The following is a 55,821-nucleotide window of genomic DNA, read 5'->3' on the forward strand; positions in this document are numbered from 1 at the left end:
GGCCCGCCATTGGCTGGCGACTACATCAAGGCCGTGCGCGAACGCCTCGACGGTCGTGACCTGGCGCTGGTGTTCGAACCGGGCCGCTTCATCGTGGCCAACGCCGGTGTATTGCTGACCCAGGTCGAATACCTCAAGCACACCGAGCACAAAGACTTCGCCATCGTCGACGCCGCCATGAACGACCTGATCCGCCCGGCGCTGTACCAGGCCTGGATGGACGTCACTGCCGTGCGTCCGCGTCAAACCGCGGCCCGCGCCTACGACATCGTCGGCCCAATCTGCGAGACCGGCGACTTCCTGGCCAAGGATCGTCAGCTGGCCCTGGAGGAAGGCGACCTGCTGGCCGTGCATTCGGCCGGCGCCTATGGGTTTGTCATGAGTTCCAACTACAACACCCGCGGCCGTACCGCTGAAGTGTTGGTGGATGGTGATCAGGCATTTGAAGTGCGTCGCCGTGAGACGGTAGCCGAGTTGTTTGCTGGCGAAAGCCTGCTGCCGGAGTAAAACCATGCTGCTGCGTTTTACCAAAATGCACGGCCTGGGTAATGACTTCATGGTCCTCGACCTGGTCAGCCAGCACGCGCACATTCTGCCCAAGCACGCCAAACAATGGGGCGACCGGCACACCGGCGTCGGTTTCGACCAGTTACTGATCGTCGAGGCACCGAGCAATCCGGACGTGGACTTCCGCTACCGGATCTTCAACGCTGACGGCTCCGAAGTGGAACAGTGCGGCAACGGTGCGCGCTGCTTCGCCCGCTTCGTGCTCGACAAGCGCTTGACCGCCAAGCGGCAGATTCGCGTCGAGACCAAAAGCGGCATCATCGAACTGGACATCCGCAACGACGGCCAGATCAGCGTCAACATGGGCGCCCCGCGCCTGGTGCCGGCGGATATTCCGTTCCAGGCAACGGAGCAGGCCAAGAGTTATCAGGTCGACGTCGACGGCACCCCGGTCGAACTGGCTGCGGTATCCATGGGCAACCCCCATGCCGTGGTGCGGGTCAGCGATATCAACAATGCGCCGGTGCATGAACTGGGGCCGAAAATCGAACATCACCCGCGCTTCCCGGCACGGGTCAATGTCGGTTTTCTCCAGGTCATCGACCGGAGCCGCGCACAGTTGCGCGTCTGGGAACGCGGAACCGGGGAAACCCAGGCTTGCGGAACCGGCGCCTGTGCCGCCGCAGTGGCCGCGATCAGCCAGGGGTGGATGGATTCGCCGCTATTGATCGACCTGCCAGGCGGGCGCTTGTCCATCGAATGGGCAGGCCCTGGCCAACCGGTGATGATGACCGGCCCGGCAGTACGCGTATACGAAGGACAAGTGCGTCTTTGAGTGAGCGAAATCCATGACCGACAAGCCTCAAGTACCCGCACGACAAGCTGACGAATCACCGTCCGAAAGCCTGGAGGCGTCGGCTGTAGCCGCGTACCTGGAGGCTCATCCGGACTTCTTCGTCGAGCACGAAGAGCTGCTTGCGTCCCTGCGCATTCCCCATCGACGCGGTGATACCGTGTCGCTGGTGGAGCGTCAGATGACCATTCTGCGCGACCGCAACATTGAACTGCGTCATCGCCTGTCGCACTTGATGGATGTGGCCCGGGACAACGACCGGCTGTTCGACAAGACCCGTCGCCTGGTCCTGGCGCTGATGGACGCCAACAGCCTGGAAGACGTGGTGATGTGCGTCGAAGACAGCCTGCGCCAGGAATTCCAGGTGCCTTTCGTCAGCCTCATCCTGCTTGGCGACAACGCCATGCCGGTCGGCCGCTGGGCCACTCACGCCGAAGCACAAGTGGCCATTGGCGGCTTGCTCTCGGAAGACAAAAGCGTCAGTGGCAGCCTGCGCGAGCATGAACTGGACTTCCTGTTCGGCGAAGAACAGCGCAAGCAGATCGGTTCCACCGCGGTGGTTGCCATCAGCCACCAGGGCATCCACGGCATCCTGGCCATCGCCAGCCGCGATCCGCAGCACTACAAAAGCTCGGTGGGCACCTTGTTCCTGAACTACATCGCTGAAGTCATGGGTCGCGTGCTGCCACGGGTCAACAACTCCCTGCGCTCGGTACGCTGAACATGGAACGACAACTGGACGCTTACTGCGAACACCTGCGCAGTGAGCGGCAGGTGTCGCCGCACACGCTGTCGGCCTACCGCCGCGACCTCGATAAAGTGCTGGGCTGGTGCGTCAAACAGAATATCGGCAGCTGGGCGGCGCTGGACATCCAGCGCCTGCGCAGCCTGATTGCCCGCCTGCACGCCCAGGGCCAATCATCTCGCAGCCTGGCGCGATTGCTGTCGGCCGTTCGCGGGCTCTATCACTACCTGAACCGCGAAGGCCTGTGCGACCACGATCCGGCCAATGGCCTGGCGCCGCCCAAAGGCGAACGCCGCCTGCCGAAAACCCTCGACACCGACCGCGCCCTGCAACTGCTTGAAGGCGGGGTTGAAGATGACTTTCTGGCGCGTCGGGACCAGGCGATTCTCGAGCTGTTCTATTCCTCCGGCCTGCGGCTGTCGGAGTTGACGGGGCTCAATCTCGATCAGCTCGACCTGGCCGACGGTATGGTCCAGGTGCTTGGTAAAGGCAGCAAGACTCGCCTGCTGCCGGTAGGCAAAAAGGCCCGCGAGGCGCTGGAACAGTGGTTGCCACTGCGGGCCATGGCCAACCCGGCGGACGATGCGGTGTTTATCAGCCAGCAAGGCCGGCGTCTTGGCCCGCGGGCGATCCAGGTGCGGGTCAAGGCTGCCGGCGAGCGCGAACTGGGGCAGAACCTGCACCCGCACATGCTGCGGCACTCTTTCGCCAGCCATTTGCTGGAGTCCTCCCAGGACCTGCGGGCAGTGCAGGAGCTGCTCGGACACTCGGACATCAAGACCACGCAGATCTACACCCACCTGGACTTCCAGCATCTGGCAGCGGTCTACGACAGCGCCCACCCACGGGCCAAACGCATGAAAGGCGACGATTCATGAGTATTCAATTGATCACCTTCGACCTCGACGACACCCTGTGGGACACCGCCCCGGTGATCGTCAGCGCCGAAGCCGTATTGCGTGCATGGCTGACCGAACATGCGCCCAACCTGGGTGCAGTGCCGGTGGAACATTTGTGGGCCATACGCGAACGCATCCTGAGCATCGAGCCGAACCTCAAGCACCGCATCAGCGCCTTGCGCCGGCGCGTGTTGTTCCAGGCCCTGGAAGAGGCCGGATATCCCCATGCCGAAGCGTCAGACCTGGCCGACCAGAGTTTCGAAGTGTTCCTGCATGCCCGGCATCAGCTGGAAATATTCCCGGAGGTGCAACCGACCCTGGAGTTGCTGGCCAACCATTACGCCCTCGGCGTCGTCACCAATGGCAACGCCGATGTACGGCGACTGGGGCTGGCGGACTACTTCAAGTTTGCGTTGTGCGCCGAAGACATTGGCATCGCCAAACCCGACGCACGATTGTTCCGGGAGGCTTTGCAGCGCGGTGGCGCGACCGCTGAAACGGCGGTGCATATTGGCGATCATCCGGGTGATGACATTGCCGGTGCGCAGCAGGCGGGGATGCGGGCGATCTGGTTCAATCCGGCGGGCAAGGCCTGGGAAACGGACCGGCTGCCGGATGCGCAGATTGGCAGCCTGACCGAGTTACCGGCGTTGCTGGCGCGGTGGAACAAAGCTTCGGCCTGACACAAAACCTGTGGGAGCGGGCTTGCTCGCGAATGCGGTGTACCCGTCGACATTGATGTTGGCTGACACGACGCCTTCGCGAGCAAGCCCGCTCCCACAGTAGATTGTGTTCAACCCGAAAATTTTGTTCCGGGCATTAAAAAGCCCGCGGCGACGGCGGGCTTTTTTATTTCTGAAGCATTCCGATAAATTTCTAGACCCCCAGTGAATACTGGGCCTACAGGCTATTATGCGTCCTTAGCGTTCTGACCTATTCCAGTAAAAGCTCAGAAAAAATGTGGGGCTATGGGCCTGCTGCGGCAGATCCAAAGCGGCCTAGCGACGCCTATAGGCCTCAATCAACGCTTTGTAATCCATACGGGTGAGAGCTGACATGAACCTCATTGAAATTTTGGTCATCGCCAAAACAATGTGAAACTATGGCGGAACCGATGAGTTCTGGAAGGCAGTGGAGCAAGGCATTCTGCTTACCCGCTGATTTATGCACGGACATGAGTAACCAGGGGCTTCCTAGTTTGTAATCGAGCCTGAGGGCGTAGTAGCAGTCAATGAAAAAGAAAATTCTGATTTATGGGTCGACGGAGTTTGGGGCGGTTGTGCGTGAGTTGGTACGGCACAGCGGTGCGGACTTCGGTGGGTTCGTTGATGACTGGCACACCGGAGTGGATATTATCGGAACGCTGGCAGACGTTATCCAAAAATGCCGACCCGAAGAGTATGACTTTGCCCTTGCCATCGGTTACAAGCACCTTGAAGCGAGACAGCGCAAATACCATGAGTTGTTGGCTCACGGCTACAGCCTGCCGCCTCTCATTCACCCTCAAGCTTATGTGAGCGATAGTACAACGATTGGCGGCGGCGCAATGATCATGGCACGCGCTGTTCTCGACATCAGGGCGCATGTAGGGGACCTGGCTGTCGTATGGCCTGGGGCTGTGATCAATCATGACTCCGTTGTAGACGGAAACACATTTATTTCTCCGAACGCCACCCTCTGCGGGCATTCCCGTATCGGAGTAGATACCTTCATCGGAGCTGGTGCCGTGGTGGTCGACCATACAACTGTGCCGAGTGGTTCTTTCATCAAGGCGGGATCGGTATTCGTCCGGAAGACGACGAGTAGCTAAATGTCTGGCGCACCAAATTAAATACAAAAAGCAGCTCCGGACAGCTTTACCCTCCAGTACCAAGCTTAATGGAGGCCAAAAGGGCGACCGCGTTGGGAATGCAGCCAGGAACGCGGCCAATGCAGCAGGGGCAGGCAGCAGGATAGCAATTAGAACTGAAGGATATCCGTTGCAACGCGCGTCACCCTCCTCTCAGCAAATGATAGCGTGCACTCCATCTTTTCCGGTCAACTTGGCGATTATCCATGAGTGACGTTGTAAGTAAAAAAATTCTACTACTGATGCCCATGGCACTGGTCTGTGCACTGCTTAGCGGAGTGTTTCTTCCGATTTACTCTGATGAGATCATGAACAAGTTCAACACAGCCCGCTTTTTCTTGGAAAGTGGGCAGATGCTCTCGTTTTTCCCGCAATGCACCACAACTGTCGGCCACGACGTAGCTTGGGTCTTTTATCCGGCAGCGATACTGATTTCTTCCGTTTATGCCTACTTGGAGCCATTGGGCATACGAGTGAGCGGTGTTGTGCTTGCACTGACTTGGTTTGCACTTTTGGCTTACTGGTGTCATCGGCAGTCAGTAGAGGGATGGGTTGGGCGCTTCACCTTACTGACTGCCTTCGCAGCCCTTGGAGTCATGCCGTATCTCTGGGTGTTATCTCGCCCCGAGCAGTTTATGTTATTGCCGATTTTACTTTTTTGCATGTCGGCGCTGTATGCCCCTACGCAGAGAAGCAAAGGTCAACAATTGATCATCATGGGCGTGCTGGGCCTATTGCTGTCGATATTTTTCTATGCGCATCCCAAGAGCCTATTTTTCACCCCATTCTTTCTTGCTGCCACGTGGATAGCCACTCGCGACTTCAAGCTGATGATTCGCGCCGGCCTACTTCTCTATGTACTTGTGTTGAGTGCGCGAGTGTTGCTTGATGCCAGTCTTCTGGCAGGGTGCCAGGATGCACCAGCCGTTCAGTCGATGCTTGCTGCCAACAGCCTGATGCCCGGAGCGTTGTTGAGCGATCCTCTTGCGTTCTTTGGAACTGCTTGGCAAAACATAAGTCAGTTTCCCCAACGGATGCTCCTTCACTTGACCTTCAGCCCGACATTTCAATCGGGTTGGCTACCACCCTTGACAGAAAGTTCGGGGCTGTTGCTCTGGTTGAACCCGCTCATTCACTACACACTGCTGAGTCTAGTGGTGTGCAGCCACCTACTGGCGATAGGGCTGGCGGTGATATTCCTGGTACTTCGGCGGATATCGGTGGCACTTTTTCTGGCTGCGCTGCTGGCTGCGGGCGATCTAATCAATATCGCGCTGTATAACCTCCAGAACTTCTATTCCGGCATCCAATACATTCCACTATCTATTGTTATTGCCGCCTTGCTCTTCCAGTGCCTTCCTGCTGTCAGGCTATGGTTTCCAGCCAGAGTAGCGGGGCGCCTGATTCTGTCGTCTGTGGCTGGTCTGTCGATGGTGTCATTGTTCACACTGTTCTATCTGATAACACCGAATCTTCTGCGCAATGCCGACTATGCAACCGCCAGTATTCCTGGTCAGCCGCTGTCCATACCGGTACTTGGGGTGCAGGCACACCTGGACTCGATTCGGGAGCTGGGTCAGTCTTGTCATATTCCGGTGGATCTCGCTGAGCATGTGGTGGTGGATCACATGACTTACTTTGCCTACCTGAAAGATCGCAGCCCTATGCACGTTTTGTACATTTCGGAGTTCGGCTACGGCAGGGACCTGCTCAACGGCAAATTGCTGCCGTTTCTCAAAGAAAGAAACAGTCCAGGTCTGATCACCCGCTGTGAATGGGTGCCTAGTGAGTTTCGAGATGCCCAGCGGCAGAATGACCGTGGTTACTGCTGCGTTGATTTTGGTACCAGGTAGGCCCCCCGCCCCTACAGCGCAGGTGCGCGTAGTGAGCGGGTAACTTTAGGGGGTCAGCCAAGTGCTGCGACTAGCACAGCGATAACGCGATCTTGCTGTTCGGGCGTCAACCCGATCCACAGTGGCAATCGGATAAGCCGTTCCGATTGCCGATCGGTCACGGCCATTGAGCCATGAACCCTGCCATAGCGTTGGCCGGCTGGCGACGAATGCAGTGGTACGTAGTGAAATACGGAGTGAACGCCCGCTTTTTTCAGTGCGTCGAGTACCGTCTGGCGATCAATCTGCGAGTCCAGCAGCACATAGTACATGTGGGCATTGTGGGTGCAATCAGCAGGTATGATCGGGCGCCTGAGCGAACCCTTCTGCTCTAGGGGAGCCAGGGCATCATGGTAATGCTGCCAACAGGCCAGCCGCTGCTCCGTTATATCTGTGGCTTCCTCCAGTTGCGCCCAGAGAAATGCCGCGATCAATTCGCCAGGCAGGAATGACGAGCCGACCTCTTGCCAAGTGTACTTGTCCACTTCGCCTCGGAAAAAGCTGCTGCGATCCGTGCCTTTTTCGCGAATGATCTCAGCACGTCGAACCAAGGCCGGATCATTGACCAGCAGCGCGCCGCCTTCGCCCGATATGACGTTTTTGGTTTCATGGAAACTTAATGCACCAAGGCTGCCAAGGCTGCCCAATGGTCGGCCTTTGTAGCAGGCCATGATGCCTTGTGCGGCATCTTCGACAACGTGCAAGTCATATCGTTGAGCAATCGCCAAAATGCTGTCCATCTCGCAGGCCACGCCCGCGTAGTGCACCGGAACAATAGCCCTAGTGCGTGAAGTGATGGCTGCCTCGATCAAGCGCTCGTCGAGGTTAAGCGTGTCTTCGCGAATATCCACAAACACCGGCACGCCGCCACGCAGCACGAAAGCGTTGGCGGTGGAGACAAAGGTATAGGAAGGCATGATGATTTCATCGCCGGGCTGAATATCCAACAGCAATGCAGCCATTTCCAGCGCTGCGGTGCAAGAGTGAGTCAGCAAGGCTTTGTTGCAACCAATGGTGTTTTCCAGCCACTGGTGGCAGCGCTTGGTGTATGGCCCGTCGCCCGCCAGCATGTTGCCAAACTTGGCTTCGGCAATGTAATACAGTTCCTTGCCGGTCATGTGAGGACGGTTAAACTGAATTTTTTCGCTAGTCAATGCAGTACTCCGTCGGGCAATTAGGGTTTAGTGGCGATCAGCAATAGGGAGCCACCAACGGGGAAGCGTACGCCCGTTTTCAGCAGCAGGAGTTCGAATTGCATCACCGCTTCAAGGGAGCTGTTGAGCCAGCGCGGTATATTGAACTCGCTCATAGGGTCATGCTGCTTGCCCGTACGTTTTCGTGACAGCCACATCAAGGGTACCAGCAGGCTGACAAACGAGCTGGTATAGCTCACTTGCAGACCGGCTTGCTGAACTTTGGCTACCAGTTCGGCTCGGCTATAACGACGTACATGGCAGGCATACTCGTCGACTTGCGACCAAAGCCAGCGATGTTGTGGAACTGTCAGCACCAGCGATCCGCCAGGGCGGATGGCTCTGGCTAGATTGCGTAGTACCGTCTCGTCCTGCTCTATATGTTCAATGACGTCAAATGCGCCGACCACATCATATCGATCGATTTCATCCAGTAAGGTCGCGTCGAGCTGTCTGAATTGCGCAGCGGGAACCCGTTTACGGGCGTGCTCGAGTCCTTCTTCAAAGTATTCCGAGCCGTACAACTCAATCTTCGGCCAGGCTCGGCTGATACCTTCGAGCACATATCCAGTGCCACAGCCGATCTCTAGCAGGCTGTTGAAGGGCTTTACCTTCTTGGTCAAAGCCCAGAGAACTACCATGTTGCGCACTCTGAACCACCAGTGACCAGATTCCGCCTGCGCAAGTTGACCATAGGACGATGACGGAAATGGCGAACGGCTGGGGGAGGTCATTGGGTTGCCTTGAATACGAAGAATTTGAGGGCTAGGAACAGATAGCTAGCAACTACAAAGATGGCCAGCGCCTGAATCCACTGGTGTGCATAACCGAAGTGATCCACGAACACGGCGAGCAGACAGAAGTTGATGGCATATCCAACCGCATGAGCCAAGACGAATCGTATACCTGAGCCCAGGGTCCCTCCCTGATAGGAAAAGGTCAAACGGTGGTTGCCGACGAAACTGATGAACGCGCCAGCCATATAGAGTGCGGTCATGGTCAGCTTCGGCGTGCTTCCCAGTTTTGTCAGGAACAGATAAAGAGCATAGCCGCAGCCATTGCTGAGTAGACCTACCAAGGCATATTTGAGCAGTTGTACTGCAGGTATCCGTTTTTTCAGTCGAGCTGCCAGGCCGTTCATTTAGTTGCTAGATCCAGTGTCGGCCGCAACGTTTGCCAAAAGCATTTGCCTTCATGAGCGGCCATAGATGTTCCTGACAATGGTGTACGGGCGGCGTTTACTTTCGGAGAATACCTTGGAAAGGTAAATGCCAATGATGCCCATGCAGGAAAGAACCAAACCGCCAAGCAACCAGATCGAGACCATCACCGAAGTCCAGCCCGCCATGGTATATGAGAAGAACAGCCAATTGATCAGCAGGTAGGCGGAATAGCAGCAGGCAAACGAGAAGATGATCAGACCGATGTAGAAAATGGCGACCAGCGGGAGGACGCTGAACGACGTGACGGAGTTCACCACCAGCGACAACTTGCGCCTGAAGGTGTAGGTCGATTGGCTGGTGCTGAGCTTTTGAATGGTGACGGCCATTTGTGCGAAGCCGGTGATATGAAATAACCCAGCCATGAACACCTCTCGTTCTTCATGGCACAGCAGTGCAGCGACGTAACGCCGACTCATCAAGCGAGCAGTGACAACGTTGGCAGGGAGCGACAAACCGGATAATCGGTTGATCAACGTCCAGAAGAGCCCGCCACTCAAGCGTTCGAACCAACTGCCCTTGCGTTGCTCCTGAACCCCGTAGACCACGTCACAGTCTACGCTGCGCATTTGCTCGGAAAATGTCAGCAGGCACTCCGGAGGTTCCTCCAGGTCGCTGTCGATCAAGAACACCTCGTTGCCTTGTGCATGGGCGAGCCCGGTCATCATCGCTTTGTGATGGCCGAAGTTCCTTGACAGGTCGACCAGCACTACATGCGGGTCTATTTCCGTCAGTCGAATGGCCAGCCCCAGGCTGTCATCAGGTGATCCATCATTGACCAGGACGATTTCATAGTCATCGCCTGCAAGTGTTTGTGCGGCGCTAGTGCAGCGGGCATGAAACTCCTGGAGGTGCTCGGCGGATTGATACAGGGTGGCGACGATGGACAGTCTCATAAGGTGACATGCTTCATGTAAGTTTGAGATTCGGTGCCGCAATTGAAGAGCAGATCAAGAATGCTGACTCCGTGGACGAACGAGCCCCACAGCTGTGGGTATTCGCGGTAGTCACTGTAGTCGAACCAGTGCAGATCGATGCCTTGCGCCTGGAACTGTTCGGGCTGCAAGTAATCTTTGGCTGACGGCCCGGACATATATTCGTTGGCGCCCGCCTGACGACACAAGTCCACAAGACGCTCAGTCTTACCTTCTCCCAGTTCGTAATCCCAGGAGCAAGATATTCGTGTATGGATACCCAAATAGTCGCAGATAGCTTTGATAAGGTTGCTGTTCAACTGGGTTAGATGACTGTAAGACGCTTCTAAGTACAGAGGGCGCAGCCAGCTAGCGATAGCATCAAAATGAGCTGCCCGCCTGTAGTTGCTTTCCAGCGTTTTCCAGTGCTTGATTTGCCAGCCGTCGACCAGCGGCACATCGCGGATACGGCGATGAATATCCTTGCCTACCGGCACGGTTAGCCACTGCACTCCTTGTGGCGTCTTGATTTGGTTACGGTTGCGCCAGTCATTTTTTGTGAACTGCATATCATCGTAAAGGACGAATTCATCCACTGCCGCGATGAGGTCGAAGTAGCCCTTCCAAGGGATATAGTTGGACTGCAGAATGGCAATTCTCTTCACTTCGAAATCCATACGTGAGTAAGCCGATTTTTGGAATCAGTGCCGTTGCCTGTCATATTCTGAGGCTTTCCACATGCTAACAGTATTAAGTACGGCGAGTCGTTGCTGCTGACTGAAAACGGCTAGTCACGTGGGGTGTGGATACGCACAATTTCGCTTCAAATACATCGGATGCATCGGGCACTTGAAAGCCTTGCGGTTTACTGCATCTTGATTTCTTCCAGGTACAGAGCAATGCCCTACTCCTCCCCTCACCACTTTCGTCGACGCTGACCGTAGCTACTCTCCATTGTGGTGAGAAAAACAATGGCGCCGACGAGGTGTCAGGAGGTGCAAATGCCAGCCCGTAAACACCGCAACGCCAATGGGAAAAAGACAAGCGCACGGCCACCTTGTTGATGAAGAAGCTGGAGGCATGCATCGACGGGAAAATCGTGCTGACCACCTCACAGGTGACGGCAATCAAGATCATATTGAACAAACTGCTTCGAGCAAAGCGGCAACCCTGACGCGCCCGTTATCACTCAAATAGTGCGGACAATCATTGAAAAAAGACGTACCGAATTGGCCGCTGTTGTAGCCGGTGGGAAACTCACGCTGTAGGAGAAAGTAGCTTCACGCGGGCAATAGGTGTGGGGTTGCGCGTGGGGTTGGATGCCTGAATTATTTTAGATCAACGTATTTAGCGACCTGTAGAACGAAAAAGCCCGCAGCGACGGCGGGCTTTTTCAGCAAGCGCGAAGCAGGCTCAGATAGGCCGGCTGCCGTACTTGTTGTCAGGCTTCTTGGGCGGATCGGCGACCACATTGGCCTCCACTTCCTGCACCTTGCCGCCACGCGCCAGGAACTCTTCCATGGCCTTGGCCAAGGCATCGCGTTCCTTGTTCTTGGCTTCGACACTCGGCAGCTCATCGACCGATACCGCTGCCTTGGCCTTGCCTTTGGCGGCCGGAACCGGCGCATCACCGCCGTCGTCTTCAGCGACGTCTTCCGCCGCTGCTTCCAGACCTTCTTCGGTTTCGTCGTCGTCGCCTACTTCGAGGTCGTCGTTTTCCAGATCATCGTCGCTCATGTTCTACCTCATGACTTGCGAAAAGCAGATTAGTTATAGCCCAGCTTTGCCCTCTGTCGAAGGCTGCCGGAAAAAAATCAACAGCCGCTGCTGACCAGCGGTTATGCCCCTTCACCGTGCACGGTGGCGAGGACTTTACGGGCACCGCCGTGATCACGGTGCTCGCCCAGGTAAACGCCTTGCCAGGTCCCCAACGCCAACCGGCCTGCCGAAATCGGCAAACTGAGCTGACAGCCAAGCACGCTGGCCTTGAAGTGCGCCGGGAGGTCGTCCAGGCCTTCGTCGTTATGCTCATAGCCGTCTGTTCCTTGTGGGATCAGACGATTGAAAAATCGTTCGAAGTCGCGACGTACCGCCGGATCGGCGTTCTCGTTGATGGTCAACGACGCCGAGGTATGCTGCAGCCACAAATGCAACAGACCGACCCGACATGCCTTGAGTTCAGGCAGGCCGGCGAGTAACTCGTCCGTTACCAGATGAAAGCCCCGGGGCCTCGCCCGCAAGGTAATCAGAGTCTGTTGCCACATACAGTTCTCCGCACGTCCGGGGCGCATTCTAGCGCGCTCTGGGAAAAAACAAAGGCCCTAATATTCCTTCAATCCTGTAAGCCTTCGACCGCACAAAATCCCCCGAAGCAAACATCGCAAAACCTGTAGGAAAAAACCTTTCAGCGCTCCCTTCAATGACAAATTCCAGACAAAAAAATGCCCGGCAAGCCGGGCAAGTTTTGTTATGCGCGTGCTTACAAGTTGTAGCCGCGTTCGTTGTGAAGCGCCAGATCGATGCCGACCGCTTCTTCTTCTTCGTTGATCCGCAGCCCCATGACCGCATCCAGCACCTTGAGGATGATGAACGTGGCGATTGCGGTGTAGATCACCGTGAAACCCACGCCCTTGCACTGAATCCACACTTGCGCGGCGATGTCGGTCACAGTGCCGAAGCCACCCAGGGACGGTGCTGCGAACACACCGGTCAGGATTGCGCCGAGGATACCGCCGATACCGTGTACGCCGAAGGCGTCCAGGGAGTCGTCATAGCCGAGCTTGCGTTTCAGGGTGGTCGCGCAGAAGAAGCACACCACGCCAGCCGCCAGGCCGATTACCAGTGCGCCCATCGGGCCGACGGTGCCGGCAGCCGGGGTGATTGCCACCAGGCCGGCAACCACGCCCGAAGCGATACCCAGTGCGCTAGGTTTGCCGTGGGTGACCCACTCGGCAAACATCCAGCCCAGCGCAGCAGCGGCGGTAGCGATTTGCGTCACCAGCATCGCCATACCGGCGGTGCCGTTGGCCGCAGCGGCGGAACCGGCGTTGAAACCGAACCAGCCGACCCACAGCATCGCCGCGCCCATCAGGGTGTAACCGAGATTGTGCGGCGCCATTGGCGTGGTCGGGAAGCCTTTGCGCTTGCCCAACACCAGGCATGCAACCAGGCCGGCCACACCGGCGTTGATGTGCACCACGGTGCCGCCGGCGAAGTCCAGCACGCCCCAGTCCCACAGCAGGCCGCCATTACCGGACCAGACCATGTGCGCAATCGGCGCGTAAACCAAGGTGAACCAGATGCCCATGAAGACCAGCATCGCAGAGAACTTCATCCGCTCGGCGAAGGCGCCGACGATCAACGCCGGGGTGATGATCGCGAAGGTCATCTGGAAGGTGACGAACACTGCCTCAGGGAACAGTGCCGCAGGGCCGGTCAGGCTGGCTGGCGTGATGCCGGCGAGGAATGCCTTGCCCATGCCGCCGATGAACGAATTGAAGTTGACGACGCCCTGCTCCATGCCAGTGGTGTCGAACGCGATGCTGTAGCCATAAATGACCCACAGGACGCTGATCAGACCGGTAATGGCGAAGCACTGCATCATCACGGAAAGAATGTTTTTCGACCGAACCATGCCGCCGTAGAACAGCGCGAGTCCGGGAATGGTCATGAACAGCACCAAGGCTGTCGAGGTCATCATCCAGGCGGTATCGCCGGAATTGAGGACTGGGGCCGCCACTTCGTCTGCCGCCATGGCCAGGCCGGGCATTACGAGGGACAAAAGGGCTCCTAGCCCTGCGAATTTACGCAGAGTCATATTGTTTTCTCCTGGGGCGTTGGGTTTGTGGCGGCTTAGATAGCGTCGGTATCGGTTTCGCCGGTACGGATGCGAATCGCCTGTTCCAGATTGACCACGAAGATCTTGCCGTCACCGATCTTGCCGGTGTTGGCAGCCTTGGTGATGGCCTCGATTACCCGGTCCAGATCCTTGTCGTCGATAGCGACGTCGATCTTCACCTTGGGCAGGAAATCGACCACGTATTCCGCGCCGCGATACAGCTCGGTGTGACCCTTCTGCCGACCAAAGCCTTTGACTTCAGTGACGGTAATGCCCTGCACGCCGATCTCGGACAGCGACTCGCGTACGTCGTCCAGCTTGAACGGCTTGATGATGGCAGTGACTAGCTTCATGAAAACTCTCTCCCGAATTGGTGGACTTGCCCCAGGAAAACAAACCCGTCTCAAGTCTAAGCGCAGTGCCTGGCTTTGTAACGCATCGTCGGCCTTACCTGCCCGTCCGACGCCAGCTAACCGCTCCTTGCGAAGCACTCCCCGTGTTTCGCTTGGCGCACTGCATTCGTCACAGCGACTGCATCAGTGCATGGGTCACAAGGGACTAAGCAGAAAGCTTGCCATCTCCACAAAACTGACTGTTTTCAAGTCTTTACCGGCGGATGGTGGATACTTCGCGACAACACCTGGCACGTTACGCACAACAACGGTGCGACGCCGTCCGTCCCGATGCGCGAAAACCGTGCATCCCTTGCCCGCGGAAATGACTATAGACACTGCGTGATACACTGCCCGTCATTGTTTCCAGGACATTGCCCATGCTCGCGCCAAAAGACTTCCTCGACGCCCTGACCAGCACCGCCTCCCGCCTCTTCAGCGGCGACACGCCGCTGCCGAAAGCCGAAATCGAAAGCCAGTTCAAAATGTTGCTGCAGAGCGGCTTCAGCAAACTGGATCTGGTGAGTCGGGAAGAGTTCGATAGCCAGATGGTTGTATTGGCACGCACTCGGGCGCGGCTGGAGGCTCTTGAAACGAAGGTTGCGGAGATGGAAGCGAAGCTAACCCCGCCGACCGAATAAATTCTGATGTGAAATGCAGTCCCCTTGTGGGAGCGAGCTTGCTCGCGATTGAAGGTCGGAACGACCTTCCGCTTCACCTGTAGGAGCTGCCGAAGGCTGCGATCTTTTGATCTTCAGCCCCGCAACAATCCCGGCAACGTCCTACAAACATCACACCGCCGTCCGATTGCGTCGCGAAGTATCCGATCTCTATGCTCATCCCCAGCTGAATATTCAGCACCGGGTTTGGCGACCTGGATAGCATCCGACGCACCGCGACCACATTCGATTCAGGGAATTATCCCATCTCGAATTATGGCGGCTGTGCGTGGGAGACCTTCAGGTCTGCCGGTTTGTCCGGATGCACCGGTTCGCCAACCCGCGCGCAGCTGCCACCCTTTCGTTTGGCGACGAACAGAGGCAGCTTCCTTCATACGCATCCGGAGTTGCAAAATGGAAGAAAGCTATCTAATCCCTCACGTCTTCACCCGCCACAAACTCCACCTCCACGCCCTCCTAATACAAAACCAACCCTGGTTCAGCGCCCGCGACCTAGGGCGACTTCTACGCATCTACCTCAACGACCGCCAACTCCGAAAACTCGATACCGACCAATACCAAACCACCAGAACCCTCATCTACGGCCGCACCGAGAACACCCTGCTGATCAGCGAATCCGGTGTCTACGCCATGCTCGTCTACCACTACTGCCCCGAATACCGAGCATTACGTGAATGGCTCACCCACGAAGTCGTCCCCGCCCTGCGGGACGCCCAACACCCCACCACAACCGAACGCCCACAACTGAGCCTGCTCAATTGGCCGGAAATGTCATTGAGCCTGCTGCACTGGAACAACCAGCCGTGGATTCGATTGCAGGATGTTCCGCAGATGATGACAGAGCGGGAGCAGGCAAGACGCCCGGTAAAACCGTGGTGGAAGCGGGCTTCACGTGTCCTGCAGTCGCTTTGAACATTTAACGTTCAACCACGCTCGATCCGGGCTGAGCGCAACTCATAGGTCGATTGCAGATTCATCCAGAAATCGGGTGTCGTGTTCAGGTGGACGGATAGCTTTTGCGCCAGACCAACACTGACACCGCTCCGCTGATTCACAACATCGCTTATTTCCGCCTCTGGCTCGTTCAGCGAGCGAGCCAGAGCATCGGTTGTAACGCCCAGCGGCTTCAAAAACTCCTCGCTGAGAATTTCGCCAGGATGAATCGGGCGCATCCCATTCCTGTTCATTCACGCCTCCTACGTCTGCATTCAGCGAGATCATAAGCAGCAACCTTCATCCGGCAAGACCATCCACGCTCTTTCACCGATGTCCTTCATCTATCTCGGCAGGGTCCTACAAAAAGCAGCTCTCCGGCCTGATTTATTCCCCGGACCCGTTCCCCCTACGCTTTCCGCCTTGATATTCCATAGACGTTAGCAATGAGAAGAAAAGGGAAAGGCACGGACCTTCGTAACCAGACTTTTAAATCGAACGCACGGAAGCTTACCTACCAAGCATTTATTAAAAACATCGCGCCTCGTGCATTAAAAATGGACGTAGCAGCTGTCAGGTTTGAGCCGATTACCGCAGCAGCGTTAGAGAAATGTCATTTATGGGAAGGAGCAACAATCTACCCATGGGATCACATCCCCGACTGGAAGCGCAAAGATGCCAAAGGTTTGGATTTGGCAATTTGGTATGGGCAGAATCTGTGTGGCTTGTGCTATGCAACACCGCGAAGGAGCGCTCTCTGTCTGAAGGTAGTTCTTCTGCAGAGCGATCCAGACAGATCCCATCCGCTTCGTGGCTTGATCGCTCCGATCGCGATACTGGCCGCTGATTTCTATGCGCGTATGCTTGGGTGCAGAGAGATCGAAATCCAGGACCCTGATCCGAACGTTGTTTTTTATTATCGAGATCTCGGGTTCGACTTTGACCATAACAACCGCCTTGTCATCTACTTGAGCGACCAATAACATCCAATCGCAGGAGGTGCGTATGAGCCCAAAAAAGCGAAAGGCGAAGCTCTTACAAATTGTTGAGTTTCACACCGAAGCACGTCGTTTGGCTGGAACTTTATCGGCCAATCAACGACGCTTTATTGAAGTCGCCATCGCGCGCGGTAAAGAACTTGAACCAGGTGGTTGGTTGGCCGGTGGACGACGCTGAATTTTTATCGTGAAAGAAACCGTCTAAATGGCGGTTTTTTTGTACCTCGCCAATGCCCTGGTTCGTAACCGCAATATCCCGTGAAATTTTGCCCACGTAACCACCCCCACCAATTCCCTCTCCCCCGTCTACCCTTCACAAACCCGCAGGAAGCGGTGCTCTTCAACTCAAGGAACGCCCATGTCCCTCTCCATCGTCCACAGTCGCGCCCAGGTCGGCGTCGAGGCACCCGCCGTCACCGTAGAAGTTCATCTGGCCAACGGCCTGCCATCCCTGACCATAGTCGGCCTGCCCGAGGCGGCAGTGAAGGAAAGCAAGGATCGGGTGCGCAGTGCGATCATCAATTCGGGGCTGCAATTTCCGGCGCGACGGATCACGCTGAATCTGGCGCCGGCGGACTTGCCGAAGGATGGCGGGCGGTTCGATCTGGCGATTGCCCTGGGGATTCTCTCGGCCAGCGTGCAGGTGCCGACGCTGACACTGGATGACGTGGAGTGTTTGGGGGAGTTGGCCCTGTCAGGTGCGGTACGGGCAGTTCGAGGGGTGTTGCCGGCGGCGTTGGCGGCACGCAAGGCCGGGCGCTGGCTGATGGTGCCACGGGCGAACGCTGAGGAAGCGTGCCTGGCGTCGGGACTGAAAGTGATTGCTGTTGACCATTTGCTGGAGGCCGTCGCGCACTTCAACGGGCATACACCGATCGAGCCTTATGCTTCCGATGGACTGCTCTGCGCCAGCAAACCATATCCCGACCTGAATGAAGTGCAAGGGCAACTGGCGGCCAAGCGTGCGCTGCTGATTGCGGCTGCAGGCGCTCACAACCTGCTACTCAGTGGTCCCCCGGGGACCGGAAAAACGTTGTTGGCGAGTCGCTTGCCAGGGCTGCTGCCGCCGCTGACCGAAAGCGAAGCGCTGGAAGTGGCGGCGATTCAATCGGTCACCAGTTGTGTGCCCTTGCGTCACTGGCCACAGCGCCCCTTTCGCCAGCCCCATCACTCCGCCTCTGGCCCCGCTTTAGTGGGTGGCGGCTCGAAACCGCAACCGGGTGAAATTACCCTCGCCCACCACGGCGTCTTGTTTCTTGATGAGCTTCCCGAGTTTGAACGCAGAGTATTGGAAGTCCTGAGGGAACCGATGGAATCCGGGCATATCGTAATCTCGCGGGCGAAAGATCGCGTGCGCTTTCCGGCGCGCTTCCAGTTGGTGGCGGCGATGAATCCATGTCCCTGTGGATATCTTGGCGAACCGAGCGGGCGCTGCTCCTGCACGCCGGACATGGTGCAGCGTTATCGCAACAAACTGTCGGGGCCATTGCTCGATCGCATCGACCTGCATCTGACCGTCGCCCGGGAAACTACGACGTTGAACCCCACGGTGAAACCGGGAGAGGACAGCGCCCGTGCTGCGGCGCTTGTCGCCGAGGCGCGTGAGCGTCAGCAGAAGCGTCAGGGTTGTGCCAATGCCTTTCTGGATTTGCCGGGGCTGCGTCGGCACTGCAAGTTATCCACAGCCGATGAACACTGGCTGGAGTCGGCTTGCGAACGGCTGACCTTGTCGCTGCGTTCGGCGCATCGGTTGCTCAAGGTTGCGCGGACGCTGGCGGATCTGCAGCAGGTTGACGGGATCAGCCGTGAGCATCTGGCGGAAGCGTTGCAATATCGGCCGGCCACGCAGTAAGTGTCGAAACCGAGTCGCTCCATTCGCGAGCAAGCCCGCTCCCACAGGTTTGGCGTCGTTTATCCTGTGGGAGCGGGCTTGCTCGCGAAGACTAATTCAGCCGCACCTCAACGAAAGCGGTCAACCCCGGAACGCAAAACCGACGCCAGCCTCTCCTGCGGCTTCACCGTTTCAGCTCAAGTGCACGACATCCGGCAACTTCATGGAACGGACTTCGTTTTGCAGGAAGTCGCTGAGCCGGCGCATGCGCTCACCGCCGGGCCGGGTTTTCGGCCAGACCAGGTAATAACACTCACCGCTGGCGACGGCGGTCGGCCACGGCAAACTCAGGCGTCCCTGCGCGACATCCTCCGCGACCATCAGCAGATCGCCCATGGACACGCCATAGCCTCGCGCGGCGGCGATCATGCCCAGTTCCAGGGTATCGAACACCTGCCCGCCCTTGAGCGACACCTGATCGGCCAGGCCCATGCGTTCGAGCCAGTTGCGCCAGTCGCGGCGGTCAGGCGTGGGGTGCAGCAACTCGGTGTTGGTCAGGCGCTCGACATTCCAGGGCTGGTCGCCCCGCAGGTTGGGCGCGCCGACCGGGATCAATTCCTCGGGAAACAGGTAACTCGCCTCCCAGTCCGGAGGGAAATGGCCGTTACTCAACAGCACCGCACAGTCGAACGGCTCGTCGTTGAAATCCACGGAATCGACGTCCATCCACGCACTGGTCAGCTGCACTTCGTTACCCGGTTGCAGATGGCGAAAGCGACTGAGGCGCGCCAGCAACCAGCGCATGGTCAGGGTCGACGGGGCTTTCATGCGCAGGATGTCGTCTTCGGCACGCAAGGTATTGCAGGCGCGCTCCAGCGCGGTGAAGCCTTCGCGAATGCCCGGCAACAGTAACCGCGCCGACTCGGTCAGTTGCAGGTTGCGGCCACTGCGATGAAACAGGCGGCAGGCAAAATGTTCTTCGAGTGTACGAATATGCCGGCTGACCGCACTTTGGGTAATCGACAGCTCTTCGGCCGCGCGGGTAAATGAGCTGTGCCGCGCCGCCGCTTCGAATGCGCGCAGGGCATACAAGGGAGGAAGACGACGGGACATCGGGAAAGCTCCTATAGTGGGGTTCGTCCACCCTAGCAGAAACTCTTCAGCATGAGTTTGAATCATGCCACCCATCCTTTTTATCCCTTTGTGCAATCCTCGCAGAGCGCCGAGAATCGGTGCTTTCCTGTTCCCTTTGATAATCGAGCGTGATGACCATGCAACATCCAGCACGTACTGAACTCTGGGCCATCCTGCGGCTGGCGGGGCCGCTGATTGCCTCGCAGTTGGCGCACATGCTGATGGTCCTCACCGACACCTTGATGATGGCGCGCCTGAGTCCCGAGGCGCTGGCCGGTGGCGGGCTCGGTGCGGCGACCTATTCGTTCGTGTCGATTTTCTGCATCGGCGTGATTGCTGCCGTCGGCACACTGGTGGCGATCCGTCAGGGGGCCGGCGACATTCTCGGGGCTACCCGGCTGACCCAGGCCGGGTTGTGGCTGGCATGGCTGATGGCGCTGGTCGCCGGTTTGCTGCTGTGGAACCTCAAACCGGTGCTGCTGCTGTTCGGCCAGACTGAAAGCAACGTCAACGCGGCTGGTCAGTTTTTGATCTTCCTGCCGTTCGCCCTGCCCGGCTACCTAAGCTTCATGGCCCTGCGCGGGTTCACCAGCGCCATTGGCCGTGCGACGCCGGTGATGGTCATCAGCCTGGGCGGTACAGTCGCCAACTTCTTGCTCAACTATGCATTGATTACCGGGATGTTCGGCCTGCCAAAGTTGGGGCTGGTGGGCATCGGGCTGGTCACGGCGATTGTCGCCAACCTGATGGCCCTTGCGCTGGCGTGGCACATTCGTCGGCACCCGGCGTACGAGGCTTATCCGCTAAGTCAGGGATTGTCACGGCTGAACCGCCAGTACCTGAAGGAGTTGTGGCGTCTGGGCCTGCCGATTGGCGGCACCTACGCGGTGGAAGTCGGGCTGTTTGCCTTCGCCGCGCTGTGCATGGGCACCATGGGCAGCACGCAACTGGGCGCACACCAGATCGCCCTGCAAATCGTCTCGGTGGCGTTCATGGTCCCGGCGGGTATTTCCTACGCAATCACCATGCGCATCGGTCAGCATTACGGCGCCGGGCAGCTGCTGGATGCGCGCCTGGCCGGGCGGGTCGGCATTGCGTTCGGGGCGGCGGCGATGCTGTGTTTCGCCATGGTCTTCTGGCTGCTGCCAAACCAGTTGGTCGGTTTGTTCCTCGACCAAAACGACCCGGCGTTCCGCGATGTCATCAACCTGGCCGTGAGCCTGTTGGCAGTGGCGGCGTGGTTCGAGCTGTTTGACGGCACCCAAACCATCGCCATGGGCTGCATTCGCGGACTCAAGGATGCCAAGACTACTTTCCTCGTCGGCCTGGGTTGCTATTGGCTGATCGGCGCTCCGGCGGCGTGGTGGATGGCGTTCCACTTGCACTGGGGGCCAACGGGCGTCTGGTGGGGTCTGGCGCTGGGCCTGGCGTGCGCGGCAGTGAGCCTGACGCTGGGGTTCGAGTGGAAGATGAAGCGGATGATCAGGCGCGATACAACGTCAGAGCAGCGCTTCGAGGTCGCTCAGCCTGACTGAGCCCCCTGTAGGAGCGAGCTCGCTCGCGATGGTCGTCAACGATAACGCTGGTTGGCAGGTGCCCCGCGGCGTTCTCAGGTTTATCGCGAGCAAGCTCGCTCCTACAGGGCTCTGTGGCAACCTCAGCTTACGATTTCCAGCATTGGCTGCTGGCTGGAGCCGATCGTCAGGTACTCCACCAGCTCGGCCAGCGGCAATGGCTTGCTGATCAAATACCCCTGCACCTGATCGCACTCGAACCCGCGCAGCAGATCCAGTTGCTCCGGCGTCTCCACACCTTCGGCGACCACTTCAAGGTTGAGGTTGTGCGCCAGGTTGATCATCGCGTGGACCAGTTTGCGGTTTTCCTCACGCTGTTCCATGCCGCCGACAAAGCTCTTGTCGATCTTCAGCAAAGTGATCGGCAGGCTGTTGAGGTGCACAAACGACGAGAACCCGGTGCCGAAATCGTCGAGGGAAAAGCGCACACCGAGGCGCCCGAGGGCGTCCATGGTTTGCTTGACCAGATCACTACGACGCATGACCGCAGTTTCGGTCAGCTCGAACTCCAGCCACTGCGCCTCGACGCCGCGCTCGGTAATCAGGCGACTCAGGGTCGACAGCAGCTGGCTGTCCTGGAACTGTCGGAACGACAAATTGATCGCCATGTGCAACGGCGGCAAACCCAGTTCAAGCAGCGCCTGCATGTCGCGCAAGGCCCGGGAAATCACCCAGTAGCCCAGCGGAACAATCAGACCGCTTTGCTCCGCCAGCGGCACGAATTCGCTCGGTGGCAGCAAGCCGCGCTCGGCATGGCGCCAGCGCACCAAAGCTTCGAGGCCGACGATCTGCCCGTCTTCAAGGTTCAGCCGCGGCTGGTAGTGCAACTCCAGCTCATCGCGGCGCAACGCACGGCGCAGCTCGGTTTCGAGGTCGGCGATGCTGCGGGCATTGCGATTGATGCGTTCGTTGAATATATGAAAGGTGCAACCTTGCGTGCTTTTGGCCTGCTGCATGGCGATGTGCGCGTGCCACATCAGCGGATCCGCGCCGGCCTGGGCCCGGGCGTAGGCGATGCCCAGGCTGGAGCCGATCAACAGGCTTTCGCCGTCGACCCAATAAGGCTCGGCCAGCGCTTCGCTGATGCGCTCGGCCATCCACTCGGCACGCTGGGGTGCGCGACGGGTGTCGATCAGCAGCGCGAATTCATCACTGCCCAGGCGCGCCAGTTGATCGCCGGCCTCAAGCTGACTCTTGAGCCGCGCCACCACTTGCAGGATCAGGCGGTCACCGGCCTGATGGCCGAGGGCATCGTTGGCATAACGAAAGTTGTCGAGGTCGAGATGACCGAGGGCCAGGCCGCGACCGTCGTTTTCCGCCAGCCGCGCCGTCAACAGGGTCTGAAAGCCCTGGCGATTGGCGATGCCGGTGAGCGGATCTTGCTCGGCCAGGCGTTGCAGGGTGTTTTCCAGCACGCCACGCTCGCGCACATGGCGCAGGCAACGGCGCAACATGCCAGGATCGAGATGATCGCGCACCAGCCAGTCGCTTACACCGTCGGGCGGGGTCAGTGGCTCATGGTCGAGCAGCAACACCGTCGGCAGGCTGCAACGGCCCGGCGCCGGTTGAAGTTGCGGGATGGTCAATAACACCGCGCTGCGGTTGTCATCGAACAGGCTGCTGACCGACTCCCAACTCGGCGCGCTGATGAGCACGGCCGAGCTCCCCATCGGAGCCAGACACTCGCGCAACAACGCTGCCCACGCCGGCTCTTCGGCCAGTAGCAGCAAACGCAAGGGTTCGACAGGCGTAGACAAGCTAGCTCCCTAGACTCTGCAAAGATGTAGGCGACGGGCATTATGCCGTTCCGATGGTCAATAACAATGACATCAGTTGGCAAAACGAGCCCTTTGTATCCGCAATTACGAACATTAGCCGCAAATTCGTTGCGCATCCTGCGTGAAAGTAACAAAACCGGCAATTGCAGATAGCGCAGTACGTCACAAGTCGGACAGAGCAGCACAATTCGCTGAGCCTGTTAAAATGCCGGCCCATTTCGTGACTGACTCCTGAATTTACCTATGTCCCGACTCAATCCCCGGCAGCAAGAAGCCGTGAGCTACGTCGGCGGCCCTCTTTTGGTGCTCGCCGGTGCAGGCTCCGGCAAGACCAGCGTAATCACGCGCAAAATCGCGCATCTGATCCAGAACTGCGGCATCCGCGCCCAGTACATCGTCGCCATGACCTTTACCAACAAGGCCGCCCGCGAGATGAAGGAACGGGTCGGCACCTTGCTGCGTGCTGGTGAAGGTCGCGGGCTGACGGTTTGCACTTTCCACAACCTGGGCCTGAACATCATCCGCAAGGAGCATGTGCGGCTGGGCTACAAACCGGGCTTCTCGATCTTCGACGAGACCGACGTCAAAGCCCTGATGACCGACATCATGCAGAAGGAATACTCGGGCGACGACGGCGTCGACGAGATCAAGAACATGATCGGCGCCTGGAAAAACGACCTGATCCTGCCGGCCCAGGCCCTGGAAAACGCGCGCAACCCCAAGGAACAGACCGCCGCCATCGTCTATACCCACTACCAGCGCACGCTCAAGGCGTTCAACGCAGTGGACTTCGACGACCTGATCCTGCTGCCGGTGAAGCTGTTCGAAGAGCACGCCGACATTCTGGAAAAGTGGCAGAACAAGGTGCGCTACCTGCTGGTCGACGAATACCAGGACACCAACGCCAGCCAGTATTTGCTGGTGAAAATGCTCATCGGCAAACGCAACCAGTTCACCGTGGTGGGCGACGACGACCAGTCGATCTACGCCTGGCGCGGCGCCCGCCCGGAAAACCTGATGCTGCTCAAGGACGACTACCCGTCCTTGAAAGTGGTGATGCTGGAGCAGAATTACCGCTCCACCAGCCGCATCCTGCGCTGCGCCAACGTGCTGATCTCGAACAACCCCCACGAATTCGAAAAGCAGCTGTGGAGTGAAATGGGTCACGGCGACGAGATCCGCGTGATCCGCTGCCGCAACGAGGACGCCGAGGCCGAGCGTGTGGCCATGGAAATCCTCAGCCTGCACTTGCGCACCGACCGGCCTTACAGCGATTTCGCGATCCTCTATCGCGGCAACTACCAGGCCAAGCTGATCGAGCTGAAATTGCAGCACCACCAGGTGCCGTATCGCCTGTCCGGCGGCAACAGCTTTTTCGGCCGTCAGGAAGTGAAAGACCTGATGGCCTACTTCCGCCTGATCGTGAACCCGGATGACGACAACGCCTTCCTGCGGGTGATCAACGTGCCGCGCCGCGAGATCGGCTCGACCACGCTGGAGAAATTGGGCAACTACGCCACCGAGCGCAAGATTTCGATGTACGCCGCCACCGACGAAATCGGCCTGGGCGAGCATCTGGACAGCCGCTTCACCGATCGCCTGTCGCGCTTCAAGCGCTTCATGGACCGGGTGCGCGAGCAGTGCGCCGGCGAAGACCCGATCTCCGCCCTGCGCAGCATGGTCATGGACATCGACTACGAGAACTGGCTGCGCACCAACAGCTCCAGCGACAAGGCCGCCGATTACCGCATGGGTAACGTCTGGTTCCTGATCGAGGCGCTGAAGAACACCCTGGAAAAAGACGAAGAAGGCGAAATGACCGTCGAGGACGCCATCGGCAAACTCGTCCTGCGTGACATGCTGGAGCGCCAGCAGGAAGAAGAAGACGGCGCCGAAGGCGTGCAGATGATGACCTTGCATGCGTCCAAGGGCCTGGAATTCCCCTACGTGTTCATCATGGGCATGGAAGAGGAAATCCTCCCGCACCGTTCCAGCATCGAAGCCGACACCATCGAAGAAGAACGTCGCCTGGCCTACGTGGGCATCACCCGCGCGCGCCAGACCCTGGCCTTCACCTTCGCCGCCAAGCGCAAGCAATACGGCGAGATCATCGATTGCGCGCCGAGCCGCTTCCTCGATGAGTTGCCGCCGGACGATCTGGCCTGGGAAGGCAACGACGACACACCGACCGAAGTCAAAGCCGTGCGGGGCAACAACGCATTGGCGGATATACGCGCGATGTTAAAGCGCTAGAATTGACCACTTTTATATGACCTTCGGCGCACAGGCGCCAAAAGAGGACAGCTTCATGGAAGCCCTGCACCAGAAAATTCGCGAACAAGGCATTGTGCTTTCCGACCAGGTCCTGAAAGTCGACGCCTTTCTGAACCACCAGATCGACCCGGCCCTGATGAAGCTGATCGGCGACGAATTCGCCACGCTGTTCAAGGATTCGGGCATCACCAAGATCGTCACCATCGAAGCCTCGGGCATCGCCCCGGCCATCATGACTGGCCTGAATCTCGGCGTACCGGTGATTTTCGCCCGCAAGCACCAGTCCCTGACCCTGACCGAAAACCTGCTGTCGGCGACCGTGTACTCGTTCACCAAGCAGACCGAAAGCACCGTGGCCATCTCCCCGCGCCACCTGACCAGCAGCGACCGCGTGCTGATCATCGATGACTTTTTGGCCAACGGTAAGGCGTCCCAGGCGCTGATCTCGATCATCAAGCAGGCCGGCGCGACCGTGGCGGGCCTGGGCATCGTTATCGAGAAGTCGTTCCAGGGCGGCCGTGCGGAGCTGGATTCGCAAGGTTATCGCGTAGAGTCCCTGGCCCGCGTGAAGTCGCTGGCCGATGGTGTCGTGACCTTTATCGAGTAAGCCGCCACACCACAATTCCCCCTGTGGGAGCGGGCTTGCTCGCGAAGGCGGTGTGTCAGTCGACTGGTTTTTGACTGATACACCGCCTTCGCGAGCAAGCCCGCTCCCACATTTGATTTATGTTGGCTGTTATTGCGCGGTGGCTTTCAGGCCGGCCAGCAGTAACCGCTGATACAAATCCTCCTTCAGCCCCTCCGGGCTGGCCAGCTGCATGCGCTCCAGATGCTCCGGGAACGCTGCTGCCTCCGGCGCATCCAGCGCCGCCTTGCCCAGTTCCAGCACCTCGCTCAGCTTGAACTTGCTCTTGAGCCAGTTCAGCGCTCGCAACACATCTCGCTCGACCTCGGTGAAATCACACCCCAGCGGATACTCTGGAAAAAGCCACGGATGCCGCGCCTGAATGCCCTGCAAGCGCTGCGGAGTATTTTCGGCAAAGCGCGGATCGAGACGGAAGTCCTTGGGCAATTTGCCGACTTCCTGCGCCCGCTCGATCAGTCCCGGCTGAAAACGCGAGTCGCTGATATTGAGCAAGGCCTCGATCACTGCCGCATCGGTTTTACCGCGAAGATCGGCGATGCCGTACTCGGTGACCACGATGTCCCGCAAGTGCCGGGGGATCGTGCAGTGGCCATATTCCCAGACGATGTTCGAGCTGACGTCGCCGCCAGACTCACGCCAGCTGCGCAGCAGCAACACCGAACGCGCACCCTGCAGCGCATGCCCCTGAACCACGAAGTTGTACTGCCCGCCTACGCCACTGAGCACACGTCCGTCTTCGAGCTGATCCGCCACCGCGGCACCGAGCAAGGTCACGGTGAACGCGGTGTTGATGAACCGTGCATCAAGACGCTGCAAACGCTTGAGCTCTTCCTGGCCATAGAGCTCGTTGATGTAGCTGATGCGAGTCATGTTGAATTCGAGTCGCTTGCTTTGCGGCAACTCACGCAAGCGTTCGTAGTAGCTGCGTGGACCGAGGAAGAAACCGCCGTGCACCGAGATGCCATCGGTTTGCACCGCCTCGTCGAGGGTGCCGGCATTCGCCTGCTGTTGGGTCGCCACGTCCGGATAAACCTTGCGCCGAACGATTCCGGCATCGGCCAGCACCAGCAAGCCGTTGACGAACATTTCGCTACAGCCATACAGGCCTTTGGCGAACGGTTCGATGCCACCTTCGCGCTCGATCAGTTGCGCCCACTGACTGAGATTCACCTCGTCCAGCAACGCCTTGTAAGCGTCACTTTCGGCTTGTCGCGCCAGCAGCGCCGCCGTCAGCGCATCGCCGATGGAACCGATGCCGATCTGCAAAGTGCCGCCGTCACGCACCAGGGTGCTGGCGTGCAGGCCGATGAAATGGTCCTGGCACCCCACCGGCATATTCGGCGTGGAAAACAGTGTGGTGTTGTCCTTCTCATCGATCAGCAGGTCGAAAGTGTCGATGCCGAGTTCCGCATCGCCGGGCATGTAAGGCAGATCGTTGTGCACCTGGCCGACCATCAGGATGGTTTCTCCGGCGGCACGGCGCTTGGCAATCATCGGCAGCAGATCGAGGGTGATGTCCGGGTTGCAGCTCAGGCTCAAGCGGTCGGGTTGCCCGGCATGGCTGGCGACTAACTGAGCGACCAGGTTCAACCCGGCGGCATTGATGTCCCGCGCCGCATGGCTGTAATTGCTGCTGACGTAATCCTGCTGCGCCGTCGCACTGTTGAGCAGGCTGCCGGGCTGCATGAAGAACTGCTGAATGTGGATATTGCCCGGCAGTTGGTCGCGATGCAGGTCGGCGAGGAAATCCAGCTCGGGATAATCGCCGAACACCCGTTCGATAAAGGGCTCGAGGAAACGCTTTTGCAAACCGTCGCCCAAGGGCGGGCGGCCAAGGCACAGCGCGGTGTAGATCGTCAGCCGCCGCTCTGGCAGTTGGGCGATACGTCGATACAACGCGTTGACGAAGTGGTTGGGTTTGCCCAACCCCAGAGGCAAGCCCATGTGGATATGCGCCGGCAACCGTGCCAAGACGTCATCGACCGCTTGCTCGATAGAACACAGCTGCACCATCGCATCCTCCCTCATGTTCCATGAATTGGGGTTGGACCGAGCTTGCCGGGTCTTGGCTGCAAAAAACAGCCTCAGACGCCAAATCATGCCAGCACCGAAGATCCTTTGTGGGAGCGGGCTTGCTCGCGAAGAGGCCGTGTCAGCCGACATCAATGTTGACTGACACACCGCTTTCGCGAGCAAGCCCGCTCCCACAAGGGTTCTTCATTGTCTTCAGGACAAAACAGCAGGCACAAAAAAGCCGCTCGTAAGCGGCTTTTCGCTGAAGACGGGGCTTACTTCAGGCCGGACATCTTCTGGATGGCGCCTTTGAGCTCTGGATCGGAGCAATCGGCGCAGGTGCCTTTTGGCGGCATCGAGTTGAGGCCGGAGATAGCCTTGGCGAGCAGGCCGTCAACACCACCTTCTTTCTTGGCGCGCTCGCCCCAAGCGGCGGCATCACCGATTTTCGGCGCGCCCAACAGGCCTGAGCCGTGGCAAGCGTTGCAATGTTTTGCAATCACTTCATCCGGAGTTTTTGCACCGCCACCGCCGCCAGCGGCAGTGGCCACTTCCATCCCTTTGCACTCTTTACCCTGAACACAAACCTGACCGACTGGCTCAAGGCGTTTGGCGATAACGTCGTTGGTCGCAGCTTGAGCGCTGACACTGACAGCCCATAGGGCCAATACGGTTGCTGGTGCAGCCAGCATTTTCATAATTAGGTTCACGCGTTCACCCTCAATGGTGGCTAGTCACGCCTACGGCCACGGTTCGCAGGCGGGCGCAAGTATAGCGGTAAGCCCGTCGCACTGAAACAACCCCAAAGTCACAAGGGTCTTAGGCTGCGGCGGAAAAACGGCCCGGGTTCCTCTGCGATGCTGGCAGGACGCCTCTTTTCTTAGAAATTCGCCGGCGTGGCTGCGCTGATTAGTCGCGCTGGCGCATCGAACGGATTACGGAAACGGTGTGGCTTGGTACTTTCAAAGTAGTAGCTATCACCGGCTTCGAGTACAAAAGTTTCGAGACCGACCACCAGTTCCAGTTTTCCTTCGACCAGGATGCCGGTTTCCTCGCCTTCATGGGTGAGCATCTCGTCACCGGTGTCGGCGCCTGGCGGATAGATTTCATTGAGGAATGCGATAGCCCGGCTCGGGTGGGCCCGGCCGACCAGTTTCATGGTCACGGCGCCATCGGAAATATCGATCAGCTCGTTGGCCTTGTAGACGATCTGAGTCGGTTTTTCCTGCAGGATTTCTTCGGAAAAGAACTCGACCATGGACATGGGAATCCCGCCCAACACCTTGCGCAGCGAACTGATCGAAGGGCTCACGCTGTTCTTCTCGATCATCGAAATCGTGCTGTTGGTGACCCCCGCCCGTTTGGCGAGCTCACGCTGGGAAAGGCCTTTGAGCCTACGGATGGATTGCAGCCGTTCACCGACGTCCAAAGCTTGCGCCTCCAGGATTCAGGATTGTTGAAACAGTGAGCGTTATCATGGCGACAGCGTTCAGTATTTACAACACCTTGACCTGAATCCTGCTCAGCGAGGCGACTTCCGGTCTGGAGCCCTGCGCACTAAGCCCCGGAATAGAGCAGTGGCACTCGGCGCAGGTTGCAGAAAATCTGGTAAGGAATCGTGCCAGCGGCAATGGCCACGTCACTGGCAAGGATGTTTTTGCCCCACAACTCGACGGTCGAACCGAGACCGGCCTGCGGCACATCGGTCAGGTCGATACAGAGCATGTCCATCGACACCCGGCCGAGCAACTGGCTACGCTGCCCGGCCACCAGCACGGGGGTGCCGGTCGGTGCCAAACGCGGGTAGCCGTCGGCATAACCCATCGCTACCACGCCAATGCGCATCGGTTTAGGGGTGATGAATCTGGCGCCGTAACCGACGGGTTCGCCAGCCGGCAACTCGCGCACACTGATCACTTTCGATTCCAGGGTCATGACCGGTTGCAGGCGCGATGCCACTTCGTTGGCCTCTTCGAAGGGCGTGGCGCCATAGAGCATGATGCCCGGACGCACCCAATCACTCGGAATCTGCGGCCAGCCGAGCACCGCCGGCGAGTTGCGCAAACTCACTTCGGCGGACAACCCCTTACGCGCCGCTTCAAACACCGCCACCTGTTCGGCGCTGGCCTGTTCGTGCAGTTCATCGGCGCGAGCAAAGTGGCTCATCAGCACCACTTTCGCGACCTTGCCACTCGCCAGCAGACGCCGATAAGCCGCTTGATAATCCGCCGGGTGCAGCCCCACGCGGTGCATACCCGAATCGAGCTTCAGCCACACAGTGATCGGCTTGCTCAATGCGGCTTTTTCGATGGCTTCGAGCTGCCACAGCGAATGCACCACACACCAGAAATCATGCTCGACGATCAGAGACAACTCGTCGGCTTCGAAAAAGCCTTCCAGCAACAGCACCGGTGCATGAATACCCGCGGCCCGCAGCTCCAGCGCCTCTTCGATGCAGGCCACGGCAAACCCGTCCGCCTCGGCTTCCAGCGCTTGTGCGCATCGCACAGCGCCATGGCCGTAGGCATCAGCCTTGATCACCGCGAGGGCTTTGGCCCCCGTGAGTTCACGGGCGATTCGGTAGTTGTGACGCAGGGCTTGAAGGTCGATCAGGGCACGGGCAGGACGCATGGCGGCACACTTCTGGTCGGGTTATCGGGAAGAAAAAACCGGCGCTGGCTGACGGCGTGAACCGCCAACAGCACCGGGAGAGGGATCTTTCTGACAGGATTATGGCAGAGCGGCGACAACCGACAGCTCGACCAGGATTTCCGGCTCGCACAATTTCGATTCAACCGTGGCGCGGGCCGGGGCAACACCTTTTGGCAGCCACTTGTCCCACACCGCGTTCATGCCTTCGAAATGTGCGTCGATGTCTTTCAGGTAAATCGTCACCGACAGCAGATGGTGCTTGTCGGTGCCAGCCAGATCGAGCAAACGCTCGATGTTGGCGAGGGTTTCACGGGTCTGCTGCTCAATCCCGGCGTTCATGTCATCGCCGACCTGTCCGGCCAGGTAAACCGTGCCGTTATGGGTGACGATCTGACTCATGCGCTCATTGGTGAGCTGGCGCTGGACTGACATGCTTTGCAGGCTCCTGGGTTTTGTTGCCATAACGGGAAATATCGAGGCCTTCGGCGCTGATCTGCGGCTTTTTCTTCGCCATCAGGTCGGCCAGCAAGCGACCCGAACCACAAGCCATGGTCCAGCCGAGCGTACCGTGACCGGTGTTCAGGAACAGGTTCTTGAACGGGGTGGCGCCAACAATCGGGGTGCCGTCCGGAGTGGTCGGACGCAGGCCGGTCCAGAAATCGGCCCGGGCCAGATCGCCGCCCTGAGGATAAAGATCGTTGACGATCATCTCCAGGGTTTCGCGGCGACGCGGGTTCAGCGACAGGTCAAAACCGGCAATCTCGGCCATGCCGCCGACGCGGATGCGGTTGTCGAAACGGGTGATCGCGACCTTGTAGGTTTCGTCGAGAATGGTCGAGGTCGGTGCCATCGCCGGGTTGGTGATCGGCACGGTCAGCGAGTAGCCCTTGAGCGGATAAACCGGTGCCTTGATGCCCAGCGGCTTGAGCAGTTGCGGCGAGTAGCTGCCGAGCGCCAGCACGTAGCGGTCGGCGGTTTCCAGCTTGCCGTCGATCCACACGCCGTTGATGCGGTCACCGGCGAAGTCGAGGCGCTGAATATCCTGACCGAAACGGAACTGCACACCGAGCTTCGCGGCCATTTCTGCGAGCTTGGTGGTGAACATCTGGCAGTCGCCAGTCTGGTCGTTCGGCAGGCGCAGGGCACCGGCGAGGATGTCGGTGACGCTGGCCAGTGCAGGTTCGACGCGGGCGATGCCATCGCGGTCGAGCAGTTCGAACGGCACGCCGGATTCTTTCAGCACGGCGATGTCTTTCGCGGCGCCGTCCAGTTGAGCCTGGGTGCGGAACAGTTGGGTGGTACCGAGGCTGCGGCCTTCGTAGGCGATGCCGGTCTCCAGGCGCAGTTCGTCGAGGCAGTCACGGCTGTACTCGGACAGACGAACCATGCGCTCCTTGTTCACCGCGTATCGGCTGGCGGTGCAGTTGCGCAGCATCTGTGCCATCCACAGGTACTGGTCGATGTCGGCAGTGGCCTTGATCGCCAAGGGTGCATGGCGCTGCAACAGCCACTTGATGGCTTTGAGCGGCACACCCGGCGCGGCCCACGGCGAGGCATAACCCGGCGAAACCTGCCCGGCGTTGGCGAAACTGGTCTCCATGGCAGCAGCTGGCTGCCGGTCGACAACCACTACTTCAAACCCGGCGCGGGCCAAGTAATAAGCACTGGTGGTACCGATAACGCCGCTACCCAAGACCATGACGCGCATTTTCAAATCCCTCATCGCGGCTAACCGCTGACGTTTGTTATTCAAAGCTTCAGATGCGCGCAGTGTAAAAAAGATTTGCCAGTGCTTTTCACTATATAAGCGCCTATATTTGGCGACAATTCTCGGCAAAAACCCTTTTCACGGAGGCGCATCCCCTATGCGTACCAACACTCAGACCAAACGTGAGCTGGACAAGATCGACCGCAACATCCTGCGGATCCTGCAAGCGGACGGGCGGATTTCCTTTACGGAGCTTGGGGAAAAGGTCGGGCTCTCGACCACGCCCTGTACTGAGCGGGTCCGGCGCCTGGAGCGCGAGGGGATCATCATGGGCTACAACGCCCGGCTCAATCCGCAGCACCTGAAGGGTAGTCTTCTGGTATTCGTCGAGATCAGCCTGGACTACAAATCCGGCGATACTTTCGAAGAGTTCCGACGCGCGGTGCTGAAATTGCCCCATGTGCTGGAGTGTCACCTGGTGTCAGGGGATTTCGACTACCTGGTGAAGGCACGAATTTCCGAGATGGCCTCGTATCGTAAATTGCTGGGCGACATCCTGCTCAAGCTGCCCCACGTGCGCGAGTCCAAGAGTTACATCGTGATGGAAGAGGTGAAAGAGAGCCTGACCTTGCCGATTCCGGATTGAGATTTGCGGTGTCTGTTCAGCCGCTTTCGCGAGCAAGCCCGCTCCCACAGTTGATCACCGCCGTACACAAATCTGTGACCACTGAAGATCCAATGTGGGAGCGGGCTTGCTCGCGAAGGCAGCGACTCGGTCTATCTAGACCAGCACCTGCCGTGTACTGGCCATGTACTCGAACACCTGCTTCTCCACCCGCGGATGAATCAGCTCCACCGGCCCCCGCCCATTGGGGCACGGCAAGGTCTTGGTGGTGCCGAACAATCGACAGATCAGCGGCCGCTCGTCATACACCGTGCAACCATTCGGTCCCAGATGCACACAGTTGAGCTCTTCCATCGCGGCATCCTGCTCGGCACGAGTCTTGCGCGGCAGGCGCGACATTTCTTCCGGCGAGGTGGTCACCGGCCCACAGCAGTCATGGCAGCCGGGCACGCACTCGAACGAGGGAATCTGTTGTCGCAATGTGCGAATTGTCTGGCTGTTGCAGCTCATTGCAGCGGTGACCCAAAGCGGAATAGAGCGCGATTCTGACGCAAAAGCCCCGATCCAGACAGCACCAGCCGACCAATGTTGCCCGCCCGGGAAGGTCCGGCTTATGCTCCGTCAAGTTTTCTAAACGCAAGAATCAGGAACACGCACATGAATGCCCGTGCTCAACAGCCTGTCAGCCACACCGCTTCCTACTACGCCGCCAGCAGCCTGCCTCAGCCCGAACTTCCGGTGCTCAAAGGCGAAGTGTTGGCCGACGTCTGTGTAGTGGGCGGCGGGTTTTCAGGGTTGAACACGGCGCTTGAGCTGGCCGAGCGCGGACTCAGCGTGGTGTTGCTTGAAGCCCACAAAATCGGTTGGGGCGCCAGTGGACGCAATGGCGGGCAGCTGATTCGCGGCGTTGGTCACGGCCTCGATCAGTTCACCAATGTCATCGGTGTCGAAGGCGTGCGGCAAATGAAACTCATGGGCCTGGAAGCCGTGGAAATCGTCCGGCAACGGATCGAGCGTTTTCAGATCCCCTGCGACCTGACCTGGGGTTACTGCGACCTCGCCAACAAGCCCCGTGACCTTGAAGGTTTCGCCGAGGATGCCGAAGAACTGCGCAGCCTCGGTTATCGCTACGAGACTCGTTTGCTGCAGGCCAATGAGATGCACACCGTGGTCGGCTCTACGCGTTACGTCGGCGGCCTGATCGACATGGGTTCGGGGCACCTGCATCCATTGAACCTGGCTTTGGGCGAAGCCGCAGCCGCACAACAATTGGGGGTCCAGCTGTTCGAGCAGTCGGCCGTGACCTGCATCGACTACGGCCCCGAGGTCAAGGTCCATACCGCCGAGGGCTCGGTGCGCGCCAGAACCCTGGTGTTGGGTTGCAATGCCTACCTCAATAACCTCAACCCGGAACTCAGCGGCAAAGTCCTGCCCGCCGGCAGCTACATCATCGCCACCGAACCATTGAGCGAAGAACTGGCCCACGCCCTGCTGCCGCAGAACATGGCGGTCTGCGATCAAAGGGTGGCGCTGGATTATTACCGGCTCTCGGCGGACCGGCGCCTGCTATTCGGCGGTGCCTGCCATTACTCGGGCCGCGACCCGAAAGACATCGCCGCGTACATGCGCCCGAAAATGCTCGAAGTTTTTCCGCAATTGTCTGGTGTGAAGATCGACTATCAGTGGGGCGGCATGATCGGCATCGGCGCCAATCGTCTGCCGCAGATCGGCCGGCTCAAGGACCAGCTGAATGTGTATTACGCACAGGCCTATTCCGGTCATGGCGTGAATGCCACACACCTGGCCGGCAAGCTGCTGGCCGAAGCCATCAGCGGCCAGCACAGTGGTGGCTTCGATCTGTTTGCCAGGGTGCCGCATATCACCTTCCCCGGCGGCAAGCATTTGCGCTCGCCGTTGCTGGCGTTGGGGATGTTGTGGCATCGGCTTAAAGAGTTGATCTGAAAAATTCTCGGTGTCAGCTCTGACGCCTTCGCGGGCAAGCCCGCTCCCACAGGGATTACTGGTATTCACAAGAATTGTGTTCACCGCCGAAACCTGTGGGAGCGGGCTTGCCCGCGAAGAGGCCCTGAAGAACACTGCAAAACTCAGATCCGCCAGAAAGGCTTCAGCCCCTCTTCCAACGCCTGCCCTCGCGTCAGCCCGATATCCTTGAGCTGGTCGGGTGTCAGGGCCAACAACGCCTTGCGCGTGCGCAGCCGGCACCAGAACCGGTCCCAGCGACTCAGGCTGGACGGCGCACTGCGCATGCCCGACTCCCGCGTGCCGTTGTTCTGCCCTGCCGCCAGTTCCTGACTGTGTAACGTCAGCCGCACATCGCTCAAACCGTTCATCTTGGATGCTCCTGTTTACTTGGGTAGCCAGAGGTTCCATGATGCGAGGGCGCGTAAAAGCAATACAGATTCAATGGAACTGTATTAATTCAATACAGTTTTATCGATTCCGCCACTGAATCCTGATTTTTTGCCTGATCTGTACTGGTTAACCGAATCACCCCTATCGAGGCTGCACCATGACCCTTTACGTCAACCTCGCCGAGTTGCTCGGCACACGTATCGAACAGGGCTTCTATCGCCCCGGTGACCGACTGCCTTCGGTACGGGCGCTGAGCGTCGAGCACGGCGTCAGCCTGAGCACGGTGCAGCAGGCCTATCGGGTGCTGGAGGACAGCGGGCTGGCCATGCCAAGGCCCAAATCCGGGTACTTCGTTCCGGCCAGCCGCGAACTGCCGGATTTGCCGGCAGTCGGCCGCCCGGCCCAGCGTCCGGTGGACATTTCGCAATGGGATCAAGTGCTGGAATTGATCCGCGCAGTGCCGCGCAAAGATGTGGTGCAACTCGGGCGCGGCATGCCGGACATCACCAGCCCGACCATGAAACCGCTATTGCGCGATCTGGCGCGAATCAGCCGGCGGCAGGACATGCCTGGCCTGTATTACGACAACATCCACGGCAACCTCGAACTGCGTGAACAAATCGCTCGCCTGATGCTCGATTCCGGCTGTCAGTTGGGCGCCAGTGAGCTGGTGGTCACCACGGGTTGCCACGAAGCGCTGTCCACCAGCATTCGTGCCATCTGCGAGCCGGGGGACATTGTTGCGGTGGACTCGCCGAGCTTTCACGGTGCGATGCAGACCCTCAAGGGCCTGGGCATGAAGGCCCTGGAAATCCCTACCGACCCGCTGACCGGGATCAGTCTTGAAGCACTGGAACTGGCCCTGGAGCAATGGCCGATCAAGGTCATACAGTTGACCCCCAACTGCAATAACCCGTTGGGCTACATCATGCCGGAGTCGCGCAAACGTGCGTTGTTGACGCTTGCGCAGCGCTTTGACGTGGCGATCATCGAGGACGATGTGTATGGCGAACTGGCCTATACCTACCCGCGTCCGCGCACGATCAAATCCTTCGACGAGGACGGTCGCGTCCTGTTGTGCAGTTCGTTTTCCAAGACCCTGGCCCCGGGCCTGCGCATCGGCTGGGTCGCGCCGGGCCGGTATCTGGAACGGGTGCTGCACATGAAATACATCAGCACCGGCTCCACCGCGCCACAACCGCAAATCGCCATCGCCGAATTTCTCAAGGGCGGCCACTTTGAACCGCATTTGCGGCGGATGCGCACACAATACCAGCGCAATCGCGACGTGATGATCGATTGGGTGACTCGCTATTTCCCGGTCGGCACTCGCGCCAGTCGCCCACAAGGCAGCTTCATGCTGTGGGTCGAACTGCCGGAAGGTTTCGACACCCTGAAACTCAATCGCGCCTTGCACGACCAGGGCGTACAGATTGCCGTCGGCAGCATTTTTTCCGCCTCGGGCAAGTACCGCAATTGCCTGCGCATGAACTACGCTGCCAAACCAACGGCACAAATTGAAGAAGCCGTGCGCAAGGTCGGTGCCGCCGCTATCAAGTTGCTGGCCGAGACTCAAGACACTCCTTGAGGTAGCTCAATCGAGCTGGAAGCTCCCCGCCAGCTGGAACAGCGTCATGTCACTGACCCGCGCCGCCTGACGGTCGATCCGCGCGTCCAGTTCCAGCTCCACCTCCAAGTGCTCACCCGACAGTATCCTGCCGTTGTACCGGGGCCGGACCCTGACCCCAGGCCAAATTCGGTCAGTGCTGCGCCCCTGCTCGACGTCGCGCACCCAGTCCACGGAGCGCCCGTCGAGACGCGAGGAAACCAGGCGCAATTGCACAGTCCCCGACCCGAAGCGGAAACCCTGAGCATCGGCAGCAGGTGCGTTGAATCTCAATCCCATCGGACGTTCCTCGGGGCATTGAATCTGCAGGCGAATTCGCCGCAGGCCGAAGCTCAATGCACCGCCAGTGTCCGGCAAGTCCAGCAGTCTCGCACGTGTGACCGAACCATAATCCAGCGCTGCGGGACTAAGCCGCATCGTACAGTCATCCTCGGCGAAAGCCGGACGTACAAACGTCCACAACAGCAACAACATGACCAGACCTTTCATGTAAATGCCTCAATCAATTTTCATATCATTCGACAGAGCGCCTCGGCGGTCTCATAAAGTGCAGTCGATGCAGGCGGTTCGGAGCTATTTAGCTCAACCCGACATCGACGGCCCTGCGACAACATCAACTGCAAACGCACCTCACTTGGCGCATCGGCCAAATACACCAGGCCGGTATCGACCACACTTGTGAGGTATTGCCCCTGATCGTCGTAGACCGACGCGCCTTTTTCAGCCCATGCCCCGTCGACAGTGCGCACCTGCAGCATCAACCGGCGGGCGGTACTGAGGTTGAAGTTGAGCCGTGCTACCGCGCCGCGACCGGCTTCGACTTCCTGGAAACCGTTCTGCAATTCAACGTTGCGCGGCAGGCTTATGGTGTCTATCTCAATGCGACTGGTCTGATAGGCCGGCAGACTGGCAGCCACCGCGCGACCGGCACCGTCAGTCCAGACAGGCCCCTGGGGCGTGCTTAACTTGACCCCGCCGACATCACCCGCACTGAGCAGAGCAAACGTGTCACGCAGTGGATAAGGTGACGGCGTCAGCCCATCCTCATGAACAGCGACGCCACCGCGTAGCGCCAGATCATGGCTGGTGGCGCCGGCATAGCTGCGCGAGTAGCCAACATCGACACTGGTGTAACGCGGTAATGCGCTCAACCGCCCGTTGATGCCTGTTTGCCCATTGTCGCGCCGTTCTGCAGCGATGCTGTAACCCAGCGTCTCGCTGATTTGCTCGCGGTAACGCGCCCCCGTTCTCAAGCCAAGAAGATCATCGTGACGACTGAAAGCGCTCACACTGCGTTGCCGCCCCAACGGCAAACTCAAGGTCGCGTAGACGGAAGTGCCGCGGCGATTGGCCGTATCTCCACCGTATTCGCGCTGCAGATCCAACGACAAATGGGTGCGATCGAATAGCCGCGACCAAGCGATGCCGAACCGTGAACGGGCGGCCCGTTCTACACTGATGTAACGCGACAGCGTTCCGTTCACAGCGCCCCACATCGGGTCGTCGCGACTCAGCGAAATGCCCCACTGGCGGTTTGCTCGACCGTAGGGCACGTCAGAAAAATCATCTCGGCCCATGTCCGCCAGGGTTCTAAAACCTGTATTTTGCTGGCTCGCCGTCAAGCTGGCAGACAACCCGGCGCCCAAACGCGCACTCAAGGCGGCCTGCAGTTGCGCCCCCTGACCCGAGCGCGGCGTATACGACATCAGATGCTGCAATCTAACCGCCGAGCTTGGCGCGAGTGCCTGCTGCACGCCCCACCCCAACGACTGATAGTGTTCAGCCCCCATTACCCCGAGGCTGAACAATGTCTGAGGCCACCACTGCCAGTCCTGAGTGGCAACAAAAAACGACGGGGCCTGACGATCATCAGAGGCGAATCGCCGAACCTTGCCCGCTGCAAACCCATAGCCCGGCATGCCCCCCACGCTGACGGGGCGCAAGCTGGCGGCCGGGACGCGAAACTGCCGCTGCTCGCCGTTCTCCTCGTGAACATTGATATCGAGGTCAAGCTGATGACTAAGCAGCGGTAAATCACGAAGCGTGAAAGGCCCGGCAGGGACTAGCGTGGTGTAAACCACAACACCACTCTGGCGTACCTCGATCCGCGACGGTGAATAGGCCACCCCATCCACAGCACTTGCGCTCCCAAAATCATTGCCACCCAAGCGGGCCAATGCCGTATCGGGGTGAATCTGGAAACCGGTGAACGCCTCTCCGGCAAATAACGACGTGCGCAAATTAAGCTGGCCGAGCTGCACATTGGCCTGGTAGCGCTCCCAAGTGCGTGACGCCTGCGTGTAAAGTGTTTCCAAACGCTCCTCATTCTGAAATGACGTATAGCTCTGGCGACTGCGTACCACCCAGTCACCGGCATTAAATCCCCATTCGGTGCCCAGATTGCGGTATTGGCTGGACTGGCCTTGAGCCGAACTGCCCACGATAAGTGCGTCGTAGTTGAGCAACCCGGCCAGCCCTCCTTTGGTCCAACTACGTTGCACAGGTGCGGAGTCGATCAAGGTGTCGGTGGGGACTAGCAACATAATTTTCTGTTGGCCAGGATCGAGCCTCACCTGCGCACCGGCTAAACCATCAATCGCCCGCAGGCAGCCGACGCTGTCGGCACTCTCGGGGAGTTCCGCAGGGACCTTGATAGCGGCGTGTTCGAGCAGTGTCGAATCCAGGCACAACTGCCCGTCGTCATCGAAGGTCGCCGGCACCTGCCCCATCGGAGCACCATTGACCAGCAACGCCACATCCTGTCGTCCTGCCTGAAAACGTGGCGCGCTGCGCAAGTGCTCTGCGATTCGCGGATCAAGTCCGCGCGCTTCAAGTACTGATTGATCAAACTCGACAAACTCACTTCCACAGCTCTTTTCCAAAACGCCCAGCATCAACGCCAAACCGCAGGCCAACTGCAGCGGGGCCCGGAGCGACCCAGAGCGACATCTCATTACCGGCGGACCAGTGGCGCATCATAGCGGTCGACCGCAAACCCGTAGGTGGTCGCAGGAAACAGCTGTACATGAGTGTCCAAAGTAGACGGTGCGGTAAATTCAAGTTGCTCACCAGGCAGGATATAGGTGCGCCCCAAGTCCACGATGCTGCCGCCCGGGATCAAATTCACTGACTTGGCAAGACGCACCACGTAGGGGCTGGGATTGCTCACCTGCAAGCGGTTGGCCTCAGCCGTCCAGCTAAGACGTTTCCAGGGTGCACGCTCCACCGCCAACCCGGCCGGGCGCAGAATGACCGGAATGTTCTGGCGCACCCCAAGACTGACACGGGCGCCCTCCCCATCTTGTCGAGGGTTGATGCCTTCGAATACCACACGCTTGAGGCGCTCGGTTTCCAGGGGTGTTGTGCTGCGCAGGATGAATCGCACCTGCTGGCTCTGGCCAGGTTCGACCCGCGCTACCGGCGGGGTCAGCACCAACAGCGTTTCGTTGTCCTCGGCGATATGCTCAATAGAGCTATACAGCAGCGCGGGATGGTTGTCGGTATTCCTGACGTTCAGGGTGGCCTCGCCTAGTGCCTGATCGACCACCAGCACGGGTGTTTCCGGGACCATCCCGGCTCCTTGAGCGTTTTGGACAAGGAACAGATGAAACGCAGCGAAAGCACTGAATCTCAGAATGTTTTTTGGTGGATACATGACAGTCTCCAAAGGCATCGACACAAACTGCAAACTTGTGTCGATGCCTGATGACGCGATGAATAACCTGACGACGATGCTTTTTCAGGCAAACGCCGACGCCTGCTCGCACGGGACGAACACCATCAAATCATCAGGGTTAGAGCGACAGTCGCAGGTGGTGCGCCGACTCAGAGGTAATACATGTCGAAAGTGACCGAACCGTCGAGCGCAAACTCGTCAGTAGTTGACGGCAGTTCAGAAGTCGGACGAATGACAGCGGCCACTTTCATGGGGAAGGTGTGCAAGCGGGCGGCGGCCGGGCCCGTCGCGGCACTCGGCCCCCACGAATAGGAGGTCGGTGCATTGGCCATTAACCCGGCGACCGGAACGCGCCATACCGGATTTCCTGGCGTACGTACCAGGAATGCCTGCGGGTTGCTGTCCGCCAGCGGTTGGCCGGTAAGCAGACCGAAACCACCGATGCCGATACCGTTGGTGCTGCCCAGACCGAAGTAGAGGTTTTCACCAGTCCGGCCGTTGAAGGTCAGCCCCGCAACCTTGCTGGCACCCCGATTATCGGTGACAGCGATTTCTACTGCAGCCGGCGCATCGCAAGCGACTATGAGGGTGATATCCCGTTGCGGCAGATCGTTCTGTGCAGTCGGACTCAAGGTGTAGGAATGGATCCGCCCAAGATCGACATTGCTGCCACCGGCAAATGCCGGAACGCATGAGGTGGGGATCACAGTACCGGAGACACTCAGGTCGACACTGGCCGCCTGGGCGGTGAACGGAACGAGAATGGCTGCCAGAGCGGCCATTTGATGTAACTTCTTCATAAACACTTCCCTTTGAAATGACTGGAACATGGATGCATGGACTACAGACAGGAAATGCCACTTCCTCTCGGCAAGTCCCATACCCCTCGATCATTCCGGTTTGTGTAGGAACTTTATGTAGGAATTGGCAGCCAAACGGATCAGCAACTTCAACAAATCACGTAGCTCCTCCAAGTTCATCGGTATGGGTCCCGCAACTCCCTGCTGTGCAGGAATAACGAATTCCCACGGCGTGCCATACTTTGGCTTTTTGCCATGAACTGAGACGATCCCACTTGCGATACGCATCGGTCTTGCTGCTCATTTTGCTGTTCAACGGCTGCGCCAGCTACGACGTGCAGCGCGAACCGAGCCAGGCGTTGCCGGCAAGCGCATCGGCATTCGGCCGTTCGGTCCAGGCCCAGGCCGCGCCTTATGAAGGCAAATCGGGCTTTCGCCTGCTGTCCGACAGCACCGAGGCCTTCACCGCCCGTGCCGAACTGATTCGCAATGCTCAAAGCAGCCTCGATTTGCAGTACTACATCGTGCATGACGGCATCAGCACGCGCATGCTGGTGGAGGAATTGCTCAAGGCTGCCGACCGAGGCGTGCGCGTGCGCATTTTGCTCGACGACACCACCAGCGATGGGCTGGACCGCACCATCGCCACCCTCGCGGCGCATCCCCAGATTCAGATCCGCGTGTTCAACCCCCTGCATCTGGGCCGCAGCACCGGCGTGACGCGCACCATGGGCCGGCTGTTCAACCTGTCACTGCAACACCGACGCATGCACAACAAGTTGTGGCTGGCGGACAACAGCATGGCTATCGTCGGCGGGCGCAATCTGGGGGACGAGTATTTCGACGCCAAGCCCAACATGAATTTCACCGACATCGACATGCTCAGCGTCGGCCCGGTCGCCGAGCAACTCGGGCACAGCTTCGACCAGTACTGGAACAGCGCCCTGAGCAAGCCGATCGACGAATTCCTGTCGAGCAAACCCACCGCCCTGGACCTGGAAAATACCCGCACCCGACTGCAAGAGTCACTGGCGGAATCGCGCAAACAGAATCACGCGCTCTACAAGCACTTGATGACCTTCACCACGCATCCGCGCCTGGACATCTGGCGCCGCGAGCTGGTCTGGGCCTGGAACCAGGCATTGTGGGACGCGCCGAGCAAGGTTCTGGCCAAGGGCGAGCCCGATTCGCAGTTGCTGCTGACCACGCAACTGGCGCCTGAACTCGACAGTGTCCGCAAAGAGCTGATCATGATTTCGGCTTATTTCGTGCCTGGCCAACCGGGGCTGGTGTACCTGACCGGGCGCGCCGATGCCGGGGTCTCCGTGAGTTTACTGACCAACTCACTGGAAGCCACGGACGTGCCGGCGGTGCACGGTGGTTACGCGCCTTACCGCAGGGCGTTGCTGGAACATGGTGTAAAGCTTTATGAATTGCGTCGTCAGCCGGGTGAAGACGGCGACAGCGGTAGCGGGCCGTATTTGTTTTCCGGCAGTTCCTATCGCGGCTCCGACTCCAGCCTGCACAGTAAGGCGATGATCTTCGACCAGCAGAAATCCTTTATCGGCTCGTTCAATTTCGATCCGCGCTCGGTGCTGTGGAACACCGAAGTCGGCGTGCTGGTGGACAGTCCGGAGTTGGCCGCTCGGGTCCGCGAACTGGCGCTGCAGGGTATGGCGCCGGCCCTGAGTTATCAGGTGGAGCTGGAAAACGGTCAGATCGTCTGGACCACCGAAGACGATGGAAAAATGCACACCCTGACCAAGGAACCGGGCAGTTTGTGGCGACGCTTCAACGCCTGGCTTAGCAACACGGTTGGGCTGGAGAAGATGCTGTAGTGACTGAACAGCAAAGCTTTTGTGGCGAGGGAGCTTGCTCCCGCTCGGCTGCAAAGCAGTCGCAATTCAGCTTTCGCGTTTTACCTGAATGAACCATGGCGCCTATTTTGGGGTCGCTTCGCAACCCAACGGGAGCAAGCTCCCTCGCCACAGAAAGCCCCCCCCACAGGTTATGTGTTGGCAATTTACGCTGTTTGCACCGCGCCAAACGCCCCTTGCCGCGACACCACAATCAACACACCCAAGGCCCCGACCGCCATCAGCAACGGCAACGCATGGCCGCTGATCCACTGACTGCCCGCACCCGCCAGAAGCGGCCCGATCAAGCAACCAATCCCCCACAGCTGGGCGATGTGCGCGTTGGCCCGCACCAGCGCATCGTCGCGATAACGCTCGCCGATCAGGATCAGTGACAAGGTGAACAATCCGCCGGCACTGGCGCCGAATAGCACCCACAAAGGCCAGATCAGCAGCGTGTCGATCAGCATCGGGATTGCCAGGCTCGACATCAGCAGGACCACCGCACAACCGGTGAACAACGCGCGCCGCGACAAGCGATCGGCCAACGCACCAATCGGCAATTGCAGCACTGCATCGCCGACCACCACCGTACTGACCATCGCCAGGGCGATCTCCGTAGTGAAACCCTGGCGCAGGCAATAGACCGGCAACAGGGTCAGAATCATCGCCTCGAACGCGGCGAACAACGACACCGCCCAGGCAATCGCCGGCAGGCCACGACAGAAAGCGAGCAAATCACTCAGGGTCACGCTGCTGGCCTCGCTGCTCGGCGCACCACTGCGACCCAGCAACAGAAACGGTGCAGCCATCAGCAAACCGACGCCGACCCAAAAACCATAATCGTGCTCGGTGCCAAGGAAGCCCAGCAACACCGGCCCTGCCAGCTGACTCAATGCGTAGCTGCTGCCATACAGCGCCACCAGCCGCCCGCGCCATTGCTCGACCACCAATTGATTGATCCAGCTTTCACCGATGATGAATACAAGGGTCAGGATCACCCCGATCATCAGCCGCAAGACCAACCAGACCGGATAACTCGGCAACAGCGCCAGCAAACCGATGGAAACCGCCCCGGCCCACAGGCATAGCCGCATCAGATTGGCCGTGCCGAAACGCGCCGCCAGATGACTGGAGATCTTCGCCCCCAACAGCACGCCGATGGCCGGCATCGCGGCCATCACACCAATGGCAAACGAGCCGTAACCCCAGCTTTCCAGGCGAAACGACACCAGCGGCATGCTGACCCCCAGGGCCAGGCCGACACTCAAGACAGATGCCAAAACGGCGAAATAAGTCGCCCAACGCATGTTCCACGCTCCTGTGGATTGTTATTTCTTTCAGGCCACACAAAACAAATGTGGGAGCGGGCTTGCTCGCGAAGAGGCCATCACATCCAACATCAATGTTGGCTGATACACCGCCTTCGCGAGCAAGCCCGCTCCCACAAGGGATCTGCGTCGTTCGGGAGGCCTGCCGCCTCCCTCACGAGCTTACAACTTGATCCAGGTCGACTTCAGCTCGGTGTATTTGTCGAACGCGTGCAGCGACTTGTCGCGACCGTTGCCGGACTGCTTGAAGCCACCGAATGGAGCGGTCATGTCGCCACCGTCGTACTGGTTAACCCACACGCTACCGGCACGCAGTGCGCGGGCGGTGAGGTGAGCCTTGGAGATGTCGGCAGTCCAGACCGCAGCGGCCAGGCCGTAAGGCGTGTCGTTGGCGATCGCAATGGCTTCTTCGGCGCTGTCGAATGCGATGACCGACAGTACCGGGCCGAAGATTTCTTCCTGGGCGATTTTCATCGCGTTGCTCACACCGTCGAAAATCGTCGGTTCAACGTAAGTGCCGCCCGTTTCCTGGAGCGTACGCTTGCCACCGGCCACCAGCTTGGCGCCATCGGCATGACCCGACTCGATGTAGGACAGCACGGTGTTCATCTGCTGGGTATCGACCAGCGCACCAACGTTGGTCGCCGGATCCAGCGGGTTGCCCGGCTTCCAGGTTTTCAGTGCCTCGATCACCAGCGGCAGGAATTTGTCCTTGATCGAACGCTCCACCAGCAGGCGTGAACCGGCGGTGCAAACCTCGCCCTGGTTGAAGGCGATGGCACCGGCAGCCGCTTCGGCAGCGTCCTGCAGGTTCGGCGCATCGGCGAACACGATGTTCGGGCTCTTGCCGCCAGCTTCAAGCCAGACGCGCTTCATGTTCGATTCGCCGGAATAGATCAGCAGTTGCTTGGCGATCTTGGTCGAACCGGTGAACACCAGCGTATCGACATCGTTGTGCAGGGCCAGGGCCTTGCCAACGGTGTGGCCATAGCCCGGCAGCACGTTGAGCACGCCTTTCGGAATGCCGGCTTCGACGGCCAATTCAGCAATGCGGATGGCGGTCAGCGGCGATTTTTCCGACGGCTTGAGGATGACCGAGTTACCGGTAGACAGCGCTGGGCCCAGTTTCCAGCACGCCATCATCAGCGGGAAGTTCCACGGCACGATGGCGCCAACCACGCCCACCGGCTCACGGGTCACCAGACCCAACTGATCATGCGGGGTGGCGGCTACTTCGTCGTAGATCTTGTCGATGGCTTCGCCGCTCCAGCTCAGGGCTTGCGCCGCGCCGGGAACGTCGATGTACAGGGAGTCGCTGATCGGCTTGCCCATGTCGAGGGTTTCAAGCAGGGCCAGCTCTTCGGCGTGCTGTTTCAGCAGGCCGGCGAAACGGATCATGGTGGCTTTGCGTTTGGTCGGCGCCAGGCGCGACCAGACACCGGAATTGAAGGTGGCGCGAGCGTTTTCCACGGCGCGCTGGGCATCGGCGGCGTCACAGCTGGCAATCTTGCCCAGCAGACGGCCATCGACCGGGCTGATGCACTCGAAGGTCTCGCCGGAGACGGCGTCGGTGTATTCACCATTGATGTAGGCGCGGCCTTCGATTTTCAGGTCGCGGGCACGTTGTTCCCAGTCGGCACGGGTCAGGGTGGTCATGCGAGTGTCCTCCTCTTATTGATACGACACCCGCGTTCTTCGCGGGTGCTGTCAGGAATTCTGCCTGGCCAGCCTGCTTTTCGGCCCAAGGCATCTGCCACCCTAAACCAGCCGCCCATGAAGTTTCAATATATTTGACATAAGGCCGGCAAACGGCCTTGCGATGTTCATTTTAATAAACATAGACTCTTGGCAAATCAACCACTCGCGCCGTAATCACGGGGGATAACAACAATGAACATCCAGAACGTCGTCGACTTCAGCCAAGCCACCACCGCCGCCGAACGCTACCGTCCGGATCCGGCCAAAGTGCTCAAGGGCGACCCTGAGCAAGCGGTCTACAACCACTACAACAGCCCTTGCGGTCAGTTGAACGCTGGCGTGTGGGAAGGCGCCGTCGGCCAGTGGACGGTGAACTTCACCGAGCACGAATACTGCGAAATCGTGCAGGGTGTTTCCGTGCTGCGTGACCTCGACGGCAATGCCAAGACCCTGCGCGTGGGTGACCGCTTCGTGATTCCGGCAGGCTTTCGTGGCACCTGGGAAGTGCTGGAGGCGTGCCGCAAGATCTACGTGGCGTTTGAACAGAAGGCTTGAAGACTGCGTTGTCAGGGCTGGCCTCTTCGCGAGCAAGCCCGCTCCCACATTCGAGTTTCGGTGAACACCACATTTGTGTCCGGCGCCAACCAAGTGTGGGAGCGGGCTTGCTCGCGAAGGGGCCCTGACAGACAGCGCATAACCCACAGACAACAAAAAAGGCCCGTATCTCGCGATACGGGCCTTTTTCGTAAGAGGGAAAAATCAATTACTTGATTTTGCCTTCCTTGTAGATCACGTGCTTGCGAACAACCGGATCATATTTCTTGATCTCGATTTTGTCCGGGGTAGTACGCTTGTTCTTGTCGGTAGTGTAGAAGTGACCAGTACCGGCGCTCGAAATCAAACGAATCAATTCACGCATGATTAGCTCCCTTAAACCTTGCCATCGCGGCGAAGTTCGGCCAGCACGACAGTGATGCCACGCTTGTCGATGATACGCATGCCTTTAGCAGATACGCGCAGACGCACAAAACGTTTCTCTTCTTCAACCCAGAAGCGGTGATGCTGCAGGTTCGGCAGGAAACGACGACGGGTTTTGTTGTTTGCGTGGGAAATGTTATTCCCGGTTACCGGACCCTTACCGGTAACTTGACATACTCTAGACATGCCTCAGCCCTCTAAAACCACATGCCCAACCCGGCATGGGTTGGCCGCTTAATCTCTCAGTCATTTGGCGCCAGGCGCCGCGTTTCTTTAGAGGTCTTACCGGCTACACCTACAGTGAAGGAACCGGGCCCCTAGAAAAGAGCGCTGCTTTATACCAGAAAGACTGGAGAGCAACAACATTCAGTGTGCGTAGAATTCACAAAAACCCCGCTTTCCGGGCTCCGAGCGCCTTGGACAAAGGCTATCGTCAATGGCGACCGCTCGTCGCAGAGAATCGCTCATCGAGCCAACCAGGGGTTTTGCTTAACCGCTGCACAGCAAAATCTGGCGCCTATAGTCCCCCCAAAATGAAAATGGGGATAGTCATTTACAAAAGAGCCCACTAGGGTAAGCCTTTTCCAGACTGCACTTGCAGATGGGCCTTCGATCTGTAAAGGAAGCCGACCATGCGCCTCGCTGCCCTACCGCTGTTGCTCGCCCCGCTTCTGCTTAGCCCACAGGCCTTTGCTGCCGCCCTGAGCGTCTGCACCGAGGCCAGCCCTGAAGGGTTCGACGTGGTGCAGTACAACTCGTTGACCACCACCAACGCCTCGGCCGATGTGCTGATGAACCGCCTGGTGGACTTCGACACGGCCAGTGGCAAAGTGGTCGCCAGCCTCGCCGACAGCTGGGAGGTCAGCCCCGACGGCCTGATCTACGTCTTCAAGTTGCACCCGCAGGTGAAATTCCATAGCACCGAGTATTTCACCCCAACGCGTGACCTGAACGCCGAAGACGTGATTTTCAGCTTCGACCGCATGCTCGACCCGGCCAATGCGTGGCACAAAGTCGCACAGAGCGGCTTCCCGCATGCGCAATCGATGCAGTTACCTGCACTGATCAAGAAGATCGACGCACTGGACCCGCAAACCGTGCGCTTCGCCCTCGACCACCCGGATTCGACCTTCCTGGCGACTCTGAGCATGGGCTTCGCCTCGATCTATTCGGCCGAATACGCCGACAAACTGATGAAAGCCGGCACGCCAGAAAAGCTCAACAGCCAGCCGATCGGTACAGGGCCGTTCGTATTCACGCGCTTCCAGAAGGATGCTTCGGTTCGCTATAAAGCCAACCCCGACTACTTCGGTGGCAAACCCTCTGTAGATCCGCTGATCTTCGCCATCACGCCGGATGCCAACGTACGTTTGCAGAAGTTGCGTCGCAATGAATGCCAGATCGCCCTGTCGCCCAAGCCCCTGGACGTACAGGAAGCGCTGAAAGAGCCGACCCTGAAAGTCGAAAAGACTGACGCGTTCATGACCGCATTCGTCGGCATCAACAGCCAGCATCCACCGCTGGACAAACCTGAAGTCCGCCAGGCCATCAACCTCGCCTTCGACAAGAGCCACTATGTCAAAGCCGTATTCGAGGACACCGCCGAGGCGGCCAATGGTCCTTATCCGCCCAATACCTGGAGCTACGCAAAAAACCTGCCGGGCTACCCTCACGACATCGAGAAGGCCAAAGCCTTGATGGCCAAGGCCGGGCTCAAGGAAGGCTTTCAGACCACCATCTGGACCCGCCCTTCCGGCAGCCTGCTTAACCCCAACCCAAGCCTTGGCGCTCAACTGCTGCAGTCTGACCTCGCGGAAATCGGCATTCAGGCCGAAATCCGCGTGATCGAATGGGGCGAGTTGATCCGCCGCGCCAAGGCCGGTGAACACGACTTGCTGTTCATGGGCTGGGCGGGCGACAACGGCGACCCGGACAACTTCCTCACGCCGCAGTTTTCCTGCGCCGCGGTCAAGTCCGGCACCAACTTCGCCCGCTACTGCAATGCGGACCTGGACAAGCTGATCAGCGCCGGCAAGACCACCGGCGAGCAAGGCGTGCGCAGTAAACTTTACGAACAGGCGCAGACGCAGATCCAGCAACAGGCATTGTGGCTACCCCTGGCCCACCCGACGGCCTTCGCGCTGACACGCAAGGATGTCGAGGGTTACTCGGTCAGCCCGTTCGGTCGGCAGGACTATTCCAAGGTCAATATCAAATAATCCGCCTCACCACAAAACCCTGTGGGAGCGGGCTTGCTCGCGAAAACGGTGTATCAGTCAGCATTGATGGCGACTGACACTCCCTCTTCGCGAGCAAGCTCCCACAGGGGGGGGCGCTTCCCTACATCCACCCATACTCAGCCATCGACAGCGGGTTTCCATCACCGATGATGAAATGGTCGAGCACCCGCACATCAATCAGTTCCAATGCCTTTTGCAGACGTTTGGTCAGCTGTCGGTCGGCCTGGCTGGGGTCGGTGTTACCTGATGGATGGTTATGGCAGAGGATCAATGCCGCAGCGTTGTTGGCCAACGCCCGTTTGACGACCTGTCGCGGGTGAACACTGGTGTTGTCGATGGAGCCGCGGAACAGTTTCTCAAACGTCAGCACCTGATGTTTGGAGTCGAGAAACAGGCAGCCGAAAACCTCATGGGGTTCGTGACGCAGCATCGACTTGAGGTATTCGCGCACCGCTTGCGGGTTTTCCAGCACCGATCTGTGGCGCAATCGCTCGGCCAGATGCCGCCGGCCCATTTCCAGTACGGCTTGCAACTGTGCGAATTTTGCCGGGCCCAGGCCCAGTTGCTCGCTGAATGTCGAAAGGTCAGCCTCCAGCAACGAGCGCAGGCTGCCAAATTCGCCCAGTAGATGCCGCGCCAGATCTACCGCGCTTTTACCGGACACACCGGTTCGTAAAAATATCGCCAGCAACTCGGCATCGGAAAGACTCGCCGATCCCTGTTCCAGCAGCTTCTCCCGCGGCCGTTCCGCCGCCGGCCAATCACGAATACTCATGGCACCTCCCTGTCTGTGGGCACCGCTGTTCCATAGCGGTCGCTGTGATATCGTAGCCCATCTTTTTTGCGGGCGAATTCACCCTGGGGAGGGGGGGGTTCGCCACGTATGTCACCCACGAATTGAAAGGCAGGCCTATGCAGCGGCTGTATCGGAAACGCATTGTTCTGGGCGTCGGCGGCGGTATCGCTGCCTACAAGAGCGCCGACCTGGTTCGCCGCCTGATCGATCAGGGCGCCGAAGTGCGCGTGGTCATGACCCGAGGCGGCGCAGAGTTCATCACCCCGCTGACCATGCAGGCCCTGTCCGGGCACCCGGTCCACCTGGACCTGCTGGACCCGGCGGCCGAAGCAGCCATGGGCCACATCGAGCTGGCCAAATGGGCCGATCTGGTGCTGATAGCTCCCGGCACCGCGGACCTCATTGCCCGGCTGGCCCAAGGCATCGCCAATGATCTGCTGACCACGCTGGTATTGGCCACTGACGCCGTAGTCGCCGTTGCCCCGGCAATGAACCAGGCCATGTGGCGCGATCCGGCGACCCAGGCCAACCTGCAAACCCTCGAAAGCCGCGACATCAAGGTCTTCGGCCCGGCCTCCGGCAGCCAGGCCTGCGGCGACGTCGGCCTGGGGCGCATGCTCGAAGCCCTTGAACTGGCCCAATGCGCCGCCGACTGCTTCCAGCGCCAGGCCCTGACCGGCAAACACGTGCTGATCACCGCCGGTCCGACCCAGGAAAACATCGACCCGGTGCGCTACATCACTAACCACAGCTCCGGGAAAATGGGCTTTGCCCTGGCCGAAGCCGCCGTGGAAGCCGGTGCCCGCGTGACCCTGATCACCGGCCCGGTGCACCTGCCGACCCCGGATCGCGTCACCCGCATCGACGTCGTCAGCGCCCGCGACATGCTGGCCGCCTGCGAAGCAGCCATCCCTTGCGATCTGTTCATCGCCTCGGCAGCCGTTGCGGACTACCGCCCGGAAGTCGTAGCCCCACAGAAACTCAAGAAAGATCCTACGAACGGCGACGGCTTGTTGCTACAGATGGTGCGTAACCCGGACATCCTGGCCACCATCGCCACCCGCCCCGACCGCCCGTTCAGTGTCGGTTTCGCCGCCGAGACCGAACACCTGCTCGATTACGCTGCGCGCAAGTTGAAAGACAAGAACCTCGATTTGATCGTCGCCAACGACGTCGCCAACCCGAGTATTGGCTTCAACAGCGAAGAAAACGCCTGCAGCGTCATCGATCGTGAGCTTCACGCCACACTTTTCGCCCAGACCAGCAAGAGCAAGATTGCTCGCCAGCTGATCACTTTTATCGCCGAACGTCTGAACCAGGTTTAATTTACATGCACGCTTTGCAAGCCAAGATCCTCGACCCCCGCATCGGTACCGAATTCCCGCTGCCGCAATACGCCACACCGGGCTCCGCCGGCCTCGACCTGCGCGCCATGCTGGAGCAGGACACCGTGATCAAGCCGGGTGAAACCGTGCTGATCCCTACCGGCCTGTCGGTCTATATCGGTGACCCGAACCTGGCGGCGCTGATTCTGCCGCGCTCGGGGATGGGCCATAAGCACGGCATCGTGCTGGGTAACCTGGTGGGGCTGATCGACTCCGACTACCAGGGCCCGCTGATGGTCTCCTGCTGGAACCGTGGCCAGACCGAATTCACCATGCCGGTCGGTGAGCGCCTGGCGCAACTGGTGCTGGTGCCGGTGGTGCAGGCTCACTTCGAGATGGTTGAAGAGTTTGTTGAAACCGAGCGCGGCACTGGCGGTTTCGGCCATACCGGCACTCGTTGATAGAGATCCATCGTGGCGAGGGAGCTTGCTCCCTCGCCACAGAATTCAAATTGTCATCTGCAAGGTTTAGCTCCGAAAATCAAGGCATTGCCCGGCCAACCCCCTACCATCAGGGGTGTCATGGCCCTTTCATACCACGAACTCTCTGTGGAAAACGCCGTCATACCCTTCAGTTTGAACCTGTCGCCGAATGAGTCGGCGGCCTGTCCAGCCACTTTCGAGATGGAGCATTTCCACAGATGAACACCCCGGCCAAAATTGCACCCAAGTTCCCTGACAGCATCTTCCGCGCCTACGACATTCGCGGCACCGTCCCGGAGTTCCTGAACGCTGAAACCGCGTACTGGATCGGCCGCGCCGTCGGCTCCCAAAGCCTGGCCCAGGGCGAGCCAAACGTGTCCGTCGGTCGCGATGGCCGCTTGTCCGGTCCGGAGCTAGTCGCACAATTGATCAAAGGCATCGCCGACAGCGGCTGCCACGTCAGCGATGTCGGCCTGGTCCCGACGCCGGCGCTGTACTACGCCGCCAACGTGCTGGCCGGCAAATCCGGTGTGATGCTCACCGGCAGCCACAACCCATCGAACTACAACGGCTTCAAGATCGTCATTGCCGGCGACACCCTGGCCAACGAACAGATCCAGGCCCTGCACGACCGCCTCAAGACCAATAACCTGAGCAGCGGCCAGGGCAGCATCACCCAGGTCGAGATCCTCGACCGCTACACCACCGAAATCGTCCAGGACATCAAGCTGGCCCGTCGCCTGAAAGTGGTTGTGGACTGCGGCAACGGCGCGGCCGGCGTGATTGCCCCGCAACTGATCGAAGCGCTGAACTGCGAAGTCATCCCGCTGTTCTGTGAGGTCGACGGCAACTTCCCGAACCACCACCCGGACCCGGGCAAGCCTGAAAACCTCGTCGACCTGATCGCCAAGGTCAAGGAAACCAACGCCGACATCGGCCTGGCCTTCGACGGCGACGGCGACCGCGTCGGCGTGGTGACCAACACCGGCAGCATCGTCTATCCGGACCGCCTGCTGATGCTGTTCGCCCGCGACGTCGTAGCGCGCAACCCGGGCGCCGAGATCATCTTCGACGTCAAATGCACCCGCCGCCTGATCCCGCTGATCAAGGAATACGGCGGCCGTTCGCTAATGTGGAAGACCGGTCACTCGTTGATCAAAAAGAAAATGAAACAATCCGGCGCCCTGCTGGCCGGCGAAATGAGCGGGCACATCTTCTTCAAGGAGCGCTGGTTCGGTTTCGACGACGGCATTTACAGCGCTGCGCGGTTGCTGGAAATCCTCAGCAAGGAAAAATCCTCGGCCGAAGAGCTGTTCGCGACCTTCCCGAACGATATTTCTACGCCGGAAATCAATATACATGTGACCGAAGAGAGCAAATTCAGCATCATTGATGCACTGCACGACGCACAATGGGGCGCAGGCGCCGACCTGACCACCATTGACGGCGTGCGAGTCGACTACGCCAAAGGCTGGGGCCTGGTACGCGCATCCAACACCACACCGGTGCTGGTGCTGCGTTTCGAGGCCGATGACGAGGCTGAATTGCAACGCATCAAGGACGTTTTCAAAGTCCAGTTGAAGCGCGTTGCACCTGATCTCCAACTACCGTTCTGATTCACCCGGAGCCCTGAATGACCCTCGAACGCGAAGCCGCCGCCAACACCGCCAAGGTCCTGTCCGAAGCGTTGCCTTATATCCGCCGATACGTCGGCAAGACACTGGTGATCAAATACGGCGGCAACGCGATGGAAAGCGAGGAGCTGAAAACCGGCTTCGCCCGCGACATCGTGCTGATGAAGGCCGTGGGCATCAACCCGGTGGTGGTTCACGGCGGCGGCCCGCAAATCGGTGACCTGCTCAAGCGCCTGTCGATCGAGAGTCATTTCGTCGACGGCATGCGCGTCACCGACGCCGCGACCATGGACGTGGTGGAAATGGTCCTCGGCGGCCAGGTCAACAAGGACATCGTCAACCTGATCAACCGCCACGGCGGCAGCGCCATCGGCCTGACCGGCAAAGACGCCGAGCTGATTCGTGCGAAGAAGCTCACCGTCACCCGTCAGACCCCGGAGATGACCACCCCGGAAATCATCGACATCGGCCATGTGGGCGAAGTGGTCGGGATCAACACCGATCTGCTGAACCTGCTGGTCAAGGGCGACTTCATTCCGGTGATCGCGCCAATCGGCGTCGGCGCCAACGGCGAGTCGTACAACATCAACGCTGACCTGGTGGCCGGTAAAGTCGCCGAAGCGTTGAAAGCCGAGAAGCTGATGCTGCTGACCAACATCGCCGGCCTGATGGACAAGTCGGGCAAGGTCCTGACCGGCCTGAGCACTGCGCAGGTCGACGAACTGATCGCCGACGGCACCATCTACGGCGGCATGCTGCCGAAGATCCGTTGCGCACTGGAAGCGGTCCAGGGTGGCGTGGGCAGCTCGTTGATCATCGATGGGCGCGTGCCGAATGCGATCCTGCTGGAAATCTTCACCGATACCGGCGTGGGCACCTTGATCAGCAATCGCAAGCGTCCTTAAGCGATAGCGCAAACAAAAAAACCCCGCTCAGCCTGGCTGAGCGGGGTCTTTTTTTGCCCACGTTCCCTGTGGGAAATTGCTTTTTATGTGGCGAGGGAGCTTGCTCCCGCTGGGCTGCGTAGCAGACCCAAGATTTTGTGAGCGCTACGCACTCAAGCGGGAGCAAGCTCCCTCGCCACAAAGGCCCGATCCCACAGGGGAAGTGCGGTCAGACGCCGAACTGGGCGCGATAGGCTTCCACGGCTGGCAAATGCTGCTTGAGCTGCGGATCATCGGCGAGGAATTCCAGTACCTGATTCAGCGAAACGATGCTGATGACCGGGATGCCGAAGTCACGCTCGACTTCCTGGATCGCCGACAGCTCGCCGTTGCCACGTTCCTGACGGTTCAGGGCGATCAGCACGCCGGCCGCTTTGGCGCCGTCCTGGGAGGCGATGATCTGCATCACTTCCCGAATGGCTGTACCCGCGGTGATCACGTCGTCGATGATCAGCACTTCGCCGGTCAAAGGTGCGCCGACCAGGCTGCCGCCTTCGCCGTGGGCCTTGGCTTCCTTGCGGTTGAAGCACCACGGCAGGTCACGGTTGTGATGCTCAGCCAGCGCCACGGCGGTGGTCGCCGCCAACGGGATGCCTTTGTAGGCCGGGCCAAACAACACGTCGAAGGGAATGCCGCTCTCGGCAATGGCGGCGGCGTAGAAACGACCCAGTTGCGCCAAGGCCGAACCTGAGTTGAACAGGCCAGCATTGAAGAAGTAAGGACTGGTGCGCCCGGACTTCAGGGTGAACTCACCGAAGCGCAAAACGCCGCGATCGATGGCAAAACGAATGAAATCGCGCTGATACGCTTGCATGAAAAAAACCCCAAATACCACGGATTTAGCTAATTAGCTTGACGCCGTGTATCATACACGCACGCGATTTTTGGGGCCATTTATGCGGATCATCAGTGT

At 59.1% G+C, this 55,821-nt stretch carries 56 protein-coding genes and 1 pseudogene (1 of these 57 only partly in view); 26 read left to right on the forward strand and 31 right to left on the reverse strand.

Annotated elements, in window-relative coordinates; all coding sequences use genetic code 11:
* The 7 genes from PMI28_RS08560 to PMI28_RS08535 form a co-directional block, all read left to right on the forward strand.
* Positions 1–507, forward strand: a 507-nt coding sequence (locus PMI28_RS08560) for a diaminopimelate decarboxylase family protein (protein WP_007989472.1), incomplete at its 5' end; no start/stop codon positions are given.
* A 4-nt stretch (positions 508–511) separates the two neighbouring features.
* A complete protein-coding gene (gene dapF, locus PMI28_RS08555) occupies positions 512–1,342 on the forward strand; it encodes a diaminopimelate epimerase (protein WP_007989473.1) in 831 nt (276 codons plus the stop codon).
* A 13-nt stretch (positions 1,343–1,355) separates the two neighbouring features.
* On the forward strand, positions 1,356–2,081 hold the full coding sequence (locus PMI28_RS08550) for a DUF484 family protein (protein ID WP_007989474.1): 726 nt from the start codon (positions 1,356–1,358) through the stop codon (positions 2,079–2,081).
* Between the two features lie 2 nt (positions 2,082–2,083).
* Positions 2,084–2,983, forward strand: coding sequence for a tyrosine recombinase XerC (xerC, locus tag PMI28_RS08545; RefSeq protein ID WP_007989475.1), 900 nt, complete (start codon positions 2,084–2,086; stop codon positions 2,981–2,983).
* A complete protein-coding gene (locus PMI28_RS08540; RefSeq protein ID WP_007989476.1) occupies positions 2,980–3,687 on the forward strand; it encodes an HAD family hydrolase in 708 nt (235 codons plus the stop codon). Before xerC ends, PMI28_RS08540 begins: the two co-directional genes overlap by 4 nt.
* A gap of 548 nt (positions 3,688–4,235) precedes the next feature.
* On the forward strand, positions 4,236–4,814 hold the full coding sequence (locus PMI28_RS0128775; RefSeq protein ID WP_033063505.1) for a PglD-related sugar-binding protein: 579 nt from the start codon (positions 4,236–4,238) through the stop codon (positions 4,812–4,814).
* Between the two features lie 245 nt (positions 4,815–5,059).
* Complete coding sequence (locus PMI28_RS08535; RefSeq protein ID WP_007989478.1) at positions 5,060–6,706, forward strand: hypothetical protein; 1,647 nt, start codon at positions 5,060–5,062, stop codon at positions 6,704–6,706.
* A 53-nt stretch (positions 6,707–6,759) separates the two neighbouring features.
* On the opposite strand, the gene rffA is transcribed toward PMI28_RS08535, so the two are convergent.
* The 10 genes from rffA to glnK form a co-directional block, all read right to left on the reverse strand.
* Positions 6,760–7,899, reverse strand: coding sequence for a dTDP-4-amino-4,6-dideoxygalactose transaminase (gene rffA, locus PMI28_RS08530; RefSeq protein ID WP_007989479.1), 1,140 nt, complete (start codon positions 7,897–7,899; stop codon positions 6,760–6,762).
* Positions 7,900–7,919: 20 nt separating this feature from the next.
* Positions 7,920–8,672, reverse strand: coding sequence for a class I SAM-dependent methyltransferase (locus PMI28_RS08525; protein WP_007989481.1), 753 nt, complete (start codon positions 8,670–8,672; stop codon positions 7,920–7,922).
* Positions 8,669–9,079 (reverse strand): GtrA family protein, encoded by a 411-nt coding sequence (locus PMI28_RS08520; RefSeq protein ID WP_007989483.1) that lies wholly within the window; start codon positions 9,077–9,079, stop codon positions 8,669–8,671. The genes PMI28_RS08525 and PMI28_RS08520 overlap by 4 nt, the downstream gene beginning before the upstream one ends.
* Positions 9,080–9,130: 51 nt before the next feature.
* Entirely contained in the window at positions 9,131–10,054 is a 924-nt protein-coding gene (locus tag PMI28_RS08515; RefSeq protein WP_007989485.1) for a glycosyltransferase family 2 protein, read from the reverse strand.
* Entirely contained in the window at positions 10,051–10,737 is a 687-nt protein-coding gene (locus PMI28_RS08510) for a WbqC family protein (RefSeq protein WP_033063517.1), read from the reverse strand. The genes PMI28_RS08515 and PMI28_RS08510 overlap by 4 nt, the downstream gene beginning before the upstream one ends.
* 85 nt (positions 10,738–10,822) lie before the next feature.
* Entirely contained in the window at positions 10,823–11,209 is a 387-nt protein-coding gene (locus tag PMI28_RS30570) for a hypothetical protein (protein WP_157395780.1), read from the reverse strand.
* Between the two features lie 276 nt (positions 11,210–11,485).
* Entirely contained in the window at positions 11,486–11,809 is a 324-nt protein-coding gene (sutA, locus tag PMI28_RS08505) for a transcriptional regulator SutA (protein ID WP_007989490.1), read from the reverse strand.
* Between the two features lie 101 nt (positions 11,810–11,910).
* Positions 11,911–12,336, reverse strand: coding sequence for a secondary thiamine-phosphate synthase enzyme YjbQ (locus tag PMI28_RS08500; protein ID WP_007989493.1), 426 nt, complete (start codon positions 12,334–12,336; stop codon positions 11,911–11,913).
* Between the two features lie 215 nt (positions 12,337–12,551).
* Positions 12,552–13,889 carry an ammonium transporter gene (locus PMI28_RS08495; protein ID WP_007989495.1) on the reverse strand — a complete coding sequence of 446 codons (1,338 nt, stop codon included), beginning with the start codon at positions 13,887–13,889 and terminating at the stop codon, positions 12,552–12,554.
* A gap of 35 nt (positions 13,890–13,924) precedes the next feature.
* Positions 13,925–14,263, reverse strand: coding sequence for a P-II family nitrogen regulator (gene glnK / locus PMI28_RS08490; protein ID WP_002555808.1), 339 nt, complete (start codon positions 14,261–14,263; stop codon positions 13,925–13,927).
* Between the two features lie 419 nt (positions 14,264–14,682).
* Between glnK and PMI28_RS08485 the strand changes: the two genes are divergently transcribed.
* Positions 14,683–14,943, forward strand: coding sequence for an accessory factor UbiK family protein (locus PMI28_RS08485; protein ID WP_007989497.1), 261 nt, complete (start codon positions 14,683–14,685; stop codon positions 14,941–14,943).
* Positions 14,944–15,375: 432 nt separating this feature from the next.
* A complete protein-coding gene (locus tag PMI28_RS08480) occupies positions 15,376–15,894 on the forward strand; it encodes a BRO-N domain-containing protein (RefSeq protein ID WP_007989498.1) in 519 nt (172 codons plus the stop codon).
* 11 nt (positions 15,895–15,905) lie between these two features.
* On the opposite strand, the gene PMI28_RS08475 is transcribed toward PMI28_RS08480, so the two are convergent.
* Complete coding sequence (locus PMI28_RS08475; RefSeq protein ID WP_007989500.1) at positions 15,906–16,169, reverse strand: HigA family addiction module antitoxin; 264 nt, start codon at positions 16,167–16,169, stop codon at positions 15,906–15,908.
* Between the two features lie 192 nt (positions 16,170–16,361).
* Here PMI28_RS08475 and PMI28_RS08470 point away from each other — a divergent pair, with 192 nt between their 5' ends.
* From PMI28_RS08470 to PMI28_RS08465, 3 genes are all read left to right on the forward strand, one after another.
* On the forward strand, positions 16,362–16,898 hold the full coding sequence (locus PMI28_RS08470) for a hypothetical protein (RefSeq protein ID WP_007989502.1): 537 nt from the start codon (positions 16,362–16,364) through the stop codon (positions 16,896–16,898).
* A 22-nt stretch (positions 16,899–16,920) separates the two neighbouring features.
* Positions 16,921–17,091, forward strand: a complete 171-nt coding sequence (locus PMI28_RS30795; protein WP_177318977.1) for a hypothetical protein — start codon at positions 16,921–16,923, stop codon at positions 17,089–17,091.
* 180 nt (positions 17,092–17,271) lie between these two features.
* Entirely contained in the window at positions 17,272–18,765 is a 1,494-nt protein-coding gene (locus PMI28_RS08465) for a YifB family Mg chelatase-like AAA ATPase (protein WP_007989504.1), read from the forward strand.
* A 171-nt stretch (positions 18,766–18,936) separates the two neighbouring features.
* Here PMI28_RS08465 and PMI28_RS08460 read toward each other — a convergent pair whose 3' ends face one another.
* Positions 18,937–19,857 (reverse strand): LysR substrate-binding domain-containing protein, encoded by a 921-nt coding sequence (locus PMI28_RS08460; RefSeq protein WP_007989505.1) that lies wholly within the window; start codon positions 19,855–19,857, stop codon positions 18,937–18,939.
* Positions 19,858–20,015: 158 nt separating this feature from the next.
* Between PMI28_RS08460 and PMI28_RS08455 the strand changes: the two genes are divergently transcribed.
* Positions 20,016–21,413 (forward strand): NorM family multidrug efflux MATE transporter, encoded by a 1,398-nt coding sequence (locus PMI28_RS08455; protein WP_007989507.1) that lies wholly within the window; start codon positions 20,016–20,018, stop codon positions 21,411–21,413.
* Between the two features lie 122 nt (positions 21,414–21,535).
* Here the strand turns inward: PMI28_RS08455 and PMI28_RS08450 are convergent, their stop codons facing one another.
* The gene (locus tag PMI28_RS08450; protein ID WP_007989509.1) at positions 21,536–23,209 is read right to left on the reverse strand and encodes a putative bifunctional diguanylate cyclase/phosphodiesterase; all 1,674 of its coding nucleotides are present in this window, start codon (positions 23,207–23,209) and stop codon (positions 21,536–21,538) included.
* 264 nt (positions 23,210–23,473) lie between these two features.
* Here PMI28_RS08450 and rep point away from each other — a divergent pair, with 264 nt between their 5' ends.
* Together rep and PMI28_RS08440 are read left to right on the forward strand one after the other, a co-directional pair.
* Positions 23,474–25,483, forward strand: a complete 2,010-nt coding sequence (gene rep, locus PMI28_RS08445) for a DNA helicase Rep (protein WP_007989511.1) — start codon at positions 23,474–23,476, stop codon at positions 25,481–25,483.
* Positions 25,484–25,538: 55 nt separating this feature from the next.
* Positions 25,539–26,111: a xanthine phosphoribosyltransferase gene (locus tag PMI28_RS08440; RefSeq protein ID WP_007975145.1), complete on the forward strand. Its 573-nt coding sequence runs from the start codon at positions 25,539–25,541 to the stop codon at positions 26,109–26,111.
* A gap of 129 nt (positions 26,112–26,240) precedes the next feature.
* Here the strand turns inward: PMI28_RS08440 and PMI28_RS08435 are convergent, their stop codons facing one another.
* The 6 genes from PMI28_RS08435 to dadA form a co-directional block, all read right to left on the reverse strand.
* The gene (locus PMI28_RS08435) at positions 26,241–28,163 is read right to left on the reverse strand and encodes an acetyl-CoA hydrolase/transferase C-terminal domain-containing protein (protein ID WP_007989514.1); all 1,923 of its coding nucleotides are present in this window, start codon (positions 28,161–28,163) and stop codon (positions 26,241–26,243) included.
* A gap of 275 nt (positions 28,164–28,438) precedes the next feature.
* Entirely contained in the window at positions 28,439–28,861 is a 423-nt protein-coding gene (locus tag PMI28_RS0128785; RefSeq protein WP_033063507.1) for a c-type cytochrome, read from the reverse strand.
* A 182-nt stretch (positions 28,862–29,043) separates the two neighbouring features.
* Positions 29,044–29,592 carry a cupin domain-containing protein gene (locus PMI28_RS08430; RefSeq protein WP_007975150.1) on the reverse strand — a complete coding sequence of 183 codons (549 nt, stop codon included), beginning with the start codon at positions 29,590–29,592 and terminating at the stop codon, positions 29,044–29,046.
* A 128-nt stretch (positions 29,593–29,720) separates the two neighbouring features.
* Entirely contained in the window at positions 29,721–30,794 is a 1,074-nt protein-coding gene (alr, locus tag PMI28_RS08425; RefSeq protein WP_007989528.1) for an alanine racemase, read from the reverse strand.
* 99 nt (positions 30,795–30,893) lie between these two features.
* On the reverse strand, positions 30,894–31,247 hold the full coding sequence (locus PMI28_RS08420) for a RidA family protein (protein WP_007989530.1): 354 nt from the start codon (positions 31,245–31,247) through the stop codon (positions 30,894–30,896).
* The gene (gene dadA / locus PMI28_RS08415) at positions 31,219–32,523 is read right to left on the reverse strand and encodes a D-amino acid dehydrogenase (protein WP_007989532.1); all 1,305 of its coding nucleotides are present in this window, start codon (positions 32,521–32,523) and stop codon (positions 31,219–31,221) included. The genes PMI28_RS08420 and dadA overlap by 29 nt, the downstream gene beginning before the upstream one ends.
* 157 nt (positions 32,524–32,680) lie before the next feature.
* Between dadA and PMI28_RS08410 the strand changes: the two genes are divergently transcribed.
* Entirely contained in the window at positions 32,681–33,169 is a 489-nt protein-coding gene (locus PMI28_RS08410; protein ID WP_007975155.1) for an Lrp/AsnC ligand binding domain-containing protein, read from the forward strand.
* 135 nt (positions 33,170–33,304) lie between these two features.
* Here the strand turns inward: PMI28_RS08410 and PMI28_RS08405 are convergent, their stop codons facing one another.
* Positions 33,305–33,658, reverse strand: coding sequence for a YkgJ family cysteine cluster protein (locus PMI28_RS08405; RefSeq protein WP_007975156.1), 354 nt, complete (start codon positions 33,656–33,658; stop codon positions 33,305–33,307).
* Positions 33,659–33,805: 147 nt separating this feature from the next.
* Between PMI28_RS08405 and PMI28_RS08400 the strand changes: the two genes are divergently transcribed.
* On the forward strand, positions 33,806–35,110 hold the full coding sequence (locus tag PMI28_RS08400; RefSeq protein ID WP_007989535.1) for an NAD(P)/FAD-dependent oxidoreductase: 1,305 nt from the start codon (positions 33,806–33,808) through the stop codon (positions 35,108–35,110).
* 143 nt (positions 35,111–35,253) lie between these two features.
* On the opposite strand, the gene PMI28_RS08395 is transcribed toward PMI28_RS08400, so the two are convergent.
* The gene (locus PMI28_RS08395) at positions 35,254–35,499 is read right to left on the reverse strand and encodes a DUF1127 domain-containing protein (protein WP_007989537.1); all 246 of its coding nucleotides are present in this window, start codon (positions 35,497–35,499) and stop codon (positions 35,254–35,256) included.
* Between the two features lie 179 nt (positions 35,500–35,678).
* Between PMI28_RS08395 and PMI28_RS08390 the strand changes: the two genes are divergently transcribed.
* On the forward strand, positions 35,679–37,109 hold the full coding sequence (locus tag PMI28_RS08390) for an aminotransferase-like domain-containing protein (protein WP_007989539.1): 1,431 nt from the start codon (positions 35,679–35,681) through the stop codon (positions 37,107–37,109).
* A 6-nt stretch (positions 37,110–37,115) separates the two neighbouring features.
* Here the strand turns inward: PMI28_RS08390 and PMI28_RS29125 are convergent, their stop codons facing one another.
* From PMI28_RS29125 to PMI28_RS08375, 4 genes are all read right to left on the reverse strand, one after another.
* Positions 37,116–37,637, reverse strand: a complete 522-nt coding sequence (locus PMI28_RS29125) for a hypothetical protein (protein WP_007989542.1) — start codon at positions 37,635–37,637, stop codon at positions 37,116–37,118.
* Between the two features lie 20 nt (positions 37,638–37,657).
* On the reverse strand, positions 37,658–40,042 hold the full coding sequence (locus PMI28_RS08385; protein ID WP_081501457.1) for a fimbria/pilus outer membrane usher protein: 2,385 nt from the start codon (positions 40,040–40,042) through the stop codon (positions 37,658–37,660).
* 59 nt (positions 40,043–40,101) lie between these two features.
* The gene (locus PMI28_RS08380) at positions 40,102–40,821 is read right to left on the reverse strand and encodes a fimbria/pilus chaperone family protein (protein WP_338010078.1); all 720 of its coding nucleotides are present in this window, start codon (positions 40,819–40,821) and stop codon (positions 40,102–40,104) included.
* Positions 40,822–40,973: 152 nt separating this feature from the next.
* Complete coding sequence (locus PMI28_RS08375; RefSeq protein ID WP_007989548.1) at positions 40,974–41,624, reverse strand: DUF1120 domain-containing protein; 651 nt, start codon at positions 41,622–41,624, stop codon at positions 40,974–40,976.
* A gap of 293 nt (positions 41,625–41,917) precedes the next feature.
* On the opposite strand from PMI28_RS08375, the gene PMI28_RS08370 reads away from it, so the two are divergent.
* The gene (locus PMI28_RS08370; RefSeq protein ID WP_238540707.1) at positions 41,918–43,462 is read left to right on the forward strand and encodes a phospholipase D family protein; all 1,545 of its coding nucleotides are present in this window, start codon (positions 41,918–41,920) and stop codon (positions 43,460–43,462) included.
* Positions 43,463–43,647: 185 nt separating this feature from the next.
* Here the strand turns inward: PMI28_RS08370 and PMI28_RS08365 are convergent, their stop codons facing one another.
* Both PMI28_RS08365 and PMI28_RS08360 read right to left on the reverse strand, forming a co-directional pair.
* Positions 43,648–44,790 carry an MFS transporter gene (locus PMI28_RS08365; RefSeq protein ID WP_007989554.1) on the reverse strand — a complete coding sequence of 381 codons (1,143 nt, stop codon included), beginning with the start codon at positions 44,788–44,790 and terminating at the stop codon, positions 43,648–43,650.
* A 183-nt stretch (positions 44,791–44,973) separates the two neighbouring features.
* Entirely contained in the window at positions 44,974–46,467 is a 1,494-nt protein-coding gene (locus PMI28_RS08360) for an aldehyde dehydrogenase (RefSeq protein ID WP_007989555.1), read from the reverse strand.
* A gap of 234 nt (positions 46,468–46,701) precedes the next feature.
* On the opposite strand from PMI28_RS08360, the gene PMI28_RS08355 reads away from it, so the two are divergent.
* A complete protein-coding gene (locus tag PMI28_RS08355; protein ID WP_007989557.1) occupies positions 46,702–47,064 on the forward strand; it encodes a cupin domain-containing protein in 363 nt (120 codons plus the stop codon).
* 208 nt (positions 47,065–47,272) lie between these two features.
* Here PMI28_RS08355 and rpmG read toward each other — a convergent pair whose 3' ends face one another.
* Together rpmG and rpmB are read right to left on the reverse strand one after the other, a co-directional pair.
* Entirely contained in the window at positions 47,273–47,428 is a 156-nt protein-coding gene (gene rpmG / locus PMI28_RS08350; protein ID WP_003177274.1) for a 50S ribosomal protein L33, read from the reverse strand.
* An 11-nt stretch (positions 47,429–47,439) separates the two neighbouring features.
* The gene (gene rpmB, locus PMI28_RS08345) at positions 47,440–47,673 is read right to left on the reverse strand and encodes a 50S ribosomal protein L28 (RefSeq protein WP_007975166.1); all 234 of its coding nucleotides are present in this window, start codon (positions 47,671–47,673) and stop codon (positions 47,440–47,442) included.
* A gap of 446 nt (positions 47,674–48,119) precedes the next feature.
* Here rpmB and PMI28_RS08340 point away from each other — a divergent pair, with 446 nt between their 5' ends.
* Positions 48,120–49,706, forward strand: coding sequence for an ABC transporter substrate-binding protein (locus tag PMI28_RS08340; protein WP_007989559.1), 1,587 nt, complete (start codon positions 48,120–48,122; stop codon positions 49,704–49,706).
* 121 nt (positions 49,707–49,827) lie between these two features.
* Here the strand turns inward: PMI28_RS08340 and radC are convergent, their stop codons facing one another.
* Positions 49,828–50,502 (reverse strand): RadC family protein, encoded by a 675-nt coding sequence (radC, locus tag PMI28_RS08335; RefSeq protein WP_007989562.1) that lies wholly within the window; start codon positions 50,500–50,502, stop codon positions 49,828–49,830.
* Positions 50,503–50,639: 137 nt separating this feature from the next.
* Between radC and coaBC the strand changes: the two genes are divergently transcribed.
* The 4 genes and pseudogenes from coaBC to argB all read left to right on the forward strand — a co-directional run bounded on the left by coaBC (position 50,640) and on the right by argB (position 54,869).
* Positions 50,640–51,848: a bifunctional phosphopantothenoylcysteine decarboxylase/phosphopantothenate--cysteine ligase CoaBC gene (coaBC, locus tag PMI28_RS08330; RefSeq protein WP_007989564.1), complete on the forward strand. Its 1,209-nt coding sequence runs from the start codon at positions 50,640–50,642 to the stop codon at positions 51,846–51,848.
* 5 nt (positions 51,849–51,853) lie between these two features.
* Positions 51,854–52,309, forward strand: a complete 456-nt coding sequence (gene dut, locus PMI28_RS08325) for a dUTP diphosphatase (RefSeq protein ID WP_007975171.1) — start codon at positions 51,854–51,856, stop codon at positions 52,307–52,309.
* Between the two features lie 260 nt (positions 52,310–52,569).
* A pseudogene (locus PMI28_RS08320) lies at positions 52,570–53,946 on the forward strand (phosphomannomutase/phosphoglucomutase); the annotation flags it as partial.
* 17 nt (positions 53,947–53,963) lie between these two features.
* Positions 53,964–54,869 (forward strand): acetylglutamate kinase, encoded by a 906-nt coding sequence (argB, locus tag PMI28_RS08315; RefSeq protein ID WP_007989569.1) that lies wholly within the window; start codon positions 53,964–53,966, stop codon positions 54,867–54,869.
* A gap of 208 nt (positions 54,870–55,077) precedes the next feature.
* Here the strand turns inward: argB and pyrE are convergent, their stop codons facing one another.
* Positions 55,078–55,722, reverse strand: a complete 645-nt coding sequence (gene pyrE, locus PMI28_RS08310; RefSeq protein ID WP_007954442.1) for an orotate phosphoribosyltransferase — start codon at positions 55,720–55,722, stop codon at positions 55,078–55,080.
* A gap of 82 nt (positions 55,723–55,804) precedes the next feature.
* Here pyrE and PMI28_RS08305 point away from each other — a divergent pair, with 82 nt between their 5' ends.
* Positions 55,805–55,821: the start of an exodeoxyribonuclease III gene (locus PMI28_RS08305; RefSeq protein WP_003176915.1), read on the forward strand. It continues 763 nt past the right edge of the window; only the first 17 of its 780 coding nucleotides appear in the window; its start codon is at positions 55,805–55,807; its stop codon lies off the right edge, out of view.

Source organism: Pseudomonas sp. GM48 (assembly GCF_000282335.1).
Taxonomy (GTDB): Bacteria; Pseudomonadota; Gammaproteobacteria; order Pseudomonadales; family Pseudomonadaceae; genus Aquipseudomonas.

What these genes read in the sequence shown, in the direction of transcription:
- dapF (WP_007989473.1), top strand. Translation starts at nt 512, where the DNA reads ATGCTGCTGCGTTTTACCAAAATGCACGGCCTGGGTAATGACTTCATG.
- PMI28_RS08550 (WP_007989474.1), top strand. Translation starts at nt 1,356, where the DNA reads ATGACCGACAAGCCTCAAGTACCCGCACGACAAGCTGACGAATCACCG.
- xerC (WP_007989475.1), top strand. Translation starts at nt 2,084, where the DNA reads ATGGAACGACAACTGGACGCTTACTGCGAACACCTGCGCAGTGAGCGG.
- PMI28_RS08540 (WP_007989476.1), top strand. Translation starts at nt 2,980, where the DNA reads ATGAGTATTCAATTGATCACCTTCGACCTCGACGACACCCTGTGGGAC.
- PMI28_RS0128775 (WP_033063505.1), top strand. Translation starts at nt 4,236, where the DNA reads ATGAAAAAGAAAATTCTGATTTATGGGTCGACGGAGTTTGGGGCGGTT.
- PMI28_RS08535 (WP_007989478.1), top strand. Translation starts at nt 5,060, where the DNA reads ATGAGTGACGTTGTAAGTAAAAAAATTCTACTACTGATGCCCATGGCA.
- PMI28_RS08525 (WP_007989481.1), bottom strand. Translation starts at nt 8,672, where the DNA reads ATGACCTCCCCCAGCCGTTCGCCATTTCCGTCATCGTCCTATGGTCAA.
- PMI28_RS08520 (WP_007989483.1), bottom strand. Translation starts at nt 9,079, where the DNA reads ATGAACGGCCTGGCAGCTCGACTGAAAAAACGGATACCTGCAGTACAA.
- PMI28_RS08515 (WP_007989485.1), bottom strand. Translation starts at nt 10,054, where the DNA reads ATGAGACTGTCCATCGTCGCCACCCTGTATCAATCCGCCGAGCACCTC.
- PMI28_RS30570 (WP_157395780.1), bottom strand. Translation starts at nt 11,209, where the DNA reads ATGATCTTGATTGCCGTCACCTGTGAGGTGGTCAGCACGATTTTCCCG.
- sutA (WP_007989490.1), bottom strand. Translation starts at nt 11,809, where the DNA reads ATGAGCGACGATGATCTGGAAAACGACGACCTCGAAGTAGGCGACGAC.
- PMI28_RS08500 (WP_007989493.1), bottom strand. Translation starts at nt 12,336, where the DNA reads ATGTGGCAACAGACTCTGATTACCTTGCGGGCGAGGCCCCGGGGCTTT.
- PMI28_RS08495 (WP_007989495.1), bottom strand. Translation starts at nt 13,889, where the DNA reads ATGACTCTGCGTAAATTCGCAGGGCTAGGAGCCCTTTTGTCCCTCGTA.
- glnK (WP_002555808.1), bottom strand. Translation starts at nt 14,263, where the DNA reads ATGAAGCTAGTCACTGCCATCATCAAGCCGTTCAAGCTGGACGACGTA.
- PMI28_RS08485 (WP_007989497.1), top strand. Translation starts at nt 14,683, where the DNA reads ATGCTCGCGCCAAAAGACTTCCTCGACGCCCTGACCAGCACCGCCTCC.
- PMI28_RS08480 (WP_007989498.1), top strand. Translation starts at nt 15,376, where the DNA reads ATGGAAGAAAGCTATCTAATCCCTCACGTCTTCACCCGCCACAAACTC.
- PMI28_RS08475 (WP_007989500.1), bottom strand. Translation starts at nt 16,169, where the DNA reads ATGAACAGGAATGGGATGCGCCCGATTCATCCTGGCGAAATTCTCAGC.
- PMI28_RS08470 (WP_007989502.1), top strand. Translation starts at nt 16,362, where the DNA reads ATGAGAAGAAAAGGGAAAGGCACGGACCTTCGTAACCAGACTTTTAAA.
- PMI28_RS30795 (WP_177318977.1), top strand. Translation starts at nt 16,921, where the DNA reads ATGAGCCCAAAAAAGCGAAAGGCGAAGCTCTTACAAATTGTTGAGTTT.
- PMI28_RS08465 (WP_007989504.1), top strand. Translation starts at nt 17,272, where the DNA reads ATGTCCCTCTCCATCGTCCACAGTCGCGCCCAGGTCGGCGTCGAGGCA.
- PMI28_RS08460 (WP_007989505.1), bottom strand. Translation starts at nt 19,857, where the DNA reads ATGTCCCGTCGTCTTCCTCCCTTGTATGCCCTGCGCGCATTCGAAGCG.
- PMI28_RS08455 (WP_007989507.1), top strand. Translation starts at nt 20,016, where the DNA reads ATGCAACATCCAGCACGTACTGAACTCTGGGCCATCCTGCGGCTGGCG.
- rep (WP_007989511.1), top strand. Translation starts at nt 23,474, where the DNA reads ATGTCCCGACTCAATCCCCGGCAGCAAGAAGCCGTGAGCTACGTCGGC.
- PMI28_RS08440 (WP_007975145.1), top strand. Translation starts at nt 25,539, where the DNA reads ATGGAAGCCCTGCACCAGAAAATTCGCGAACAAGGCATTGTGCTTTCC.
- PMI28_RS08435 (WP_007989514.1), bottom strand. Translation starts at nt 28,163, where the DNA reads ATGGTGCAGCTGTGTTCTATCGAGCAAGCGGTCGATGACGTCTTGGCA.
- PMI28_RS0128785 (WP_033063507.1), bottom strand. Translation starts at nt 28,861, where the DNA reads ATGAAAATGCTGGCTGCACCAGCAACCGTATTGGCCCTATGGGCTGTC.
- alr (WP_007989528.1), bottom strand. Translation starts at nt 30,794, where the DNA reads ATGCGTCCTGCCCGTGCCCTGATCGACCTTCAAGCCCTGCGTCACAAC.
- PMI28_RS08420 (WP_007989530.1), bottom strand. Translation starts at nt 31,247, where the DNA reads ATGTCAGTCCAGCGCCAGCTCACCAATGAGCGCATGAGTCAGATCGTC.
- dadA (WP_007989532.1), bottom strand. Translation starts at nt 32,523, where the DNA reads ATGCGCGTCATGGTCTTGGGTAGCGGCGTTATCGGTACCACCAGTGCT.
- PMI28_RS08410 (WP_007975155.1), top strand. Translation starts at nt 32,681, where the DNA reads ATGCGTACCAACACTCAGACCAAACGTGAGCTGGACAAGATCGACCGC.
- PMI28_RS08405 (WP_007975156.1), bottom strand. Translation starts at nt 33,658, where the DNA reads ATGAGCTGCAACAGCCAGACAATTCGCACATTGCGACAACAGATTCCC.
- PMI28_RS08400 (WP_007989535.1), top strand. Translation starts at nt 33,806, where the DNA reads ATGAATGCCCGTGCTCAACAGCCTGTCAGCCACACCGCTTCCTACTAC.
- PMI28_RS08395 (WP_007989537.1), bottom strand. Translation starts at nt 35,499, where the DNA reads ATGAACGGTTTGAGCGATGTGCGGCTGACGTTACACAGTCAGGAACTG.
- PMI28_RS08390 (WP_007989539.1), top strand. Translation starts at nt 35,679, where the DNA reads ATGACCCTTTACGTCAACCTCGCCGAGTTGCTCGGCACACGTATCGAA.
- PMI28_RS29125 (WP_007989542.1), bottom strand. Translation starts at nt 37,637, where the DNA reads ATGAAAGGTCTGGTCATGTTGTTGCTGTTGTGGACGTTTGTACGTCCG.
- PMI28_RS08385 (WP_081501457.1), bottom strand. Translation starts at nt 40,042, where the DNA reads ATGCTGGGCGTTTTGGAAAAGAGCTGTGGAAGTGAGTTTGTCGAGTTT.
- PMI28_RS08380 (WP_338010078.1), bottom strand. Translation starts at nt 40,821, where the DNA reads ATGCCTTTGGAGACTGTCATGTATCCACCAAAAAACATTCTGAGATTC.
- PMI28_RS08375 (WP_007989548.1), bottom strand. Translation starts at nt 41,624, where the DNA reads ATGAAGAAGTTACATCAAATGGCCGCTCTGGCAGCCATTCTCGTTCCG.
- PMI28_RS08365 (WP_007989554.1), bottom strand. Translation starts at nt 44,790, where the DNA reads ATGCGTTGGGCGACTTATTTCGCCGTTTTGGCATCTGTCTTGAGTGTC.
- PMI28_RS08360 (WP_007989555.1), bottom strand. Translation starts at nt 46,467, where the DNA reads ATGACCACCCTGACCCGTGCCGACTGGGAACAACGTGCCCGCGACCTG.
- PMI28_RS08355 (WP_007989557.1), top strand. Translation starts at nt 46,702, where the DNA reads ATGAACATCCAGAACGTCGTCGACTTCAGCCAAGCCACCACCGCCGCC.
- rpmG (WP_003177274.1), bottom strand. Translation starts at nt 47,428, where the DNA reads ATGCGTGAATTGATTCGTTTGATTTCGAGCGCCGGTACTGGTCACTTC.
- rpmB (WP_007975166.1), bottom strand. Translation starts at nt 47,673, where the DNA reads ATGTCTAGAGTATGTCAAGTTACCGGTAAGGGTCCGGTAACCGGGAAT.
- PMI28_RS08340 (WP_007989559.1), top strand. Translation starts at nt 48,120, where the DNA reads ATGCGCCTCGCTGCCCTACCGCTGTTGCTCGCCCCGCTTCTGCTTAGC.
- radC (WP_007989562.1), bottom strand. Translation starts at nt 50,502, where the DNA reads ATGAGTATTCGTGATTGGCCGGCGGCGGAACGGCCGCGGGAGAAGCTG.
- coaBC (WP_007989564.1), top strand. Translation starts at nt 50,640, where the DNA reads ATGCAGCGGCTGTATCGGAAACGCATTGTTCTGGGCGTCGGCGGCGGT.
- dut (WP_007975171.1), top strand. Translation starts at nt 51,854, where the DNA reads ATGCACGCTTTGCAAGCCAAGATCCTCGACCCCCGCATCGGTACCGAA.
- argB (WP_007989569.1), top strand. Translation starts at nt 53,964, where the DNA reads ATGACCCTCGAACGCGAAGCCGCCGCCAACACCGCCAAGGTCCTGTCC.
- pyrE (WP_007954442.1), bottom strand. Translation starts at nt 55,722, where the DNA reads ATGCAAGCGTATCAGCGCGATTTCATTCGTTTTGCCATCGATCGCGGC.